42 protein-coding genes are annotated in these 43,147 nt (G+C 71.3%); 20 read left to right on the top strand and 22 right to left on the bottom strand.

Annotated elements, in window-relative coordinates:
• Positions 1–172 precede the first annotated feature (172 nt).
• Positions 173–1,894 carry a long-chain-fatty-acid--CoA ligase gene (locus tag ACWICD_RS11030; RefSeq protein WP_454140168.1) on the top strand — a complete coding sequence of 574 codons (1,722 nt, stop codon included), beginning with the start codon at positions 173–175 and terminating at the stop codon, positions 1,892–1,894.
• A gap of 18 nt (positions 1,895–1,912) precedes the next feature.
• Here the strand turns inward: ACWICD_RS11030 and ACWICD_RS11025 are convergent, their stop codons facing one another.
• Positions 1,913–2,824, bottom strand: coding sequence for a ribokinase (locus ACWICD_RS11025; protein WP_454140167.1), 912 nt, complete (start codon positions 2,822–2,824; stop codon positions 1,913–1,915).
• 190 nt (positions 2,825–3,014) lie between these two features.
• Here ACWICD_RS11025 and ACWICD_RS11020 point away from each other — a divergent pair, with 190 nt between their 5' ends.
• On the top strand, positions 3,015–3,863 hold the full coding sequence (locus tag ACWICD_RS11020) for an LLM class F420-dependent oxidoreductase (protein ID WP_454140166.1): 849 nt from the start codon (positions 3,015–3,017) through the stop codon (positions 3,861–3,863).
• Complete coding sequence (locus tag ACWICD_RS11015; protein WP_376131318.1) at positions 3,863–4,546, top strand: hypothetical protein; 684 nt, start codon at positions 3,863–3,865, stop codon at positions 4,544–4,546. Before ACWICD_RS11020 ends, ACWICD_RS11015 begins: the two co-directional genes overlap by 1 nt.
• On the opposite strand, the gene ACWICD_RS11010 is transcribed toward ACWICD_RS11015, so the two are convergent.
• Complete coding sequence (locus ACWICD_RS11010) at positions 4,543–5,025, bottom strand: Lrp/AsnC family transcriptional regulator (protein WP_376131315.1); 483 nt, start codon at positions 5,023–5,025, stop codon at positions 4,543–4,545. The two genes, ACWICD_RS11015 and ACWICD_RS11010, sit on opposite strands and share 4 nt — an antisense overlap.
• Positions 5,026–5,106: 81 nt before the next feature.
• On the opposite strand from ACWICD_RS11010, the gene ACWICD_RS11005 reads away from it, so the two are divergent.
• Positions 5,107–6,366 (top strand): trans-sulfuration enzyme family protein, encoded by a 1,260-nt coding sequence (locus tag ACWICD_RS11005; protein ID WP_376131312.1) that lies wholly within the window; start codon positions 5,107–5,109, stop codon positions 6,364–6,366.
• Between the two features lie 39 nt (positions 6,367–6,405).
• The gene (locus ACWICD_RS11000; protein WP_454140165.1) at positions 6,406–7,239 is read left to right on the top strand and encodes an aldo/keto reductase; all 834 of its coding nucleotides are present in this window, start codon (positions 6,406–6,408) and stop codon (positions 7,237–7,239) included.
• 1 nt (position 7,240) lies between these two features.
• On the opposite strand, the gene ACWICD_RS10995 is transcribed toward ACWICD_RS11000, so the two are convergent.
• From ACWICD_RS10995 to ACWICD_RS10955, 9 genes are all read right to left on the bottom strand, one after another.
• The gene (locus ACWICD_RS10995; protein ID WP_454140164.1) at positions 7,241–7,990 is read right to left on the bottom strand and encodes an SDR family oxidoreductase; all 750 of its coding nucleotides are present in this window, start codon (positions 7,988–7,990) and stop codon (positions 7,241–7,243) included.
• Positions 7,991–8,120: 130 nt separating this feature from the next.
• Positions 8,121–8,873, bottom strand: coding sequence for an iron ABC transporter ATP-binding protein (locus ACWICD_RS10990; RefSeq protein WP_454140163.1), 753 nt, complete (start codon positions 8,871–8,873; stop codon positions 8,121–8,123).
• Position 8,874: 1 nt separating this feature from the next.
• Positions 8,875–9,861 carry an iron chelate uptake ABC transporter family permease subunit gene (locus ACWICD_RS10985; RefSeq protein WP_376131246.1) on the bottom strand — a complete coding sequence of 329 codons (987 nt, stop codon included), beginning with the start codon at positions 9,859–9,861 and terminating at the stop codon, positions 8,875–8,877.
• Positions 9,858–10,814 carry an ABC transporter permease gene (locus ACWICD_RS10980; RefSeq protein WP_454140162.1) on the bottom strand — a complete coding sequence of 319 codons (957 nt, stop codon included), beginning with the start codon at positions 10,812–10,814 and terminating at the stop codon, positions 9,858–9,860. Before ACWICD_RS10980 ends, ACWICD_RS10985 begins: the two co-directional genes overlap by 4 nt.
• Positions 10,815–10,891: 77 nt before the next feature.
• On the bottom strand, positions 10,892–11,929 hold the full coding sequence (locus ACWICD_RS10975) for a siderophore ABC transporter substrate-binding protein (RefSeq protein WP_454140161.1): 1,038 nt from the start codon (positions 11,927–11,929) through the stop codon (positions 10,892–10,894).
• An 89-nt stretch (positions 11,930–12,018) separates the two neighbouring features.
• Complete coding sequence (locus ACWICD_RS10970; RefSeq protein WP_376131255.1) at positions 12,019–12,243, bottom strand: hypothetical protein; 225 nt, start codon at positions 12,241–12,243, stop codon at positions 12,019–12,021.
• Between the two features lie 27 nt (positions 12,244–12,270).
• Positions 12,271–12,648 carry an STAS/SEC14 domain-containing protein gene (locus ACWICD_RS10965; protein WP_454140160.1) on the bottom strand — a complete coding sequence of 126 codons (378 nt, stop codon included), beginning with the start codon at positions 12,646–12,648 and terminating at the stop codon, positions 12,271–12,273.
• 45 nt (positions 12,649–12,693) lie between these two features.
• Positions 12,694–13,659, bottom strand: a complete 966-nt coding sequence (locus tag ACWICD_RS10960) for a DNA-3-methyladenine glycosylase family protein (protein WP_454140175.1) — start codon at positions 13,657–13,659, stop codon at positions 12,694–12,696.
• 100 nt (positions 13,660–13,759) lie between these two features.
• Positions 13,760–14,518, bottom strand: coding sequence for a winged helix-turn-helix domain-containing protein (locus ACWICD_RS10955; RefSeq protein ID WP_454140159.1), 759 nt, complete (start codon positions 14,516–14,518; stop codon positions 13,760–13,762).
• A gap of 416 nt (positions 14,519–14,934) precedes the next feature.
• Here ACWICD_RS10955 and ACWICD_RS10950 point away from each other — a divergent pair, with 416 nt between their 5' ends.
• The 4 genes from ACWICD_RS10950 (at position 14,935) to ACWICD_RS10935 (ending at position 16,482) form a co-directional block, all read left to right on the top strand.
• The gene (locus ACWICD_RS10950; RefSeq protein ID WP_376131264.1) at positions 14,935–15,234 is read left to right on the top strand and encodes a GNAT family N-acetyltransferase; all 300 of its coding nucleotides are present in this window, start codon (positions 14,935–14,937) and stop codon (positions 15,232–15,234) included.
• Between the two features lie 8 nt (positions 15,235–15,242).
• Positions 15,243–15,683, top strand: coding sequence for a DUF1622 domain-containing protein (locus ACWICD_RS10945; RefSeq protein ID WP_454140158.1), 441 nt, complete (start codon positions 15,243–15,245; stop codon positions 15,681–15,683).
• Positions 15,684–15,763: 80 nt separating this feature from the next.
• Positions 15,764–16,015, top strand: a complete 252-nt coding sequence (locus ACWICD_RS10940; protein WP_454140157.1) for a hypothetical protein — start codon at positions 15,764–15,766, stop codon at positions 16,013–16,015.
• The gene (locus tag ACWICD_RS10935) at positions 16,012–16,482 is read left to right on the top strand and encodes a hypothetical protein (RefSeq protein ID WP_454140156.1); all 471 of its coding nucleotides are present in this window, start codon (positions 16,012–16,014) and stop codon (positions 16,480–16,482) included. Before ACWICD_RS10940 ends, ACWICD_RS10935 begins: the two co-directional genes overlap by 4 nt.
• Before the next feature lie 3 nt (positions 16,483–16,485).
• On the opposite strand, the gene ACWICD_RS10930 is transcribed toward ACWICD_RS10935, so the two are convergent.
• Entirely contained in the window at positions 16,486–17,229 is a 744-nt protein-coding gene (locus ACWICD_RS10930) for an alpha/beta fold hydrolase (RefSeq protein ID WP_454140155.1), read from the bottom strand.
• 81 nt (positions 17,230–17,310) lie between these two features.
• Here ACWICD_RS10930 and ACWICD_RS10925 point away from each other — a divergent pair, with 81 nt between their 5' ends.
• Both ACWICD_RS10925 and ACWICD_RS10920 read left to right on the top strand, forming a co-directional pair.
• The gene (locus tag ACWICD_RS10925; protein ID WP_454140154.1) at positions 17,311–18,486 is read left to right on the top strand and encodes an exonuclease SbcCD subunit D; all 1,176 of its coding nucleotides are present in this window, start codon (positions 17,311–17,313) and stop codon (positions 18,484–18,486) included.
• Complete coding sequence (locus tag ACWICD_RS10920) at positions 18,483–21,506, top strand: AAA family ATPase (RefSeq protein WP_454140153.1); 3,024 nt, start codon at positions 18,483–18,485, stop codon at positions 21,504–21,506. Before ACWICD_RS10925 ends, ACWICD_RS10920 begins: the two co-directional genes overlap by 4 nt.
• A 51-nt stretch (positions 21,507–21,557) precedes the next feature.
• Here ACWICD_RS10920 and ACWICD_RS10915 read toward each other — a convergent pair whose 3' ends face one another.
• Complete coding sequence (locus ACWICD_RS10915; RefSeq protein ID WP_454140152.1) at positions 21,558–22,505, bottom strand: hypothetical protein; 948 nt, start codon at positions 22,503–22,505, stop codon at positions 21,558–21,560.
• Positions 22,506–22,598: 93 nt separating this feature from the next.
• On the opposite strand from ACWICD_RS10915, the gene ACWICD_RS10910 reads away from it, so the two are divergent.
• A complete protein-coding gene (locus ACWICD_RS10910) occupies positions 22,599–22,775 on the top strand; it encodes a hypothetical protein (protein ID WP_454140151.1) in 177 nt (58 codons plus the stop codon).
• A 124-nt stretch (positions 22,776–22,899) separates the two neighbouring features.
• Here ACWICD_RS10910 and ACWICD_RS10905 read toward each other — a convergent pair whose 3' ends face one another.
• On the bottom strand, positions 22,900–23,457 hold the full coding sequence (locus tag ACWICD_RS10905) for a phosphorylase family protein (RefSeq protein ID WP_376131351.1): 558 nt from the start codon (positions 23,455–23,457) through the stop codon (positions 22,900–22,902).
• Between the two features lie 40 nt (positions 23,458–23,497).
• Between ACWICD_RS10905 and ACWICD_RS10900 the strand changes: the two genes are divergently transcribed.
• Positions 23,498–24,991 (top strand): MFS transporter, encoded by a 1,494-nt coding sequence (locus ACWICD_RS10900; RefSeq protein WP_454140150.1) that lies wholly within the window; start codon positions 23,498–23,500, stop codon positions 24,989–24,991.
• Positions 24,992–24,993: 2 nt separating this feature from the next.
• Here ACWICD_RS10900 and ACWICD_RS10895 read toward each other — a convergent pair whose 3' ends face one another.
• The 3 genes from ACWICD_RS10895 to ACWICD_RS10885 are packed head-to-tail and all read right to left on the bottom strand — an operon-like array spanning position 24,994 to position 28,680.
• Positions 24,994–26,451 (bottom strand): lipase maturation factor family protein, encoded by a 1,458-nt coding sequence (locus ACWICD_RS10895; RefSeq protein ID WP_454140149.1) that lies wholly within the window; start codon positions 26,449–26,451, stop codon positions 24,994–24,996.
• Between the two features lie 50 nt (positions 26,452–26,501).
• Entirely contained in the window at positions 26,502–27,158 is a 657-nt protein-coding gene (locus ACWICD_RS10890; RefSeq protein WP_454140148.1) for a response regulator transcription factor, read from the bottom strand.
• A 1-nt stretch (position 27,159) separates the two neighbouring features.
• Positions 27,160–28,680 (bottom strand): sensor histidine kinase, encoded by a 1,521-nt coding sequence (locus tag ACWICD_RS10885; RefSeq protein WP_454140147.1) that lies wholly within the window; start codon positions 28,678–28,680, stop codon positions 27,160–27,162.
• 91 nt (positions 28,681–28,771) lie between these two features.
• Between ACWICD_RS10885 and ACWICD_RS10880 the strand changes: the two genes are divergently transcribed.
• From ACWICD_RS10880 to ACWICD_RS10870, 3 genes are all read left to right on the top strand, one after another.
• Positions 28,772–29,908, top strand: a complete 1,137-nt coding sequence (locus ACWICD_RS10880) for a phosphotransferase (protein WP_454140146.1) — start codon at positions 28,772–28,774, stop codon at positions 29,906–29,908.
• 102 nt (positions 29,909–30,010) lie between these two features.
• Positions 30,011–30,412 carry a hypothetical protein gene (locus tag ACWICD_RS10875; RefSeq protein WP_454140145.1) on the top strand — a complete coding sequence of 134 codons (402 nt, stop codon included), beginning with the start codon at positions 30,011–30,013 and terminating at the stop codon, positions 30,410–30,412.
• Positions 30,413–30,540: 128 nt separating this feature from the next.
• Complete coding sequence (locus tag ACWICD_RS10870; protein ID WP_454136486.1) at positions 30,541–31,116, top strand: hypothetical protein; 576 nt, start codon at positions 30,541–30,543, stop codon at positions 31,114–31,116.
• Positions 31,117–31,251: 135 nt separating this feature from the next.
• On the opposite strand, the gene ACWICD_RS10865 is transcribed toward ACWICD_RS10870, so the two are convergent.
• Positions 31,252–33,309, bottom strand: coding sequence for an NAD(+) synthase (locus ACWICD_RS10865; RefSeq protein ID WP_454140144.1), 2,058 nt, complete (start codon positions 33,307–33,309; stop codon positions 31,252–31,254).
• A 178-nt stretch (positions 33,310–33,487) separates the two neighbouring features.
• On the opposite strand from ACWICD_RS10865, the gene ACWICD_RS10860 reads away from it, so the two are divergent.
• Both ACWICD_RS10860 and ACWICD_RS10855 read left to right on the top strand, forming a co-directional pair.
• Positions 33,488–37,111, top strand: coding sequence for a TM0106 family RecB-like putative nuclease (locus ACWICD_RS10860; protein ID WP_454140143.1), 3,624 nt, complete (start codon positions 33,488–33,490; stop codon positions 37,109–37,111).
• Positions 37,112–37,159: 48 nt separating this feature from the next.
• Entirely contained in the window at positions 37,160–37,474 is a 315-nt protein-coding gene (locus tag ACWICD_RS10855) for a DUF3467 domain-containing protein (RefSeq protein ID WP_376131192.1), read from the top strand.
• Position 37,475: 1 nt separating this feature from the next.
• Here the strand turns inward: ACWICD_RS10855 and upp are convergent, their stop codons facing one another.
• The gene (gene upp, locus ACWICD_RS10850; protein WP_376131195.1) at positions 37,476–38,108 is read right to left on the bottom strand and encodes a uracil phosphoribosyltransferase; all 633 of its coding nucleotides are present in this window, start codon (positions 38,106–38,108) and stop codon (positions 37,476–37,478) included.
• Between the two features lie 77 nt (positions 38,109–38,185).
• Here upp and ACWICD_RS10845 point away from each other — a divergent pair, with 77 nt between their 5' ends.
• Positions 38,186–38,617: a nucleoside deaminase gene (locus ACWICD_RS10845; protein ID WP_376131209.1), complete on the top strand. Its 432-nt coding sequence runs from the start codon at positions 38,186–38,188 to the stop codon at positions 38,615–38,617.
• 243 nt (positions 38,618–38,860) lie between these two features.
• On the opposite strand, the gene ACWICD_RS10840 is transcribed toward ACWICD_RS10845, so the two are convergent.
• Genes ACWICD_RS10840 through ACWICD_RS10830 form a run of 3 tightly spaced genes read right to left on the bottom strand, consistent with a single transcriptional unit; the run spans position 38,861 to position 41,920 of the window.
• The gene (locus ACWICD_RS10840; RefSeq protein WP_376131197.1) at positions 38,861–39,790 is read right to left on the bottom strand and encodes an LLM class F420-dependent oxidoreductase; all 930 of its coding nucleotides are present in this window, start codon (positions 39,788–39,790) and stop codon (positions 38,861–38,863) included.
• A gap of 19 nt (positions 39,791–39,809) precedes the next feature.
• Positions 39,810–40,775 (bottom strand): cation diffusion facilitator family transporter, encoded by a 966-nt coding sequence (locus tag ACWICD_RS10835; protein ID WP_454140142.1) that lies wholly within the window; start codon positions 40,773–40,775, stop codon positions 39,810–39,812.
• A 32-nt stretch (positions 40,776–40,807) separates the two neighbouring features.
• A complete protein-coding gene (locus tag ACWICD_RS10830) occupies positions 40,808–41,920 on the bottom strand; it encodes an alpha/beta fold hydrolase (RefSeq protein ID WP_454140141.1) in 1,113 nt (370 codons plus the stop codon).
• A 128-nt stretch (positions 41,921–42,048) separates the two neighbouring features.
• Between ACWICD_RS10830 and proC the strand changes: the two genes are divergently transcribed.
• Complete coding sequence (proC, locus tag ACWICD_RS10825; protein ID WP_376131206.1) at positions 42,049–42,891, top strand: pyrroline-5-carboxylate reductase; 843 nt, start codon at positions 42,049–42,051, stop codon at positions 42,889–42,891.
• The last annotated feature ends 256 nt before the right edge of the window (positions 42,892–43,147 follow it).

Genomic DNA, 43,147 nt, shown 5'->3' with positions numbered 1-43,147 from the left:
CGAGAAACATGGGTTTTCCGCCCCCGGGAACCCACCCCCCCGCCCCCCCCCTGGAGACTCCCCTGGGCCCCCCACCTTGTGGCCACCCCCCCCCTTCTCGCCCCCCCGATGCAGTCTCGGCGTCAATGGCGTGCATAGGCTGGGAGGGGCAGGGCGAGAGGGAGGAGCGGACATGATGCATCCGCAGAGCGGTGAGGTCGTCGACGACAGTGCGAGGCCGTGGCTGTCCGCGTACGCCGACGGGGTCCCCGCCGACATCGCCCCCGTCACAGAGACGCTCGTCGACCTGCTCGACGCCTCGGTCGCCCGGTTCGGCAAGAGGGACGCCCTGGAGTACTTCGGCGCGCGCACGACGTACGCCGACCTCGGCGAGCAGGTCGACCGCGCGGCATCCGGTCTTCGTTCGTTGGGAGTGAAACCCGGCGACCGGGTCGCCCTCGTGCTGCCGAACTGCCCGCAGCACGTCGTCGCGTTCTACGCCGTGCTGCGCCTGGGGGCCATCGTCGTCGAGCACAACCCGCTGTACACGCCGCGCGAGCTGCGCCACCAGTTCGAGGTGCACGGCGCTGTCGTCGCGATCGTGTGGGACAAGGTCGCCGATGTCATCGCCGCCCTGCCCGACGACGCCCGCCCCGCGAAGATCGTCGCCGTCCGGCTCACCGACGCCATGCCGCGCGTCAAGCGTGTGGCCCTGCGGCTCCCGCTCGCTCGAGCGCGCGCATCGCGGGAGCGGCTCACCGCGCGGCCGACCGCGAAGGGGATCATTCCGTGGACGCGGGTGACGAAAGCGCGGCGGATCTCACGCCGCATCCCTCGTCCGCAGCTGGGGGACACGGCGCTGCTCCAGCTCACGAGCGGCACGACGGGTCATCCGAAGGCGGCGATCCTCTCGCACGCGAACCTGCGCTCGAACGCCGCGCAGGGGCGTGCGTGGCTGCCCGGTCTGCACGAGGGCGAAGAGGTCGTCTACGCGGTCCTGCCGCTCTTCCACGCGTACGGCCTCACGCTGTGCCTCACCTTCGCGATGTCGATCGGGGCGAAGGTGGTGCTCTTCCCGACCTTCGACGTCGATCTCGTCATCGCCGCGGCCCGCACGTCGCCGCCCACATTCCTGCCGGCGGTGCCGCCGATCTATGACGCCCTCTCGCGCGCGAGCGCGCAGCGGCGGATCGATCTGCGCAGCGTGCGGTTCGCGATCTCGGGCGCGATGAGCCTGCCCGTGCCCACCGTGACCCGCTGGGAGGAGGCGACCGGCGGACTACTGGTCGAGGGCTACGGGATGACCGAGACCTCACCTGTCGCTCTCGGGAACCCGGTCGGACCGTCGCGGCGGCCCGGGACCGTCGGTGTGCCGTTCCCGAGCACCCACATCCGCATCGTCGACCCGGACGACCCCGCGAGCGAGCGTGGTCCCGGCGAGGTCGGCGAGCTGCTCCTGCGCGGGCCCCAGGTCTTCCAGGGGTACTGGAATCAGCCGGCCGAGACCGCGGCCGTCCTGCTGCCGGGAGGCTGGCTGCGCACGGGTGACGTCGTGACGATGTCGGAGGACGGCTTCGTCACGGTCGTCGACCGCGTGAAAGAGCTCATCATCACCGGCGGGTTCAACGTCAGCCCCACCGAGGTCGAGCAGACGCTCCTGCTCCACCCCGATGTGGAGGGCGCGGCGGTCGTCGGCCTGCCCCGCTCCGCCGGCGGCGAAGACGTCGCGGCGGCGGTCGTGATGAAGCCGGGCACGGTCTTCGACTCCCGCGCGCTCCGCGACTTCTGCCGCGCGCACGTGACGGCCTACAAGGTGCCCAAGCGCATCGTCGAGGTCGATGACCTGCCGCGTTCGCAGATCGGCAAGGTGCTGCGCCGCGTCGTCCGAGACGACATGCTCGCGCGAACGGACTGAGGCGCGCGCGTCGCCACGTCAGGGCTGAGCGAGCAGGCGTTCCACGTCGCTGCGGTCGGGATACGACGACTGCGCACCCGGATGCTGCACCGCGATGGCCGACATCGCGGTGGCGAAGCGGACCGCGTCGGCAAGGTTCGCACCACGGGCCAGCTCGCACGCTGTCGCACCGACGAACGCGTCGCCCGCTCCCGTCGTGTCCACCGCGCGCACGACGTGAGCCGGGATCGAACGCAGCCCGTCGCCATCGGCGACGAGCGCACCCGCCGCTCCGAGCGTGATGACGACCGAACGTGCACCGGCCTCGAGCAGACCGAGAGCGAGACCCGCGGTGTCGAGCGTTCCGTCGCCCAGGACGATGCCCGCCTCGTGTTCGTTGACGATGAGCGGATCGCACCAGCGCAGCACGTCCTGGTCGAGCCTCCGGGCGGGAGCAGCGTTGAGCACGATCCGCACGCGGGCCGTTCCGGCGAGCTCGAGCGCGTAGGAGACGGTGTCTTCGGGGATCTCCATGCTCACGACGAGCACGGATGCTGCGCGGATGGCTTCGGCGGCAGCATCCACCATCGCACGATCCACCTCGCGGTTCTCGCCGGGCGAGACGACGATCGAGTTCTCGCCGTCGGGGGTGAGCAGGATGAGCGCCGTGCCGGTCGCCCCGTCGCCCACACCCGCCGCCGTGGTGTCCACGCCGGCTTCGGCGAGGCGCGTGCGCAGAAGGCGGCCGTGATCGTCGTCGCCGACGCGCCCGATGAAGGCGGTGTCCGCGCCTGCCCGCGCGGCGGCGGCGGCCTGGTTGGCGCCTTTGCCGCCGGGATGCACGCGCAGATCCGAGCCGAGCAGCGTCTCGCCGGCGCCCGGCCGTCGCGCGACCTCGACCACGAGGTCCGCGTTGGCGCTTCCCAGGACGACGACGCTGCTGTCGGACATGTTCTCTACCTCTTCGCTCGGCGGCGCCGGGCTCGACGGCATCGTACGCCGCGAGGGGCGCGATGACGTCGTCCTCGGCGACATCGGGCAGCACGCGGCGGTTCGGTGTCCGACCCGCCGAGCGGCGGGCCGGTGAGGATTCGTGGCAGAGTCGGGGGGACCGAGACCGCGATGGAGAGGCGATGTGCAGATGAGCGACGAATCGATGGAGTTCGGCGAGATCGGCGTGTGGAGAGGGTCCCGCGTGCTCGATTCCCCGCTCGCCCGCGGTATCGAGCAGCTCGGATACCGCACCCTCTGGGTCGGCGGCTCGCCTGCCGGAGACCTCGACGACGTCGAAGCCCTCATCGCCGCCACCGAGAGCATCGTCGTCGCCACGGGCGTCGTCAACATCTGGCACGCCGACGCGACCGAGGTCGCCGCGTCGTACCACCGCATCGAGGAGAACCACCCCGGCCGGTTCGTGCTGGGCATCGGCAGCGGGCACCGCGAAGCCGACGCCGCGCGCACGCGCCCGCTCGCGGCGATGCGGGACTACCTCGACGTGCTGGATGCCGAGGGGGTGCCGGCCGACCGCCGCCTCCTCGCCGCCCTCGGCCCGAAGACCCTGCAGCTCTCCGCCGAAAGGTCCCTCGGCGCGCACCCCTATCTCACCACCCCCGCGCACACGCGCTTCGCGCGCGAGGCCCTGGGGCCGGACGCCTTCCTCGCGCCGGAGCAGATGTTCATCGCGACCGACGACCCCGAGGCTGCACGCAAGATCGCGCGCGGCACGCTGCGCAGCTACCTGAAGATGTCGAACTACGCCGACATGCTCGTGAAGTTCGACTTCGATCGCGCACAGCTCGAGGGCGAAGCAGACGACGCCGTCATCGACGCGCTCACGCCGTGGGGCGCGCCCGAGACGATCGCATCTGCCGTCCGGGCGCACCTCGATGCGGGCGCCGACCACGTGTGCATCCAGTCGCTGCCCATGCGCGAGGATCCGCTGGGTGCACTCGAGACGATGGCCGACGCGCTCGGCATCACGCCCGGCTGATGGAGCACGCCGGACGCCTCCCCGAGGAGGCCCCCGATCCGCGGATCGAGCGTGAGGAGATGCTGAAGCGCATGCCGATCCCCGTGCTCGTGTTCGCGCCGCAACCGGCTGTGGGACACGCCGACATCGGCGTCGGCACGGGCACCGACGCGGCGGGACTCCAAACCATGACGGCGAGCGTCACATCGACGCTGTGGCGCAACCCCGACGACAAGGACGACCCGGTCAACCTCGCCGATCTCGACGACGCGACCCGTCGCTCGATCGACGAGGTGCCGCCGTGGCCGCGGCCGCGCTGGCTGATCGAGCAGGTCGAGCGGATGCGGTATCGCACGCTCTGGGAAGCGGTCCAGACGACCTGGTACCGCGAAGCATCCGAGTTCACGACCCTCGGGTACCTGCTCGTGCAGCACGCGAACCACATCCTGATGAACCAGTTCCGAGAAGAGCACGCCGTCGGGCTGCACGACTGGGGCTCACCCGCCCTGACGTCGGAGCGGGTCATCCGGCGCGGCGTCGACGTCGTGATCGACGGCGAGATCGTCGTCGGCGCCGAGATCGACACCGACCCCTTCGTCTATGCGATCGGCGCCGAGCTCGCCAACGGGGGAGTGTTCACCGCCGTCATCCCGCGCGAGGACCTTCCCTACCTCGATCTCGCGTTCGCGACGCGGGCCGGTTAGGGCTCGTCGAGGAACCGCTGCCAGCCGTCGGCGTCGGCGTGCTCGAAGACGAGGTTCGTCTCGGTGTGGGCGACCGCGGGATGCCCCGTGAGGTAGGTGAGCACGAACTCGCGCAGTTCGCCCGCGTCGCGCGCGAGCACGTGCAGCAGGAAGTCGTCTGCGCCGGCCATGTGGAACAGCCGCACGACGCCGGGAAGCCCCGTCGCGGCACGCCGGAAGGCCTCGATCTCGGTGCGGGCGTGCTTCACGAGGCGCACGGCGATGAGCGCCTGCACGGTCGCGCCGAGCCGGTCGGTGTCGAACTCGACGCGGTAGCCCTTGATGACGCCCTGCGACTGCAGACGGCGCAGCCGCAGCGACACGGTGGACTCCGCGATGCCCAGTTCTGCGGCCAGCGCTGCGCCCGATGCGCGAGCGTTGTCGCTCAGGGCGCGCAGTAGCGCCCGATCGGTCGGATCGAGGTCGAAGGACCGTGACACCGCGGCATCCTCTCGGTTCGTGTTTCGCAGGATCTGCGATGATTTCTGTAATTGTAGGCGGTGCTTCATTACGACTTGAGGATGCCGCGAGAATCTGCTGTCCTGAACCTCATGCAACCCGAGCGCCATCGGTGGGAGACGCGTGCTGTGCACGGCGGTATGGCCGGCCTCCGCGAAGCCGGTTCCCACGTCCCGACCATCGACTTGTCCACGACCAATCCGCTGCCCGACGTCGAAGTCGGAGGCCTGTCCTACGAGGAGCTCGCGACAGGTCACGACCTCGGCCCCGGGCGCAGCGCCGTCTATCAGCGGCTCTGGCAGCCCGGCGTCGCGCGGTTCGAAGAGGCGCTCGCCGATCTCGAGGGCGCCGAGGGCGCCGTCGCGTTCGCGAGCGGCATGGCCGCGCTGACGGCGTGTCTCATCGCGACCGTCTCGGCGGGCAAGCCGCACGTCGTCGCGGTCCGTCCGCTCTACGGCGGCACCGACCACGTGCTCCAGAGCGGCCTGCTGGGCACCGAGGTGACGTGGTCGGCACCCGGCGACGTGGCCGCGCACATCCGTCCCGAGACGGGGCTGGTCATCATCGAGACGCCCGCCAACCCCACGCTGGAACTGCTCGACATCGCCGCCGTCGTCGCGGCGGCGGGCGACGTGCCGGTACTCGTGGACAACACGTTCGCGACCCCCGTGCTGCAGCGTCCCATCGAGCACGGCGCGACGCTCGTCATGCACAGCGCGACGAAGTACCTCGGCGGGCACGGCGACGCCATGGGCGGCGTCGTCGCGGGTCCGACCGCGTGGGTCGAGCGGCTCCGCCAGGTGCGCGCCCTGACGGGCGGCATCCTGCACCCCATGGGCGCCTACCTGCTGCATCGCGGTCTGCGCACCCTCGCCGTGCGCGTTCGCGCGCAGCAGGAGACCGCTCAGGCCCTCGCCGAGCGCATGAGCGCGCACGACGCGGTCGCACGCGTGTTCTACCCCGGCCTGCCGGGCCAGGACCCGCAGGGTCTGCTCGGCCGCCAGCTGGCCGGCGCCGGTTCGATCATCGCGATCGAGCTCGCGGGCGGCTATGTCGCCGCGGCGCGCTTCACCGAGGCGTGCGAGCTCGTGACTCACGCCGTGTCGCTGGGCGGCGTCGACTCCCTCGTGCAGCACCCGGCCTCGCTGACCCATCGACCTGTCGTGGGCGACGCGAAGCCCGGCGCGGGCATCGTGCGACTGTCGATCGGTCTCGAGCACGTCGATGACCTCACCGCGGATGTGCTCGCGGCGCTCGACGCCGCCGACGCGCCGGCCGAACGCGTCGTGATCGCCGACGAAGGGCTCGTGGGTCAGAGCTGACGTCTCGCGCAGCATCCGTCCGAGCGGGATGATGGGGGGATGCTGCGCATTCCTGACGTGACCCTCAACGACGGCACCCGCTTTCCCGAGCTCGGACTCGGCACGTACGGGCTCGAGGGTGACGAGGGTGTGGAGGCCATGGTCGCCGCCATCGGGAGCGGCTACCGGCTGCTCGACACGGCCGTGAACTACGGCAACGAGAGCGACGTCGGTGAGGCGGTGCGCCGCAGCGGCGTCGACCGCGACGACCTCGTGATCACCTCGAAACTGCCCGGCCGGCACCACGGCTTCGACGAGGCCATCGCGAGTGTGGAGGGCTCGATCGACGCGCTCGGGCTCGAGCGCATCGATCTGCACCTCATCCACTGGCCGAACCCGAGCATCGGAAAGTGGCTGGACACGTGGCGCGGCCTCATCGAAGCGCGCGAGCGCGGGCTCGTGCGGTCGATCGGCGTCTCGAACTTCACGATCACGATGATCGAGCGGCTCATCGCCGAGACCGGCGTCACGCCCGTCGTCAACCAGATCGAGCTGCACCCGTACTTTCCGCAGGCGACGTTGCGCGCGTTCCACGCCGAGCACGGCATCCGCACCGAGAGCTGGAGCCCGCTGGCGCGGCGCACCGAACTGCTCGGCGAACAGGTCATCGCCGACATCGCCGCCGTGCGGGGGGTGTCACCGACGCAGGTCGTGCTGCGCTGGCACATCGAACTCGGCTCGACGCCCATCCCGAAGTCGAGCGATCCCGACCGTCAGCGCGAGAACGCCGACGTCTTCGGGTTCTCGCTCGACGAGGCCGACATCGCGGCGATCTCCGGGCTCGAGCGAGGACGGCTGTGGGACGGCGACCCCGACCGGCACGAAGAGATGTGATTCACGCGTCGGGGAGTGCGTCGAGCCACTCCGCGAAGGTCTGACGGCCGCGTACGGCATCGGGGCCGGCCAGCAGCGCACCGCTGCGCTGGGCCCGGCCCATCGCTCCGGGAAGGCTGAGGGGCGGCATCCACCCGCGGTGCCCGATCGCCCGTGCATACGCGCGCATCATGTCGGCGAGGCTCTCTTCGCGCGGTCCGCCGAGGTCCATCGCGCGGCCGGCGGGTCCTTCCTGGGCGCGGCTGACGAGGTGCTCGGCGACTTCGCGCGCGGCGATCGGCTGCGTGCGCGCACGCAGAGCGAAGCGCAGCGGCCCGGCTGCGGCGCGCACGTACATCTGCGCCGCGAACTCGTGGAACTGCGTCGCGCGCTGGATGGTCCAGGGCACGGGGCCGGCCGCGACGAGGCGTTCCTGTGCGAGCTTGCCGGCGTAATAGCCCTCGGGCGCGGCATCCGCACCCACGATCGACAGCGCGATGTGATGGGCGACGCCCGCGGCGCGCTCGGCGGCGAGCAGCGACCGCGTGGCACCGGCGAAGAACGAGATCGACTCGTCGGCCCTGAGGGTCGTGACGTTCGACACGTCGATGACGGCGTCGACTCCGACCAGGGCGCGGGGCAGTCCGGCTCCGGAGAGCAGCTCCACGCTGCGGCTGCGCGCCAGCAGGACCGTGTCGTGCCCGCGCTCGCGGGCGACGTCGACGACGTGCCCGCCGGTGAGCCCCGTGCCGCCGGCCACCGCGATCCGCATCCGTCCTCCCCGTCTCGTCGCCCCCCCCCGGCGGCCCCAGCTTACGACCGCGAGACTGCAACGGCGCGCCGAGACCGTGGGTAGACCCCGCAGTCTCGGCGCGCCGTTGCGGTCTCGCGGTCAAGGAGGGTCACTCCCACAGCACGACGCGGCGGCCGGCGATCGCCTCGACGCGCACGGGGGTGTCGTAGAGCGCTGCGAGGCATTCCTCGGTGAGGACCTCGTGCACCGGGCCATGCCGCACGACGCGTCCGTCGCGCATCGCGACGATGTCGTCGGCGAACTGCGCCGCGACGTTGATGTCGTGCAGCACCACGACGATCGTCATGTCGCGCTGCGCGCCCTGTTCGCGCAGCAGCTTCATGAGGCTCACCGCGTGCCGGGGGTCGAGGTTGTTGAGCGGCTCGTCGAGCAGCAGGTGATCGGTGTCCTGCGCCATCGCCATCGCGACGAAGGCCCGCTGCCGCTGGCCGCCCGACAGCTCGTCGAGGAATCGCGTGCGCACGGCCCCGAGGTCGAGCAGGGCGAGGGCGTGCTCGATGCGCTCGCGATCCTTCGGCGTGCGTCCCGATCCGCCGTGCGGAAAACGGCCGTACGACACGAGGTCCTCGACGCTGAGCCGGATCGCCAGATGATTGTCCTGCCGCAGGATCGCCAGACGCCGCGCGATCTCCCGCGTGCCCGTCGTGGACACGTCGAGACCGTCGACGGTGATCGTGCCTGCCGTCGCACCGATGAGGCGTCCGACCGCAGAGAGCAGCGTCGACTTGCCCGCGCCGTTCGGTCCGATGATGGCCGTGACGCCGCGGCCGATGTCGAGGGTCACGTCGTCGACGGCGACGAGGGTGCCGTGGCGCTTCGCCACGGAGTCGATCCGGATCATGTCATCGGGCCCTTCCGGTCAAGACGAGGACGATGAAGAACAGCCCGCCGACGAACTCGATGACCACCGGCAGCTCGGTCGCGAAGCCCAGCACGCGGGCGAGCAGGAACTGACCCCCGACGAGCGCGATCGCGCCGATCGCGACGGCGGCGGGGATGCTGCGCCGGTGCCGATGCCCGACGATGCCGTAGGCGAGGTTCGCGACGATGAGCCCGAAGAACGTCACAGGACCCACGAGAGCGGTGGATGCCGCGACGAGGGCGGCGATCACGACGATGACGTGCATCACGATGCGCCGGTGCTCCACGCCCAGTGAGATCGCCCGTGCCTCGCCCAGCGAGAGCACGTCCAGCGCCCGACGGATCGGCCACAGCGACGCGATCGCGATTGCGACGAGCGCACCCGTGGGAAGGAGCAGCTCCCGGTTGATCGAGGTGAAGCTCGCGAAAGCGAGGTTCTGCACGATCGCGAAGGTGTCCGGATCGAGCAGACGCTGCAAGAACGACGTGACCGAGCGGAACAGCACGCCCAGCACGAGACCCGCGAGCACGATCACGTGCAGGTCGAGGCGGCGCCGCTGAAAGAGCCACCAGTACAGCAGCACGATCGACCCCGCCATGAGGACGAGCTCGACGGTCCACGACGCGAGCGGTGGAGCCGACACCAGGAGGGCGGGACCGATCGCGAACGCGACGAGCACCTGGATCGCCATGAAGACGGCGTCGAAGCCCATGATGCCGGGGGTGAGGATGCGGTTGGCCGTGATCGTCTGGAACAGCACGGTCGCGACGCCGATCGCAGCGGCGGCGATCACCATTCCGATGACGGTGCGTGAGCGCAGGTCCAGCGCATACTGCCACGCACCGGGAAGGCCCGTGAACAGGAACAGCGCGATCGCGGCGATCGCGACGACGATCAGGGCGGCGAGACGCACGGCCGGGGAGCGATAGGCCGACGCGATGCGGTCGGTGCGGACGAGAGTCGTCATCGGCGGGCACCTGCCCCCGCAGCGGGAGTTCGAGAACGGTGCGGGCGCGCCGCATCCGACGGCTGGGCGGTGCCCAGCAGCATCCACAAGAAGACGACCCCGCCGATGACGCCCATCACGATCGAGATCGGCAGCTCATAGGGGAACCGCACGACCCGACCGATGATGTCGCACAGCAGCACGAGCGCGGCCCCGAGGAGGGCGACGACCGGGACGGATCGGCGCATGTTGTCGCCGACGAGACGGCTGACGATGTTCGGCGCGATGAGCCCGAGAAAGGGGATCGCGCCCGTGATGACGACCATGACGCCCGTCACGATCGCGATGATGCCGACGCCGAGCCCCATGACGGCTCGCGTGTCGAGGCCGAGCCCGCGCGCGGTGTCCTCGCCGAGCCCCGCGACGGTGAAGCGGTCCGCGGCGATCCAGGCGATGAGGGCGGCCGCCGCCGCGACGTAGAGCATCTCGTAGCGGCCTCGCATGACGCCGGAGAAGTCGCCGATGCCCCAGCTCATGAGTTCCTGCAGCACGTCGGACCGGTACGCGATGAAGGTCGTGACCGCGCCGATGACGCCGGCATAGAGGATGCCGACGATCGGCACGAGCACGCTCGAATGCGACGGGATCCGGCGGGCGAGGGCGAGGAACCCGACCACGCCGACCAGGGCACCGGCCGCGGCGATCACGGCCTTGACCCCCAGAGGCAGGCCGGGGGCGGCGAGAAGGAGCAGCAGGAGCGCGAAGCTCGCGGCATCCGTCGCTCCCGTCGTGCTCGGCTCGACGAACCGGTTGCGCGTGAGCAGCTGCATGATCAGGCCCGTCACCGCGAAGGCGATGCCGGCGAGGATGAGGGCGAGCGTGCGGGGCACGCGGCTCGCGACCAGGATGAAGACGTCGAGCTCGGCCACGCCGATGAACAGCGAGACCGTCGCGAGGGCGATCACCGTGACCACCCCCGCGACGATCAGCGACGTCGGGGAGAACCGTTTCAGAGGTCTGCGCTCCCGGTTCGCCGTCGTGGGATCACGCGTCAGCCCGTGATCGCGTCGTGCACCGTCGTGAGGACGTTGTCGATCGCGGTGAGGCCGTTGATGACGATGTAGAGCTCGTTGCCCGGCAGTTGCACGATGCGCCCCTCCTGGGCGGCCGTCGTGCGATCGACGATCTCGTTGTCGAGCGTCTCGGTCGCGGTGCTCTCGCCGCCGGTCGCGGCGCCGCGGTCGAAGGCGAGGATCCAGTCGGGGTTCGCCGTCAGGATGAACTCGTTCGTCACGGTGTCGCCGTGCGACGAACCGTCGGCGCCGGGAAGGTCGGCGGCGACGACCGCGGGGGTGAACCCGAGCGAATCGAAGAAGTAGCCGAAGCGCGAGCCCTCGCCGAAGGCGCCGTACTCGCCGCCCGAGATCGACAGCACGAGCGCCGTGCCCGAGACTTCCGCGCGGATGGCGGCGAGCAGATCCTCGATGTCGGCGGTGAGCTCGGCGACCTCGTCCTCGCGGCCGAAGATCTCGCCGAGCTGACCCGCACGGGCCAGCCCCGCCTCGACGTCGAACGTGCCGCCGGACGTGCCGGTGAGGTCGATCGTCGTCGCGATCTGCGAGAGCTCGTCGTACTGGCTCGTGCTGCGGGCCGCCGTGATGATCAGCTCCGGCGCGAGCTGGGCGACGGCTTCGAAGTCGGGCTCGAAGAGCGAACCGACCTTGGGCAGATCGGCGTACTCCGCCAGGTAGTCGGGCAGGGTCGCGTCCGGGATGCCGACGACGGCGTCTCCTGCCCCGATCGCGTGCAGGGTGTCGAGCGACGCGATGTCGAACGTCACGACGGATGCCGGTTCCCGGGGCACCACGACGGAGTCGCGCGCCGCGTCGCCGTCTTCTCGCCAGACCGTTTCGCCGTCTTCCTCGACCTGGATGAGGGTGGGCCTGGCGTTCTCGACGAGGATCGTCGCGGCAGCATCCGAGGGGGTGTCTTCTTCGGCGGTGGCGGACGGTGAGGCGCAGGCGGTCACGGTCAGGGCGAGAGCGGCAAGGCCCGCGAGCGGCCACAGCGTTCGAGTGCGATGAGTCATGTAGGTAAGGCTAACCTTAACTCGTGCATTCGGAAATCCACGCCGTAACATCGCGCCCGGTCCGGGCGCGGCGTCAGGCGAGCGTCAGCTCAGAGGCGAGCGCCGTCGTCGTCGCGGTTCTCGATGCCAACCTCGCGACCGCGCCAGGACTCGTACGCGATGAGCCAGCCGATCGACACGGCCGCGGCCAGCAGCAGACCGAGCCACACATTGCCCCACACCATGCCGAACAGGATGCCGAGCGCGAACACCAGCGCGGTTCCGAAAGCCCATCCGGTGTGGCCGCGCTGCCAGCCAGGTCGTCGATTCGCCATGGTGCCCAGCCTAGGGGCACACGGCGCTCAGGACCGTTCGGGACCCGCGGACGCCCACCCGACCGCATCGTCGAGGGCCGCGACGCGGAAGAACCGCAGCTCGCACGGGAAGAGGAAGGCGATCGCGTGGATCACTTCGCCGACGATCGTGTGGTCGGTCACGAGGGCGATGCGCCCCCAGGCGCGCGCGGGTCTGCTCTCGAGCTCGGCATCCTGCCACAGCGCGCCGAGGGAGTAGCGGTCGAACTCTTCGCCGAGCACGAAGACGACGTTGACCTTCGCATCGTGCGCGATCGCCGCATCGATCGCGGGATCGACGACGTTCCGGTAATCGGAGGCTTCGACCGTGCCGACGGCGCGGAAGCCCAGAACGCCGGCGGGGAGGTCGGGGAGTGACTCGATCATGACGTCATCCTCGCGCGCCGGGGGCGCGAGCACCAGAGCCCGGGTTCAGCGGGCGCGGTGGTCTTCGGGGTGCAGGCGCGGTCCTCGCCGCGGCTCGTGTGCGCCGCTCACCCTGATCAGCCGGATGACCCGCTGCCGCTGCCCCGGCCACGCCGCGAGCAGCTCGAGCATGCCGTCGTCGTCGACGCGGTGGCCGGTCAGGGCGAAGCCGACCTCGTGCGCCAGATGGTAGTCGAAGACGCTCACGGCGTCGGGGTCTCCGAAGGCCCGGATGCGCGTCTCGGCGCTCGTCCACAGTCCGACGCCGCGCACCGCGGTCAAGACGCGATCGCGCTCATCGCTCGTCTCGGCCGCCGTCGCGGCCCGCACGACGGACTCACCGCGGCGTGCCGCCTCGACGACGGCCCGCGACTGCGGCGGCTCCAGACCCGCGCGATGCCACGTCCACGAGGGGATGCGCCGCCACTGATCGATCGTGGGCGGCGCGAACATCGGACGCGGCGTGGGTCCGGGAGCGCGCTCGCCGTGCCACGTGACGATGCGTCGCCACCCGCCGAAGGCCTGCAGGCCCGTGACCTTCTGCTCGAAGATCGCGCTCGCCAGGGCGTCGAAGACGAGGTCGGTGCGGCCCAGACGCAGACCGGGATGCCGGCGGTGCGCATCCGCGATGAGGGGATGCTGCGCCGCATCGAACCCGCGAGGGTCATCTCGCGCGCCGCACAGCGCCGGCAGCTGCTCGATCGCCCACTCGGCGCCACGGCCCCACGCGGCACCGCGGACGGCCCCGTCGGATGACTGGCGCAGCGCGAGCGTCGCGATCCCCGCGGGGGTGCGGGCCGCACGCCAGATGACGTGGCCCGCCGTCGTCATGGTCGGGTCGTTCGCGCCGTGACGCTGGTGCAGCACGGTGCGCCGCAGGTCGAGAGGGTGCGCGGGGCGGTACTCGGTCTCGATCGGGCGTGACGACGAAGACTGCGGCTCGACGAGGGGCCGACGGGCACCCGCCGGCAGGCCGCGCACGGCGGCGGCGTGCGCCCAGCGTCGCGCGGGCGCGCGGTTCGCGGAGGATGTCGTCACGCCTTCACACTACGTCGCCTCTCCGACGTAGGGATCAGACGCGGTCGGGCGACGGCGTGCCGTGGCCGAAGCGGATGACGACATCGGCGTGGCGGTCGAAGCGGTATCCGACTCCCCGCACCGTGCGGACGATGTCCTCGTATCGGCCGAGCTTCGCGCGCAGGCGGCGCACGTGCACGTCGATCGTGCGTTCGCCGGGGATCTCGTCCTCGGTCGCGGTGCGCCACAGCGACGAGACGAGTTCGGCTCGCTCGATCGTGCGGCCCTCGCGCAGCACGAGATACTGCAGCAGCTCGAGCTCCTTGAAGGTGAACGCGGCCGACTCGCCGTCGATCAGCACGCGCTTGCGCGAGATGTCGACGACGACGCCGCCGGGCGCGTTCTCGTCGTCTTCGGGCTCCTCCGGCGTCGCGCGGGCGAGGGCGGAGGGCTCGTGCAGTGCACGGCGCACGACATCGACATCCCGGCCGCCCGCGCCCGTGGGGGCGAGCGCGACCGTCGCGTACGTCTCGGCGCTGGGTGCGAGGTCGGCGAGCGTGCGGCGCAGGGCGTCGACCAGCACGCCGAGCGAGACGCCCGACGCGTCGACCTGAGCCTCGTCGAAGCCGACATAGAGGGCGAAGCCGCGGGGCGTTGTGCCCTCGGGCAGATGGCGCACCGGGGCGGGCGCGGGCGCGGCCGGAGCAGCAGCGGGTGCGGCCGCGGGACGAACGATCGCGACGGGCGACGTGACGGCGCGGAGGTGGCGGGGCTGCGAGACGGCGGGGCGTTCGAGGAGAGCGGTGTTCGACATGATGATGAGGGTCCTTGCGGAAGCGAACCCGAGCGGGTTCCACGTGCGGCGATGAGCCCCGGAGGGGGCGGGTGCGCGGCATCCGGATCCAGGATCCGAAGCGGCGGGAGACTCGCGGCCGGCGCGCGTTCAGAGCGGGCGGCGGCGGTCTGCAGCGATCAGCGCGTCAGCGGCACATTCGACAACACAGAGCAACGCGGCCGGGCATCATCATCCCGGCAGTCCCGTTCGCCTTCCAGGCGGACAGAGAGCGTGCGTTGTCAGACATGACGCCGATTATGACCGAACGTGTCGCAATGCGTCAAATCGCTCGGTGAGCGCGCCGCCCGGATGGTCGGATGACGCAGAGTGCTCAACGCCGGGAACCGGCGTCGGTGACCGCCCCCGGCACGGCGTGCGGGGGATAGCCTGACGGCATGACTGAGCTGCGCTTCTCGCATGAACCGGATGCCTCGCGGTACACGCTGCACCGCGGCGACGATCTCGTCAGTGTGCTCGACTACAACGACGACGGTCGCTCGGTCGCGATGACGCGCGCCTACACCGTCCCGACGTTCCGCGGACACGGGTACGCGGCGATCATCGTCGACCGTGCCGTAGCGGCGCTCGAGGAGAGCGGCGACCGCACCGTCATCCCCGTGTGCTGGTACGTCGCCGATTGGTTCGCGGCGAACCCCGATCGCGCGGCGATCGTCGAGCCGCGCCATCGGGCATGATGCTCGACATGGAGGACCTCTTCACGACCGTCGCGGTCGTGTTCGAGGTGATCGGCGCGCTCGCGATGGTGGTCGGCTTCGTGATCGCCATCGTGCTGGGAATCCGCTCCCTCGCGCGTCGTGAGGGCGGCGGGACGGCGTTCCAGGTGCTGCGCACGACCCTCGGATCGGCGATCCTGCTGGGCCTGGAGGTGCTCGTCGCGGCCGACCTCATCCGCACGATCACCTCGAAGCCCTCGATCGAGGACGCCTTCATCCTCGGGCTCATCGTGCTCATCCGCACCGTGCTGTCGATGTCGATCCAGATCGAGATCGAAGGGGTGCTGCCGTGGCGGCGCGCTCTGCTCACGAGCGGCGGGCAGCTGCTCGGCGAGGCGGTCGCCCGAGACCGCGCCGCGTCGCGGGACGCAGCGGCGACGGATGCCGCGACGCGGGGTCGCGACGCCTAGTCACGCTTGTCCGACGCTGTCAACGGGGTGCGCCGCATCGCCGCGGCGCGCGACGCTGGTGGGGACGAAAGGAGTCCGCGATGGACCGCGATCTTCCCGAGGGCGTCGACGATGCTGATGCGCCGGCCGGCCGCGAGCCGATCACCGACGGCGCCGCGAGCGATCAGAACGCCGCCGTCGAGGGATCGCCCGATCTCGTGGACGACACGTCCGCGACCGAGGCCGGTCTGCTGACCGACGCCGCCGCGCCGCCCGACGATCCCGTTGCGGGCGAGCGCGTGCGTCGCAATGCCGACCCGGACCTCAGCGCGGACCGAGGAGAGGAACCATGATGAGCACGACGGGCAACGAATTCGAGCAGCCGGGGATCAACCTCCCGGACCGCAAAGACGCCGACGGCGCCGAAGCGACACCGGCCGAAGGCGAGCCGACGCGCGAGGACGTGCCGCCGCAGAACGAGCCGACGCACACCGCCGTCGGTGTCGGCGTGGTGTCCGAGGGCGCCGACCACCACGGTCAGGACGGCACGCGCGACACCCTGACGGCAGGGGAGGCGCAGCGCGAGGGAGGCGCACTGGGCAGCGAGCAGACGCAGAACCTGCCGGCCATGGACCAGAACAACGCGTCCGAGGTCGAGAAGGTGGCGGGCATCCTCGCGCAGACGCGGTCCGACGTCTCGCAGCCGCCGCGCGAGCGCGTCGTCGAGGTGCTCCACCAGCGCCTCGAGCAGGCCGGCATCGCGCTCCCGGACGCCGAGGTCGAAGAGCTCGCGGATCAGATCACGACGGGCGACGCCTGACGATCAGCCGACGAAGCCGAGGATGAGGGCGGCCGAGGGCGCGGCATCCCGGATCATCGTCTCGTGACCGTGCCCTTCGACCTCGGCGAGCCGCCCGTCGGGGAGCGCGCGGACGACCTCTTCGCACCAGGAGCGAGGCGCGACGACGTCGTGCTCGCCGCGGATGACGAGGGTCGGCGCAGCGACGGCGGGGAAGACGTCTTCGGGTCGGTGCTGCAGCATCGCGCGGAACTTCATGCGCAGCCGCGGTCCGGCCCGGACGTATTCGCGCGCACCCACCGCGATCACCTTGGGGCTTTCGACGGCGATGTCGCGCACGAGCCGCCACAGCTGCCGCAGCGGCGTGCGGGCGGCCGGATCGCACGCCGGCCCGAGCAGTACGACACGGTCGACCAGACCCGGATGCCGCGCCGCCAGCTCGACGGCGATCTGCGCCCCCATGGAGTGGCCGGCGACGACGACCGGCGAATCGGATGAGGCCCGCACGAAGGCTGCGAGCAGGTCGGCCGTGCGCTGGATCGTGAGGATGCGGACGGGCTCGGGCGCCTCGCCGTAGCCGGGCAGGTCGACCGCGACGACGGGGGCGACGTCGCTCAGCAGCTCAGCGAGATCGCCGAAGACGCTGCGCCCCATGCCGATGCCGTGGACGAGCAGGAAGGCGGGGCGACGCTCGCCGGCCGCGGGCCCCTCGTGCTCTTCGGCGATGAGGGTCGCGCCGGCGTACGTGAAGGATTCCGTGCGCGGCATATGTGAAGCGTAGCCACAACGGTGTCCGAACGCGCCGCCGGGCTCAGGGGCGATGTCGGAGGGGTCGCCTACCGTCGAGACATGCGCATCCTGCACACCTCGGACTGGCACATCGGCCGGTCGTTCCACGGGAACTCGACGCTCGAGGCCCTCGGCGGCGTGCTGACCACTCTCACCGACCAGGTGCGTGAGCACGGCGTCGACGTCGTCATCGTCGCGGGCGACGTCTTCGACTCCGCCGTGCCGGCGGCGGCGTGCTATTCGCTGCTCTCCGACACGCTGCGCGGTCTCGCCGACGCGGGCGCGCGCGTCATCGTCACCAGCGGCAACCACGACTCCGCCGCGCGACTGGGATTCCAATCCGCGCTGCTGCGCGACGACATCCGGGTCGTGACCGATCCGCGCACGGTGGGTGCGCCCATCACGATCGACGACGCGCACGGGCCCGTCCACTTCTACGGCATCCCGTACCTCGAACCCGCGCTCGTGCGCTCGGTCTGGCCCGACGTCGGGATCCGCTCGCAGGCGCAGGCGGTCGCACACGCCATGTCGCTCGTGCACGCCGACCTCGCCGAGCGCGGAGGTCGCTCGGTCGCGATCTCGCACTGCTTCGCGGCGGGAGTCGAGGCGACACCGGGGGTCGAGCGGGACATCCAGCAGGGCGGACTCGACGTCGTACCGTTGTCCACCTTCGACGGCCCCGACTACATGGCGCTCGGGCACATCCACGGGCGCCAGCAGCTCTCCGAACGCGTGCGCTACGCCGGCGCGCCGCTGCACTACAGCTTCGGCGAGTGCGACAAGCCGCGCGGGTCGTGGCTCATCGACCTCGACGCCGACGGCCTGACCGGTGCGGAGTGGATCGCGCTTCCCGTGCCGCGCCGACTCGTTCGCCTCGTCGCCCCGCTCGACGAGCTGCTCTCCTCCGACGCGTTCACGGTGCACGAAGACGCCTGGGTCGATGCGCAGTACACCGACGCCGCTCCCCAGCGCGATCCCATGCGGCGCCTGCAGCAGCGGTTCCCGTTCTGCGCCAAGGTGACGCACGCGCCGACCGAGCGGCACACCGCCGGCCAGGACACCTACGCCGCCCGCGTGCGCGCGGCGCGCACCGACGACGAGCTGATCGACGCATTCCTCGCGCACGTGCGCAACGGCGTCGGCGCGACTCCGCGCGAAGCCGAGATCGTGCGCGACGTGCTCGCCGCGCACGCGTCGGCGGTCCCCGGCGACGAACGGCCCAAGGTCACGACATGAAGCTGCACCGTATCGACCTCGAAGGGTTCGGGCCGTTCCGCGACCGTCAGACGGTCGACTTCGACGCGTTCGACGCCGACGGGCTGTTCCTCATCACGGGGCGCACGGGCGCGGGCAAGTCGAGCATCCTCGACGGCGTCTGCTATGCGCTCTACGGCACGGCGCCCCGGTACGACGGCGGCGACCGCGGGCTGCGCAGCGACCACGCCGAACCCGATGAGGCGACGATGGTGCGCCTCGAGTTCACCGCGGCGGGGCGTCGCTGGCGTGTCACGCGCGCGCCCGAATACGAGCGGCCGAAGGCACGCGCCGCGGGCACGACGGTGCAGAAGTCGACCGTGCTCGTCGAAGAGCTCGCAGACGAGGTGTGGCACGGCCGCGCGACGAAGTACCGCGAAGCCGCCGAGATCCTCGACGAGATCCTCGGGCTCACGCGCGACCAGTTCCAGCAGGTGATCCTGCTCGCACAGAACCGGTTCGCCGAGTTCCTCCTGGCCAAGAACGACGAACGGCAGGCGCTGCTGCGCACGCTGTTCGGATCGCTGCGCTACGAGGAGTACGAGCGCGAGGTCGACCGCCTGCGCCGCGACGCGCGCGCCGCGCTCGAGGGCGACAGCGCCACGCTCGACGCGCTTCTCGTGCACGCCGAGGCTCTCGTGCGCGACAACGCGCTCGACGGAGCACCCGCCGAACCCGACGACGAGGCGACGACGACGGCGGCGCAGCGGGTCGAAGCGGTGTACCGGGCCGTGCCACGCGCCCGATACCGCGCAGAGGGCTCGGGTCGGCGGCGCGACGACGCCCAGGCCGCGCACGACGCCGCCCTCACGCACTACAGCGCGCAGAAGGCCCTGCGCGAACGCCAGGAGCGACGCCTCGCGTCGCGGCGCGCGCTCGCCGCACTCGAAGAGCGCGCGCCGCAGATCGACGCCGACCGCGTCCGACTCGAGCGGTCGGCGGCGGCCGAAGCGCTGCGTTCGCCCCTCGGCGCCGCGGAACGGGCCACCGCCGCGGTCGCACGCGCCGTCGAGCGCGAAGCACGCGCACGGGCGACGTGGGTCGAGCGGGTCGGCGCCGACACCGCAGCCGCCACCGAGCCCGACGACGCCGCGGCGCTCGCCGCTGTCGTCGATGAGCTCTCCGGAGATCTCGCGATCTGGGCCGCAGCCGCCGAGCACGAGTCCGCTGTGCCGGCGCTCGCCGACGCCGTGCGCCTCGCCGACACCGCGATCGACGGCCTCCGCGACGAGACGGAGCAGCTCCGTGAGGTCGCTGCGCGGCGAGCGACCAGACTCGCCGAGCTCGAGCCCGAGATCCGGGCGCTCGAGGCTGCGGCTCCCGCCGTCGAGCCCGCCCGCGACACCCTCGCAACGGTCACGACGCGCCTCGAGGCGGGGCGTGAAGCGGAGCGGCTCGCACCGCTGGCACACGCGGCCGAAGCCGAGCACCTCGAGGCGACGCGGTCGCTCGAACAGCGCACAGCCGCCGTTCGAGCTCTGCTCCAGCGCCGACTCGACGGCTACGCGGGTGAGCTGGCGGCCGCGCTCGTCGACGACGAGCCATGCGCCGTCTGCGGGGCGATCGAGCACCCGCATCCTGCCGTCCCGGCCGGCGATCCGGTCACCAACGAAGCGGTCGCCGAAGGCGAAGCGGCCGTCGAGCTCGCGTCCGCGACGGCGACGGCCGCGTCCGCCGCCGCCCGTGCAGCGCGTGCCGCCCACCACGACGCGCTCGCCCGTGCGGGCGGAAGCTCCGTGGTCGACCTCGAGGCCGCCCACCGCGTCGCCGAGGAACGACTGGCCGCCGCAGAAGCTGCGGCGACGACGATCGCGACGCTGGCGGCCGAGGTGCGCGAACTGCGTGAGATAGAGGCGGCGATGGGCGACGAGCAGGCCGCGCTGGCGGCCCGGCTCGCGGCGGCGAAGGAAGACCGCGCCGCGCGGGCCGAACGGCTCACGGCGGCGACCCGGGCCGTCGCCGCCGCACGCGGGGACCACCCTTCGGTCGCGGCGCGCATCGACGAGGCGACCCGCGTGCGCGACGCGGCCCGGGCCCTCACGCTGGCGATCGACGATCGGCTGCGGGCCGAGCAGGCGGCCGCCGACGCGCAGCGCGACCTCGAGGAGCGTCTGGCCGAATCGACCTTCGACGACGCGGCATCCGTCGGCACGGCGCTCCTCGACACCGCCGTGCGCGAGCGGCTCGCTTCCGACCTGCACCGTCACGACGTCGACGTCGCGACCGAGCGCGAACGGCTGCTGGCGCTCGAGACCGAGCTGGCCGGCGCGCCCGACGAACCGGTCGATCTCGCGCCGGTCGCCGAGGCGGCATCCCTCGCGCGCGAAGCGTGGAACAGCGCCGTCACCGAAGCGGCGCGCGACACCGAAGTCGCCGCACGGCTCGCCGAGGCGGCCGAGCGGGCGACGCGGGCCCACGCGGCATCCGCCGAGCGCGAAGCCGAGCACGAGATCATCGCGGGGCTCGCGGACGCACTCGCGGGCCGCACCGACACCCGCATGGACCTCGAGACCTTCGTGCTCGCCGCTGAGCTCGAGCAGATCGTCGACGCCGCCAACCTGCGGCTCGAGGTCATGTCGTCGGGGCGATATCGGCTCGAGCACTCCGACGCCGTCGGCCGGCACCGCGCGGCGTCCGGCCTCGGGCTCGCGGTGTTCGACTCCTACACGAGCCAATCCCGGCCCACGACGTCGCTGTCGGGGGGCGAGACGTTCCTCGCGTCGCTCGCACTCGCGCTCGGCCTCGCCGAGGTCGTCACCGCGCGCAGCGGCGGTGTGCGGCTGGACACGCTCTTCATCGATGAGGGCTTCGGCTCCCTCGACGACGAGACGCTCGAGCTGGCCATGCGCACGCTCGACGAGCTCCGTCAGGGCGGACGCACGGTGGGGCTGATCAGCCACGTCGCCGCGATGAAGGAGCAGCTGCCCGCGCAACTGCGGGTCGAGGCGACGCCGCAGGGGCCGAGCATCATCCTGCAGGACAGCGCGGTCCCGGCGGCGTGAACGCCGAAGGCGGCACCCGGGATCGGATGCCGCCTTCGAACTGCCCGCGGGTCAGCCGGCGAGGTGCTTCTGCGCCGCGGTGAGCACGGTGTCGATCAGGCGCGTCGCCTGCTCCTCGGTGAAAAGCCCGCCCGTGGCGGTCGAGAACGACGAGATCATCGCGTCGCGAGCGGCGTCGCCGCCCATGAGGGTCGTCTCGCCGAGGGTGATGAGGATCTCGTCCGAGAAGGCGGCGTCGATCATCTCCTGGGTCACACCCGGCTCCGCCTCCTGCATGATCTCGGTGAGCACGGGTCGCACCTCGGCGATGTATGCCGCCTCGCCGGTGCCGGACACGCCGTCGCCGGCATCCGTGTCCGTGTCGGTGCCGTCGGTGGAGGCGTCGTCATCGGTGGAGGGCGCCTCGGACGCGGTCGCAGCCGGGGGTGCCGGCTCGAACGTGCCGCCCGAATCCGAGGCCGACAGACCGATGAGCAGCAGCGACCACACGAGCGCTCCGACCCAGGCGGCGCCACCGAGGACCGAGACGATGATCGCGCCGATGCCCAGGCCCTTGCCGCCCTGCTTCTTGTTCGCCAGCGCCACGATGCCGAGCACCAGGCCGACCAGCAGCAGGACGCCGCCGATGATCGCGAGCGCGAACGACACCCACAGCAGCGGGATGAACGCGATGAGCACGAGGACGAGACCGGCGATCGCCGTGCCGAGCGCGGCCCAGGCCAGGCGCTTCGGGCGCGTGTCGGGCCCAGCCGGCGCGCCGTGTGCGGGCGGCTGGCCGTACGCGGGCGGCTGCCCGTATGCGGCACCGGGCTGGCCGTAGACGGGCGGGGCGGACGGCGCCTGCCCGTAGCCGCCGGCGGCCGGGTACGCCTCGGTGGGCTGCGCATCGCCGGGGGTGTATCCGGGGTAGGCCTGCGTGGGGGCCTCATCACCGGCCGGGTAGGCCTCGGGGGCGCGGTCGTCGCCCGTGGGCTGCGACGGGTCAGTGGGGTTCGACATGGGTCCTCGATCTGAGTCGTGGTCGTGCAGGGGTCGCCACCGGATCGTCATCGCGAGCGGAGCGACAGCGCTGAAGTACCTAGGCTAGTCGTTATGAGCAAGGGGACAGGCTGGACAATCCTCGGCGTGATCGTCGCCGTGGTCATCGCGTGGGTGATCGTGAACGTGCTGTTCTCGGTGCTGTGGTTCATCGGCAAGCTCGTGGTCGTCGCCGTCGTCGCGCTCATCGTCTTCCTCGCCCTGCGCGCCGCGTTCTCGCGTCGCGACTGAACCCACGACCGCGAGACCGCAACGGCGCGCCGAAACTGCGGGGTCCACCCACGGTCTCGCCGTGCCGTTGCAGTCTCGCGGTCGGGGTCAGGCGCCGAGTACGGCGTCTGACCCCACGACAGGGTCAGACGCCGTACTCGGCGCGGATGAGGTCGCGCAGCTGCACGCTGCAGGCGGCGACCGTCTCGCGCCAGTCGGTGCGGGCATCGTCCTGCGCTCGGTCGGACACCGACTTCAGCACGCGGATGGGCACGCCGAACTGCTGCGCGACCCAGATGTAGGCGTACACCTCCATGTCGACGAGGCTCGCTCCGAGGGGCCGGATCGACTCGAGCGCGACGGCGTCGTCGACGAACGAGTCGCCGGTCGCGATCGTGAGGCCGTCGCGGCCGAGGTCGACGCGCGCGGGGAGCGAGACGTGTTCGCCGACGATGCCGTCGAAGCTCGCGACATCGTGCTGCACGGCCGCGGTCACCTCGTACACGGTCGACTCGAGGCGCGGATCGATCGCACCCGCCGTGCCGACCACGACGATCTCGTCGTAGTCGTTCGCATCGAGCGCACGCGTCAGGGCGAAGGTCGCCATCATCTTGCCCGGTCCGGTCACGAGCCGGTCGAAGCCGGGGAGCTCAGCGGGAAAGGCGACGAGTTCGGCGTCCAGCGCCGCGACGAGGAGTTTCACCCGTCCATTGTCCCCCGCACGGGCGACTAGCCTGGACGCGATGTCGACTCCCTCCCCGTCGCAGCCCGCGACGGCCTCGATCCCGCTGTCCTCCGCGGCCCGCTGGCGCGCGTTCTGGATCTGCGTCTCGGTCGCCGCGATCACGATCCTCGACCTGACGAAGGTCAACGTCGCACTCCCGTCGATCGGCGAGGTCCTCGACGCCAACTCCACCGAGCTGCAGCTGGTCGTCTCGGGCTTCGTGCTCACGTTCGGACTCGCGCTCGTGCCGTTCGGCCGGCTCGGCGATCAGCGCTCGCGCCGCATGCTCTTCGTCATCGGACTCTCGCTGTACACCCTGACGAGCATCATGTGCGCGCTCGCGCCGAACGCGACGATCCTGCTCATCGCCCGACTCGCGCAGGGCGTCGCCGCCGGCATCCAGATGCCGCAGGTGCTGGGCATGGCGCAAGAGCTCTTCCAGGGCAAGGAGCGCGGCCGCGCCTTCGGCCTCTTCGGCGCGACGATCGGTCTCGCGACGGCCTTCGGGCCGACCCTCGGCGGCTTGCTGATCGCGATCGGCGGTCCCGAGGACGGCTGGCGGCTCACGTTCTGGATGAACGTGCCGCTCTGCCTCATCGCGATCGCGCTCGTGTTGTGGATGCTGCCGGCCACGCGAACCCGTTCGGCCAGGAGCGTGCGGCTCGATCCCGTCGGCCTCGTGCTGTTCGCGGCATCCGTCATCTGCTTCATGTGGCCGTTCCTCTTCACGACGGGCGCCCCCGAGGACGACCCGGCCCGCTGGTGGCTGCTCGTCGGCTTCGTGCTGTTCACGGCCGCCTTCATCGCGTGGGAACGCCGCTACTCCGCGAAGGGCGGCACGCCGCTCGTGCCGCTGCCGCTGTTCGGCATCACGTCGTACCGCAACGGGACGCTGCTGCAGACGGCGTACTTCACGGCGATGCCGGCCATGTTCCTCACGACGACGCTCTTCCTGCAGTTGGGGCTCGGGGTCGAACCGGTGTATGCCGGCATGGTGTCGATCGGCTTCGCGCTCGCGAGCGCCGTGACGTCGTGGATCGGCGGCAACCTCGTCAACCGGTTCGGCCGGCCGATCGTGCTGTGGGGACTCATCGCGATGCTCTTGAGCGCGGGCGGTCTCGTGCTCACGGCCCTGTTCGCCGACCCGCTCTGGACGCCGTACATCATGGCGGCCGTCATGATCGTCGGCGGTGCCGGCGGCGGATTCGTGATCGCGCCCAACCAGACGCTCACGCTCGCCGATGTGCCCGTGTCGCAGGGTGGCGTGGCCGGCTCGGTCGGACAGCTCGGCCAGCGCATCGGCACGGCGGTCGGCATGGCCGTCGCCCTGTCGCTCTTCTACGCGACGATCTACCGCGAGACCGGGATGCACGATGACCTCGTGGTCTACCAGGATGCCTACGCGTACGCCATGATCTCGATCGCGGTGTTCCTGGGCCTGGCGTTCCTCGTCTCGATCCTCGATCTCACCGACCGCCGCCGCGCCGGCAGAGGCGGCCGCGCGCGGCACTGAGCTCAGCCGAGCGCGATCGGATCGACCACCGTCCCGCGCTGATCTCGTCGCCAGCGCTCGCGGGAGACCCGGAACTCGGCCCGTGTCGTGAAGCGGTACCGATACGCCACGACCCGCACGGAGCGGGGCCGTGCGCCGGCGAAGGGATCGCGCGCGAGAAGTCGCAGCGTCGACTCGTCGGCTTCGAGCAGCCGCACGAGGAACACGGCGAACCAGTCCTCGAGCGACCTGCCCAGCGGCAGGAACCACATCAGCCAGTCGAGCCGCAGATGGTACGGCGCGACCCACGGCGGCACGCGGCGCAGGTCCTGCGGCTTGCCCTTGAAGGCGTACTCGCGCCAGTCGACGCCGTCGAGCGTGCCCTCGACGACGTATTCGATGCGCGTCGTGGTCACGGTGCCGAAGGCGCCGTACGCGTTGGCGAGCTGCCAGCGGTTGAAGCTCGCGTTCATGAGCTGCCGCGACGCGGCGAGGTTGCGCACAGCCGGCCAGCTGATCACGACGTAGAGCGCCCCGACGGCGCACGTCGTGACGAGCCAGACCAGCGGCATCCCGTCGATCAGCCAGGGAGCGTCCGTCACCGCACGCGCGCTGGTCGGCAGCCCGATCGCCGAGAACGCGATGACGATCGTGGCCCAGTTCAGCCAGGCGAAATTGCCCGTCGCGACGAGCCACAGCTGAGTCACGATGACGATGCACCCCGCCACGGCGCCGACGACGGCGGGCCAGGCCGCATCGATCCACAGGCCGAGGATCGGCGTGAAGAGCAGCCACGGCACGACGAGCTGGGCGATGTGGTTGCCGACGACCTCGAGTTTGTGGAACCAGCGGGGGAGGAGGTGGGCCTGGCGGCTGAGCGGCCCGGGCATGGGCTGCGTCTCGTGGTGGTAGGTCAGCGCCGTGAGGTCGCGCCACTCCCGCCCTCCGCGGATCTTGATGAGCCCCGCCCCGAACTCGAGACGGAACAGCAGCCACCAGAACAGGACGATGACGACGACGGGCGGCGGCTGGGAATCCGAGCCGAGGAAGGCCGCGAGGAACCCCGCTTCGAGCAGCAGCATCTCCCAGCCGAAGCCGTAGAAGGTCTGCCCGATGCTGACGATCGACATGTACCCGATCCACAGCGCGAGGAAGCACACCATCGGCACCCAGGGCGGCCCCCATTGCGGGATGCCGCACACGAGCGCCGCCGCGATCAGGAGGCACACCGTGCACAGGGCGACCAGACGCCGATCCGTGTACCGCCATCGCCGGAAGATCGTCGGGCGCAGCAGGCGCGCTCCGCGCGGTGAGGACCGCGCCCACTCCAGCAGCTCGGGCGCGGGCAGCAGGCCGCGCTCGCCCAGCAGCGGGCGGAACTGATTCAGCGTCGAGACGAAGGCGATGAGGTACAGCGCGGCGATGCCCCGCTGCAGCACCTGCCGCGCGATCTCGAAGTCGACCGCCGCGAACCCGTCCATCGGTCCATGATCGGCCCCTCGTGCCGCGGGACACGAGGGCTGGACAGGGGTCAGACGAGTCGGTAGCCGACCCCGCGCACCGTCTCGATGCGATCCGACCCGAGCTTCTGCCGCAAGTACCCGACGTAGACGTCGACGACGTTCGAGCCGGGGTCGAAGTCGAATCCCCACACGCGGCTGAGCAGCTGCTCGCGGCTGAGCACCTGGCCGGCGTTGCGCACGAGCTCTTCGAAGAGGGCGAACTCGCGGGCCGAGAGCTCGACGGCCGCGCCGCCGACGTGCGCGAGCCGGGTCCGCACGTCGAGGACGAGGTCGCGGTGCGAGAGGTCGATCGATGCGCCGGCGGAATCCCGGCGCATGCGCAGGCGGATCCGCGCGACGAGCTCGTCGAAGCGGAAGGGCTTGCCGAGGTAGTCGTCGGCACCGCCCTCGAGCCCGGCGACCGTGTCGGCGAGCTCGACGCGCGCCGTGAGCATGATGACAGGCATCGTCGACCCCGAGCCGCGGATGTTCTCGAGCACCTCGAAGCCGTCCATGCCGGGCAGGTTGACGTCGAGCACGAGCAGATCGAACTCGCCGCTGAGCGCGAGGTCGAGCGCCTGCGGACCCGTCGGTGCGACGCGGGTCGCGAAGCCCGCGGCGCGGAGCCCCTTGTCGATGAAGCCCGAGATCCGCGATTCGTCATCGGCGATCAGAATGGATGCCACGTCAGTCCTCTACGTCGACAGCGGGTGGGAGCGTCGCGGGTCGCGGTGGAAGCGGCGGGCGCGGCGGGATGGGCCCGTGCGCCGCGGCGGCGGCACGCACGAGGGGCAGGGCAATGACGAACCGGGCGCCGCCCCCCGCGGCGTCGGCGACGCGCACCGATCCGCCGTGCGCGCGGGCGATGACCTGCACGATGTGAAGACCCAGACCGCTGCCCGAGCGCTCATGGGCGTCCGCGCCGCGGTGGAAGCGGTCGAACACGTGCGGCTTCGCGTCGTCGGCGACGCCCGGGCCGTGGTCGCGCACCGAGATCTCGAGGGCGTCGCCGGCGACGCGGCTCGCGATCTCCATCCGCCCGCCACCGTGGGTGACGGCGTTCTGGGCGAGCTGCAGCACCGCCTGCGTCACGCGCGCGGCATCCAGAGCTGTGACGACCTGGGCGATGTCGCCGGCGATCACGTCGCTGCCCTCGATGCCCTGCGCCTTGCGCAGGATCTGCTGCACGAGATCGGCGGCGTCCGTCGGTGCCAGGCGCACGGGCGACGGCCCGTGCAGTGCCGCGTCGGCGGCGAGGTCCTGCACGAGGCGGCTCATGCGCTCCAGTTCGTCGACGACGAGGTCGCGCGTCGCGCGCACGTCGGATGCATCGTCGGGATCGACGACCTCGAGGTGGCCGCGCACGATCGTGATGGGGGTCTTCAACTCGTGCCCGACATCGCTCAGCAGGCGCCGCTGCGAGTCGAGCGCCTCGTCGAGCCGGTCGAGCATGTCGTTCATCGTCTGCGCGAGCTCGGACACGTCGTCACGGCCGACGATCGGCAGCCGCTCGGTCAGCGACTGGGCCGACACGCGCTCGGCCGTCTCGCGCATCTGCCGCAGCGGTCGCAGCAGCCGCGTCGTGACGAGCACGCCGACGACGGCGATGACGACGAGGGTCACCAGCGACGCGATGAGGAACACCCGCGCGGCGCTGTTGATCTCGGCGAGCTCGGCGTCGATGTCGTACGCGATGACGAAACCGGCCGTCGCCGTGGCATCCCCGTCGATCGTCACGGGCACCGCGAGGTAGCGCCACGCGACATCGTCGCCCGTGTAGGTGCCGATCACCGGTTCGGACTCGGGCGCCGTCTTCAGGATGTGCGGCACGAAGCCGGGCGCGCTCTGCAGATCGACGTCGAGACTGATCCCGGGCACGAGCGCCGGGGCGCCGTCGACGAGACCGATGACGCCCGTGTTGTCATCGGGTGCCGTGCGCTGCACGATGGTCGTGAGCGCCTGCTCGGCGGAGTCCCACGTGCCGGAGTCGTCCGCACCCTGCTCGACGAGGAACCGCGCGGACTCGAGGTTGGCGGCGAGCAGCTCGTCGATCTGGCTCAGGATGCGCTCGCGCTCTTCGAGATAAACCACGAAGCCGACCGAGAGCAGGCCGATCGCCGCCACGAGGGTCATCACGGCGATGAGCCGCGTGCGCACCGAGACGACGGGCACACGGAGCAGGGACCCCCGCGATCCGCCCTCACCCATGCTGTTCAGTATCGCGTGCGGCACGAGCGGCGGGCGCCAGTGTAAGAGAGATCTCATCCCGTTGCGGCCGCACCCGTGCTGGGATCGAGGGATGGACATCGACCCTCCCGAGCGCGCGCTGCTCGTCGACGCGCTCGACCTCGCTCCCGACGCGCGCGTCACGCTGCTGAGCCGTGAGCCGCTCGGGCGAGGAGCGGTCGCGGGCTTCGACGTCGCGGTAGACGACGAGACGGTGACCTACTTCGTCGACACGTCGCGCCGCGCCGTCGCGCGCGAGACGGGCATGGTCGCCGGCAGCCTGGACGATCCGGACGTGCGGGTGTGGGTGCATCCCGCGGATCCGCACCTGCCGGCGTTCGCCGCCGTCGCGTTCGCGCACGCCGCCGAATCGCTGCTCGCCCGGCTGGGGACCGCGGCGACGGGGCTGCCCGAGCTCGTCGTCTATCGCGCGGGGCGGCGGGGCGTGCTGCGGATCCCGACGACGGAGGGGCCCGCGTGGGTCAAGGCCGTGCCCCCCAGCCGCATCGCGGCGATCGTCGAGGCGCACACGGTGCTCGCGGCGGCGGGGATCCCCGTGCCCGCCGTGCGCGGCTGGTCCGAAGACGGCGTCATCGTGTGGGACGCCGCGCACGGCACCCCCGCCCCGGATGCCGCGTGGTCGCCCGTGACGCTGCTCGACGCCGTCGACGACCTGCGGGCCCGCTTCGCGGCCGCGCCGCTGCGTCAGCCCGCGCGCACGCGACTCGACCGCCGCCTGGACTGGTACGACGAGCGCCTGCACGCCGTGCTGCCCGACGCGCAGGCCGCGATCGCCGCCGACATCGCCCGGCGCGCGCGCGAGATGTGGCCCGATGAAGCGCTGACGGTCATCCACGGAGACCTGCACTTCGGACAGCTCTTCCTCGGCGAGGGCGACGTCGTGACGGGCGTCATCGACGTCGACACGGCGGGGGAAGGAGCCGCGAGCGACGACACGGCGGCGTTCCTCGCGCACGCCGTGGCCAGCGCGCTCCTCACCCCGGCTCCGCGCGACGCGCGCGTGTGGGAGCTCGCCCGTCACGGGTTCGAGCGGTGGGACGGGCCCGCGCTGCGCGCCCGCGCGGCGACGCACCTGCTCGGTCACGCGCTCGGGGCGGCCGAGGCCGGCGACGACGACCGTGCAGCGCGGATGCTGCGGGTTGCGGCATCCGTTTCTCGAGGCGATGCAGAGGCGCTCGGCGCAACGTAAGAGGCGTCTCATGTCCGGCTTCGAGGCCGCTTACCCCGGCCTTGCAGACTGGAGATGCCCCGGCGGGGTCCGACCCCCCGCCGGACCGAAAGGAAGAGAGACATGATGAACAAGAAGAAGAAGTGGATCACGTACGGTGTCGCCGGCGCCCTGGGCCTCTCGCTCGTGGGTGGAGCCGCCGCCGCGACGGCGGCCAACATGGACCTGCGCACGGGTGACGGCTCGGTCGTCCCCGGTGGGCCCGTCGTCGGCTCGTCGGGTAACGTGCTCGACCGCGACACCGTGAAGATGCGCGCGACGGACACGTCCGCCTCGGTCATCTCGACCCCGTCGGTGAACTCGGCCCCCAGCCGCCCCTCGCCCGTCTCGGTCGTCAGCGCGCCGTCGCCCGTGGCCCCCGCCCCGGCTCCCGCACCGGTGGACTCGCCGCCGTCGCCGGCATCGGTCCCGTCGCCGGATTCCCCGCCGTCGCCGGCCTCGGTCGCTTCGGCCGGCTCGGACTGACGTCTGGATCGACGGGCGGCACCTCCTCGGGGGCGCCGCCCGTCTTCGTGTCTTCCGGGGGCGGCGCGACCACGCCAAGATGAAGGGGCGGCACCGCCGCACGAAGCTGCAGGAAGAAGGGCGAACCGATGGAATCCGTTCTGCTGGACACCCCCGCCGGAATCTCGGCTCGTCTGGGGTGGGACCCCCGGATGAGCGAGCACGACCGCAAGCGCGCGCTCGCGAAGGAGCTCGTCGCGGCGCGCCTCGGCGTCGAAGAGAAGGACGTGCGCATCGAGCGCGAGGCGCCGAAGACCTTCGGCTTCCACACCCAGCTCATCGCCGTCGTCGACGGGCAGGAGGTGCCGCTGCGGATCCGCAACGCCAACGCCCGCGCGGCGTCGCTGGTCACGGTCTCCGAGCCGGATGTCGTCGTCGGGATCGACCTGCGCGACGCGCACCCCGACGAGGTCGAGCTCAACACGATGAAGCGGCACTCGCACCTGCTCGACGAGAGTGATCACGCCGCGCTGCTCGCGCACTGGACGCGGGTGCAGGCCGTGCGCGACGCCGACGGACGCGGCACGCGGGTCGCCGGCGAGCACGTGCGGCTGAACTCGGCGCACACGAAGGGCTGGGTGCCCGATCGTCGGGCGCAGTACGACCTCGCCGACCTCTCGCGCGACGGCTGGATCATCACTCTCGCCTACGCCACCCCCGCGTGACCGCGAGACTGCAACGGGCCGCCGAGACTGCGGGTGAACCCCGCTCGTTCGGCGCGCCGTTGCAGTCTCGCGGTCAAGGTCTCGCGGTCGGGAACGGCCGGGGGAGGGATGCCGCGGGGCGGCGGCGACCGCCGCTCAGGCGGGGCGCGCCGAGGCCGGCAGCGCGGCGTCGAGCTCGGCGAGCCAGACGCGCGCATTGCCGTCCGACGGTGCACGCCAGTCGCCGCGCGGCGACAGCGAGCCCGCGGGTGAGACCTTGGGTCCGTTCGGGATCGCCGAGCGCTTGAACTGCGCGAACGCGAAGTACCGCTGCAGGAAGACCCGCAGCCAGGTCGCGACGGTCGGCAGGTCGTAGGCATAGCGGTCGGCCTCGGGGAAACCAGGAGGCCAGGCCCCGGCATCCGGATCGTTCCACGCGTGCGACGCGAGGAAAGCGATCTTCGACGGGCGCATCCCGAACCGCAGCACGTGGAACAGCGCGAAGTCGTGCAGCGCGTACGGACCGATGCGGTCCTCGGTCGACTGCAGCTTGCCGTCCTGCCCCGCCGGCACGAGCTCGGGCGAGATCTCGGTGTCGAGCACGGACTGCAGCACATCGGCCGCGGCGTCGTCGACGCCCTCGCGGTGCGAGATGACCCAGCGGATCACGTGCTGGATGAGCGTCTTCGGCACGCCCGCGTTGACGGCGTAGTGGCTCATGTGGTCGCCCACACCGTAGGTCGCCCAGCCCAGCGCGAGCTCCGACAGATCGGACGTGCCGATCACCATGCCGTTGTTCTGGTTCGCCAGACGGAAGAGGAAGTCGGTGCGCACCCCGGCCTGCACGTTCTCGAACGTCACGTCGTACACGGGCTCACCACCGGCGAACGGATGCCGGATGCCCTGCAGGATCTCGGTGGCGGCGGGCCGGATGTCGATCGTCTCGATCGACGCGCCGACCGCCTCGGCGAGAGCGACCGCATTGGACTTCGTGTGCTCGCTCGTCGCGAACCCCGGCATCGTGTAGGCGAGGATGTCGCTGCGCGGGCGCCCCATCCGGTCCATCGCGCGCGCCACGACGAGCAGGGCGTGCGTCGAGTCGAGGCCGCCCGAGACGCCGATGACGGGCTTCGGGTCGCCGATCGCGCGCAGGCGCTGCACGAGCCCGGACACCTGGATGTTGAACGCCTCGTAGCAGTCCTGCGCGAGCCGCGCGGCGTCGTCCGGAACGAACGGGAACCGGTCGAGCGGCCGGCGCAGGCCGATGTCCTCGTGCGGCGGCTCGAGCAGCGTCTCGATGTGCAGGAACTCCGCCCCCGTCGCCACCCGGTTGTCGTCGAAGGTTCCCTGGCGCAAGCGGTCCTGGCGCAGCCGATCGAGGTCGACGTCTGCGACGCTGCGCCGCGCGCCGTCGGGGAAGCGCTCGGTCTCGGCCAGCAGCATCCCGCCCTCGTAGATCATCGTCTGCCCGTCCCACGAGACGTCGTTCGTCGATTCGCCCTGGCCCGCAGCGGCGTAGACGTATGCCGCGAGGCACCGCAGCGACTGCGACTGGCACAGTGCCCGGCGCTCGTCGGCGCGCGCGATCGTGATGGGACTGCCGCTGAGGTTCACCAGCACCGTCGCACCGGCCAGGGCGGCCTTGGACGACGGCGGGATCGGCACCCAGACGTCTTCGCACACTTCGGCGTGCAGCACGAGGCCCGGCACATCCTGCACGTCGAACAGCAGGTTCGTGCCGATGACGGTCTCGATCTCGCCGATGCGGATGCCCTCGCCCGACCACGGCTCGCCCGGCGCGTACCAGCGGCGCTCGTAGAACTCGCGGTAGGTCGGCAGGTAGGACTTGGGGGCGACGCCGAGCACAGCGCCGCGGTGGATGACGACGGCGCAGTTGTAGAGGCGGTTGCCGTGCCGCAGCGGCGCTCCGACCACGAGGACGGGCAGGAGGTCTTCGGATGCCGCCGTGATCCGCTCGATCGCGGTGTCGACGGCGTCCAGCAGCGCATCCTGCATCACGAGGTCTTCGATCGCGTAGCCGGTGAGGCACAGCTCGGGGAAGACGGCGACGGCGACCGACTCGTCGTGGCACGCACGGGCTTCGGCGAGGACGGCGTCGGCGTTGGCCACGGGGTCGGCGATCGCAACGGGGATCGTGCAGGCGGCGACGCGGGCGAAGCCGTGACGGTAGGCGCTCTCGAACGGCAGGCTCATCGCTCCAGTGTGGCACCGCGGCTGCGGGTGCGGCGAGGGGGAGCCGGGCGGGTTGCAGGAAGGGGCGCGACCTGTGATGCTTCGCGCCCGCGACACGCCGACCCGGGATGTGCTTCCTGCAGATCGCACGCGGCGGGGGGTCTGAGGGCGCGGTTAGGGTCGTGGAGGAAGGGGAGACATGCGCTATATCGAGGGTGAGAGCCGGATCGTCTGGAGTGCGAGCGATCTGAAGGCGGCGGCCGAGTGCGAGTTCGCCTGGGCCCGCGCGATCGACGCGAAGCTCGGGCGCATCGCCGCCGTCGACGAGCCCGAAGACGAGACGCTCAAGCGCGCCGGCCGCCTCGGCACGGCGCACGAGCGGCGTGTGCTCGCGGACTACATCGAGCAGTTCGGCAGCGAGCGGGTCATCGAGATCCCCGAGACGAGATCGACGGATGCGGCGGGGCTCGCGCACGCCGTCGCCCTGACCGACGCGGCGCTCGCCTCCGATGCCGCCGTCGTGTATCAGGCCGCGTTCGCCACCGACGAGTTCGTGGGCTTCGCCGACTTCCTCGTGCGCGACCCTTCGGCGGGCTCAGGGACCGCGTTGGGCTCAGGGGGCGCGGTGGGTTCAGGGAGCGCGTTGGGTGCAATCGCTGAGGGCGAGGGCGAGGGATCAGGGAGCGGTCCCGGCGGGGCGTGGATCGTGCAGGATACGAAGCTCGCGCGACGCGCGCGGGTCACCGCGCTCATGCAGCTCGCGGCCTACGTCGACCAGCTCGACCGGTTGGGCGTTCCGCGCGGCGACCGCGTCGAACTGCTGCTCGGCGACGGCACGACCAGCGCGCACGAGATCGACGACCTGCTCCCCGTCTTCCGGCTGCGCCGCGCCCGGCTCGCGGCCCTCATCGCCGACCGGCGTGTCGACCTCGGCGCGGCGGGCGAACCCATCGCGTGGGGCGACGACCGCGGCGACCTGCGCGTCGTGGCGTGCGGGCGCTGCGCGACGTGCGACGCCGAGGTCGCGGCATCCCGTGATCTGCTGCTCGTCGCGGGCATCCGGCCGACCCAGCGCGAACGGCTGCGCACCGCCGGCATCATGACGATCGACGACCTCGCCGGCGCTCGCGTGCTGCCCGCGAGGATGAACGCCGACACGTTCCGGATGCTGCAGACCCAGGCCCGGCTGCAGCTCACGAGCCCCGCGGGCGGACTCGACGAAGTTCCGAGCGGCGGTGCACCGCCCGTGCCGACGTTCGAGGTGGTCGAGCCGAAGGCGATCGCGGGGCTGCCGCGTCCCGACGACGGTGATCTGTTCTTCGACTTCGAGGGCGACCCGCTCTACAGCGAAGAGGCCGACGGCGGCGCGCGACGGTGGGGGCTCGACTACCTCTTCGGCTGGGTCGACGACCGCGAGCAGTACACGGCGCTGTGGGCCCATTCGTTCGACGAGGAGAAACGTGCGCTCGAGACGTTCCTCGACATCATCGCGCTGCGCCGGGCGCAGTACCCGGGCATGCACATCTACCACTACGCTCCCTACGAGCCGACGCATCTGCTCGCGATGGCCGCGCGCTACGGCGTGCGCGAAGCCGACGTCGACCGTCTCCTGCGCGACGCGGTGTTCGTCGACCTGTATCCGATCGTGCGCCGCGCGCTGCGGGTCGGGTCGCGCTCCTACTCGATCAAGAAGCTCGAGCCGCTCTACATGGGCGACGAGGTGCGCACGAGCGATGTGCAGAAGGGCGACGATTCGATCGTCAAGTACGTCGAGGCCCGCGCGCTCGCGGACGAGGACGACGCCGCGGCGAATGCGATCCTCGACGACCTCGCCGACTACAACCGCTACGACTGCGTGTCGACGAGGCGCCTGCGCGACTGGCTCGTCGACCGGGCGCGCGAGGCGGGCCTTCGTCCGACGCCGAACCCCGAGCCCGACGAGCACGTGTACGAGCCCTCGCCGCGCGCTCTCGCGCTCACCCGATCGGCCACCGAGCATCCCGAGGATTCCCCCGAGGCCGTCGCGCTGCGCCTCGGTGCCGCCGCGATCGACTACTACCCGCGCGAAGTGAAGTCGTTCTGGGCGACGCACTTCCTGCGCCTGCGCGAACCGGTGTCGCTGTGGGAAGAGACGCGCGACGTCGTCGTGATCGACCCCGACCGGTGCCGGGTCGTCGACGATTGGCACGTCGCCGAGAGCGGCCGCGGCGCTGAGCGCCGCACTGTCGAGCTGCGCGGCGAGCTTGCACCCGGTACACGGCTGAGCGTGGGGTCGAACCCGTTCGCGCTCTACGACCTGCCCGCACCGTTCCCGTACGAGGCGATGCCGCGTTGGATCCATGCGACGCGCGCCGTCACGGTCGTCGAGGTGCTCGACGACGGCGTCGTGGTGCAAGAGACGGCGGTCGACGGTGTGACGTGGAGCGACCTGCCCCTCGCGCTCACGCCGGCTGCTCCGCCGCGGGCCGGGAACCAGCAGCTGGCGATCGACACGTGGGCCGACGCGATCAGTGCGGCCGCACCAGCGCTGCCCGAAGACCCCGCGACCGACATCCTGCTGCGACGGCCGCCGCGCGTCCTCGGGGGCGCTCTGCCGTCGTCGACGGCGGGCGACGTCGACACGATCGTGCGCGCTCTGCGCGGCCTCGACCGCAGCTACCTCGCCGTGCAGGGGCCGCCCGGCACCGGCAAGACCTATGTCGGATCGCACGTGGTCGCCCGCCTCGTGCGCGAGCACGGATGGAAGATCGGCGTCGTCGCGCAGTCCCACGCCGTCGTCGAGAACATGCTCGACCGCATCATCGACGCTGGAGCGCCGGCCGCGCAGGTCGGCAAGGCGCCGAAGAACCCCGAGACCCCTGTGGCGTTCACGGTCATCCCGAAGAACGGCGTCGCCGCGTTCGCCGCCGAGCACGCGGCATCCGGATTCGTCGTCGGCGGGACGGCGTGGGGCTTCGCGCACGAAGGTCGGATCCCGCGGGGCAGTCTCGACCTGCTCGTGATCGACGAGGCGGGGCAGTTCTCGCTGGCATCGACGATCGCCGTCTCGCTCGCGGCACCGCGGCTGCTGCTGCTGGGCGATCCGCAGCAGCTGCCGCAGGTGAGTCAGGGCACGCATCCCGAGCCCGTCGACACGTCGGCGCTCGGGTGGGTCATGGACGGATCCGACGTCATCCCCGCCGAGCTCGGCTACTTCCTCGCGCGCACGCGCCGCATGCGACCCGAGGTGGCCGCTCCCGTGTCGGTGCTGTCGTACGACGGCGAGCTCGCGGCGCATCCGGCCACCGCGATGCGGGTGCTGGAGGGAATCGAGCCCGGGGTGCACGCTGTGCCCGTGCGGCACCGCGGCAATGCGACGCAGTCGCCCGAAGAGGCCGAAGCGGTCGTGGACATCGTGCGCGATCTCGTCGGCCGCCAGTGGCGCGACATCCGGTTCGAAGAGGGCGACGGAGCCGCTCCGTGCGATCCGCGGCCGCTCGAGCAGCGCGACATCATCGTCGTGACGCCGTACAACGCGCAGCAGGTCATGGTCGAAGAGGCGCTTGCCGCGGCGGGCTTCGCCGAGGTTCCCGTCGGCACGGTCGACCGATTCCAAGGTCAGGAGGCCTCCGTCGCGATCATGTCGCTCGCGGCCTCGTCGGGGCGCGATGCTCCCCGCGGCGTCGACTTCCTCCTGCTGCGCAACCGCCTCAACGTCGCGATCTCACGCGCCATGCATACGGCCTACCTCGTGCATTCGCCCGAGCTGCTCGACGATCTGCCGCGGACGCCCGAGGGCGTCGCGCGGTTGAGCGCGTTCGCCCGGCTCGTCGGACGCGCCTGAGCGGCGACGCGTAGACTCGTCGAACACCGAGTCCCGACGGAGGTACCCGTGGCCGACGACGCCCCACGACAGTTCGAGATCGATCTTCCGCCCGAGCAGATCCCCGGTTCCTACGCCGATTTCGCGAACGTCTGGCACACGCCGACCGTCTTCGTGATGGACTTCCTGACTCTCGCCCAGCCCCCGCACGAAGAAGTCGATCAGGCGACGGGCGAGCGCCGGACGGTCGTGCCGGCGCGCGTCGTGGGCCGCATCCGGATCCCTCCCGAGCAGGTCTTCGAACTCGCGAAGGCGCTCACCCAGCAGCTGGAGTTCTGGGAGCAGGAGACGGGCAAGAGCCCGCCGACCGAGCCGGCGCGCTGAGTCAGACGGTGCCGTAGAGACGGTCGCCGGCGTCGCCGAGTCCGGGCACGATGTACGCCCGCTCGTCGAGTCGCTCGTCGACGGCGCCGAGCACGAGCGTGACGTCGCGCCCCTCGACCTGCTTCTCGATCGCCGCGAGTCCCTCGGGCGCCGCGAGGATGCAGATCGCGGTGACATCCTGCGCTCCGCGGTCGAAGAGGAACTCGATCGCCGCGCCGAGCGACCCGCCGGTCGCCAGCATGGGGTCGAGCACGAAGCACTGCCGGTCGCTCAGATCGTCGGGCAGGCGCTCGGCGTAGGTCGTCGGCTCGAGGGTCTCTTCATTGCGGGCCATGCCGAGAAAGCCCACTTCGGCCGTCGGCAGCAGCTTGACCATGCCCTCGAGCATGCCGAGTCCTGCGCGCAGGATGGGCACGACGAGCGGACGCGGCTCGCCGATCCTGACCCCCATCGTCGAGGTGACCGGCGTCTGGATCTCGATCGGCTCGACTCGAACGTTCCGGGTCGCCTCGTAGGCGAGCAGCGTCACGAGCTCTTCGGTCAGCTGACGGAAGACGGGCGAAGGAGTACGCGCGTCGCGCAGAACCGTGAGCTTGTGCGTGATGAGCGGATGATCGGCGACGTGCAGGCGCATAGGGCAAGGGTAGTCGCTGCGGTGCCGCCGCACCGTACGCTCGTGTCGTGACGTTCGACTCCATGGATGCCGCCGCGATGCGACGTGCGCTCGAGCTCGCCGCCGAGGCCGGAGCGGCGGGCGACGTGCCCGTCGGTGCCGTCGTGACGGATGCCGCGGGCACGGTCATCGGCGAAGGGCGAAACCTGCGCGAGGCGACGGGCGACCCCACGGCGCACGCCGAGATCGTCGCGCTGCGTCATGCCGCGGCATCCCTCGGCTCGTGGAACCTCGAGGGGTGCACGCTCGTCGTGACGCTCGAGCCCTGCGTCATGTGCGCCGGGGCGGTGCTGCAGTCCCGCATCCCGCGCCTCGTGTTCGGCGCCTGGGACGACAAGGCCGGCGCCGCCGGATCCATGTACGACCTCGTGCGGGACCGGCGCCTGCCGTACCGCGCCGAGGTCGTCGGCGGCGTCGCCGCAGAGGCGGCATCCGCTCTTCTGCGCACCTTCTTCGACGCCCGCCGCTGACGCCCCCGCCGCCCTTCCCTCCCGCGCCCGCGCCCGCGGTCCTCCGCCCCCCGCGCCCGTCTTCCCCTGTTGACTTGCGGCTTGTGCGTGCGGCGCGCGGCGTGTCGTCGGCACAATCCGCAAGTCAACGCAACGCGCATCGACGCAACGCGCATCGACGCAACGCGCATCGACGCGACGCGCGACGACGCGACGCGCGACGTCACCGCGCGCAACGCGCGACGAGGCGGCGGGGTGACGGGGTCAGCGGGGGAGGAGAGGCAGCACCTCTTCGCCGAGGAACGAGACGTGGTCGACGTCGCGCAGGTCCATGAGCTGGAAATGCACGCGCTCGGCGCCGAGGTCGCGCAGGCGAGCGACCTTCTCCGCGATCTCATCGGCGCCGCCGACGATGCCTCCACGCTCGCGTGCGGCTCCGACGGTCGTCCCCGCGTTGGCGGCGCGCCGTTCGAGGTCGGCGGACGTCGCACCCGCGAGGGTCGGCAGGGCGACCGACAGCTTGAGGGTCGCGGGGTCGCGATCGATGCGCTCGCACGCTGCGCGGACGCCGTCGAACTTCTCGGCGACGACGTCTTCGTGCTGGAAGCCGATGTTGAACTCCGTCGCGTAGCGCGCCGCGATCGCCGGGGTGCGACGAGGCCCGCCTCCGCCGACGATGACGGGCATGCGCTCCTGCACGGGCTTGGGTAGGGCGGGCGCGTTCACGAGCGTGTAGTGCTCGCCGTCGAACGAGAAGGTCTCTCCGGCCGGTGTCTCCCAGAGCCCCGTGATGACGGCGAGCTGCTCTTCGAAGGGACCAAACCGCTTCGCGGGGAACGGGATGCCGTAGGCGCGATGCTCGTCCTCGAACCATCCCGTGCCGAGGCCGAACTCGACCCGTCCGCCCGACATCGCGTCGACCTGTGCGACCTGGATCGCCAAGATCGCGGGTGCACGATGCGTCGCCGAGGAGACGAGCGTGCCGAGCCGGATCCGGCTCGTCTCGCGGGCGAGGCCGGCGAGCGTCGTCCACGCGTCGGTCGGCCCCGGCAGGGGATCGCCCGGGCCCATCCGCATGTAGTGGTCGGAACGGAAGAAGGCGTCGAAGCCGAGGCGCTCGGCGGTCTGCGCGAAGGCGAGCTGGTCGTCGTACGAGAATCCCTGCTGCGGCTCGGTGAAGATCGTGTACTCCATGCCGTCAGTCTGACAGCGCTCAATCGACCGAGCGGATGACGATCTCCTCCGTCGAGGGCTCCGCGCTGTCTCCGCGACGGTAGACATCGGGCTCGAGATAGATGACGCGCGCGGCCGGCACGGCGACGCGGATGCGCGCCTCGACGATGTCGATGTCGTGCGCCGCTTCGACGAGGGGCCTGTCGGACGGCAGGCCGATCTTCGCCGCCACGAGCAGTTCATCGGGACCGAGGTAGAGCGTCTTCATGTGGATGAGCCGCTCCACTTCGGGACCCGACTCGATCGCGGCGACGATGAGGTCGTGGTCGGTCTGTGTCGCACCCTCGCCGACGAGCAGGCTCTTCGTCTCGACGCCGAGGGTGATCGCGACAACGATGAGCAGCGTGCCGATCATGAGCGTGCCGATCGCGTCGAAGATCGGGTTGTGCGTGACGGCGGACAGCCCGACCCCGAGCAGGGCGAAGACGAGACCCGTGAGGGCGGCGATGTCTTCGAGGAGCACGACCGGAAGCTCGGGGGCCTTCGCGTGGCGGACGAACGACACCCAGGACTGCTCTTTCGGGCGCACCAGGTTGCTCTCGCGCACGGCTGTGCGCAACGAGAACGACTCGAGCCCGATCGCGATGACGAGGACGAGCAGGGGGACCCAGACGTGGTCGAGCTCGTGGGGATGAGTGATCTTCTGGACGCCTTCGTAGATCGAGAAGAGGCCTCCGACCGAGAAGAGGATGATCGCCACGACGAAGGCGTAGACGTACCGTTCGCGTCCGTGACCGAACGGGTGCTCGCGGTCGGCTGCGCGTTTCGCGCGACGCCCGCCGAGCAGGAGCAGCAGCTGATTGCCCGAGTCGGCGACGGAGTGGATCGCCTCGGCGAGCATCGAGGCCGAACCCGAGATGAACCACGCGATGAACTTGGCCGCGGCGATGCCGAGGTTGGCCAGGAACGCCGCGATGATGGCCTTCCCGCCACCGGACGCGCTCATGGCGGAAGCCTATGCCCGAGCGCCGTGCGGCGTCAGTCGGCCGAGCGCAGGATGATCGCTTCCGTGGGCGGTGCGGGGTTGGCCGGGATGCCCACATAGCCGATGCGCGTGAGCAGGGCGTGACGGAACTCGGCCGGGCGCTCGAGGTGCGGCGAGTGCCCGACACCCTCGAGATCGATCTCGGTGACATCCCCGCCTGCATCGGCGTACGCGCCGAGCACATCGCGCGTCTGCGACACCATCTCCTGAGCCGGCGCGATCTCTTCACCCGGCCAGTCGGCGAGGATGCCGAGCTGGCCCAGGTAGTTGACGTCGTAGAACGACGCGTCCGAGACGATCGCGTCCGCCGTGCCGTGGATCCACAGGATCGGCGGCTTGGACGCGAGATCGACGATGCCCGACACGTTGAAGTGCGCCGGCGTCATCGTGTTGAGCACGCCCAGCGGACCGGCCGCGAATCCCGGCCACGCGTCGCTCGGCACGCTGTCGCCGGGGTAGTTGCCCTCGGCTGTCGAGGTCGTGAGCATCGATTCGACCCAGACGTCTTCGTGGTCGGTGCGGTAGCCGGGTGCGACATAGCCCGAACGGAAGACGTTGCGCGGCGAGGTCTGCGCTTCATCGCTGCGGTCGCCCTCGGCGAGCCGCCGGATGAAGTCGGGGTTCGCGCCGCCGGCTCCGGTGCCCGCGTCGTCGTCGGTCAGGCGGGAGCCGTCGCGGCGCGTGCCGCCGAATCCATACGGCGAGACGGGTGCTTGCAGCGTGAGGCTGAGCACCGGGTGGTCGAGTGCGTACTGCATCACGACGCCCCCGCCCATCGACCAGCCGACGAGATGAGCCGTCGGGATCTCGAGGGCTTCCAGCGTCGAGCGGACGTCGTCGCTGAAGTCCCGCACACCGCGCGTCGCGTCGACGGGGGCGTGCTCGGTGCCGCCGAAGCCGCGCAGATCGATCGCGATGACTCGGAGGTCGCTCGGCAGATCCTGCATGATCTCCTGCCAGAACAGGCTCGAAGAGACGTTGCCGTGCACGAACACGACGGTCTGGTCGACCGGCGTCTTCGGATCGTCGCCCGCGCGCTCGAGGATGTTCACGTTCAGCCTCGGCGTTTCGATGACGCGCGAGGTGATGCCGTCGAAGAGGGTCATGAGCGTGCCTCCGGATGCTGACCGCGCGAGGGCGTCCCGGCCCCCGTCGTCCTTCGACTATATCCGGCGACCCGGTGCGGATCCGGGGTCGGGGCGCGGCATCCGGATCAGGTTCATAGGATGGCGGCATGGCAACAGATACGACTGTCCTCCCGCCCGTCGCGATCCTCGGTGCAGGTTCGATGGGCGGTGCGATCCTGCAGGGCGTCGTGCGTTCCGGGCTTGCCAGCAGCGTCGTCGCGACGAACCGCACGGCTGAGAAGGCCGCTGAACTCGCGGGCCTCGATGCCGTGACGAGCATCGCGCTCGCCGAGCAGCCGACGGGGAACACGGATGCCGCGGCCGCGGCCGACATCGTGCTGGTCGGTGTCAAGCCGGTCATGGTCCCCGATCTGCTGCGTGAGATCGCGCCGTCCCTGCGTCCGGGCACGATCGTGGTGAGCCTCGCGGCGGGTGTCACGATCGCGACGTTCGAGGCGCTCCTGGGGCCGTCGATCCCCGTGCTGCGGTCGATGCCGAACACCCCCGCCGTCGTCGGGCAGGCCGTCACGGGCCTCGCCGCCGGCACGACGGCTGCGGCCGGCGACGTCGCCGTCGTGCGCCGCCTGTTCGAGACGTGCGGCGCCGTGATCGAGGTCGCCGAGTCGCAGATCGACGCGCTCTCGACGATCTCGGGGTCGGGTCCGGCGTACGTCTTCCTGCTCATCGAGGAGCTCACCAAGGCCGCGCGCGGCAAGGGCTTCGACGAGGATCAGGCGCGACTCATGGCCGAGCAGACCTTCATCGGCGCGGCCGCGCTGCTCGCGGCATCCGGTGAAGACCCCGCCGAGCTGCGTCGCCGTGTCACGAGCCCCAAGGGCACGACCGAGCGCGCCGTCGGGGTTCTGCAGGCCGCGCGGCTCGACGTCGTCTTCGAGACGGCGACGGACGCCGCCCTCGCCCGCGCCCGCGAACTCGCCACCGGCGACTGACGCCCCGCGTCCCCGGGCGGCATCCGACCGCGAGACTGCACGGGAGCGGGGGGGGGGGGGGGGGGGTCCCCCCCCCCCCCCCGCCGCCGTCCACACCCCACCCCACCCCCCCCCACCCCACCCCCCCCCACACCCGCCCCCCCCTGCCCACCCCCCCCACCCCCCACCCCCACCCCCCCGGCCAACCCCGACCAAACCGCCAACAGGTCACCCAAAACCCCCGGCCACCGAAACTAAAACACCGAAACCAGACTGG

The organism is Microbacterium sp. NPDC055357 (assembly GCF_053644835.1).
Note: the sequence above shows the minus strand (reverse complement) of the source record. Positions and strands in the feature narration are given on the sequence as shown.

Coding starts and splice junctions, on each gene's coding strand:
- ACWICD_RS10995 (WP_454140164.1), bottom strand. CDS start 7,990: ATGCGGATCGCGGTGGCCGGCGGCACGGGGCTCACCGGCGGGCACGTC.
- ACWICD_RS10930 (WP_454140155.1), bottom strand. CDS start 17,229: ATGCCGCGCACGGAATCCTTCACGTACGCCGGCGCGACCCTCATCGCC.
- ACWICD_RS10965 (WP_454140160.1), bottom strand. CDS start 12,648: ATGATCGAGTCACTCCCCGACCTCCCCGCCGGCGTTCTGGGCTTCCGC.
- ACWICD_RS10925 (WP_454140154.1), top strand. CDS start 17,311: ATGCGCATCCTGCACACCTCGGACTGGCACATCGGCCGGTCGTTCCAC.
- ACWICD_RS10875 (WP_454140145.1), top strand. CDS start 30,011: ATGATGAACAAGAAGAAGAAGTGGATCACGTACGGTGTCGCCGGCGCC.
- ACWICD_RS10845 (WP_376131209.1), top strand. CDS start 38,186: ATGCGACGTGCGCTCGAGCTCGCCGCCGAGGCCGGAGCGGCGGGCGAC.
- ACWICD_RS11025 (WP_454140167.1), bottom strand. CDS start 2,824: ATGTCCGACAGCAGCGTCGTCGTCCTGGGAAGCGCCAACGCGGACCTC.
- ACWICD_RS10885 (WP_454140147.1), bottom strand. CDS start 28,680: ATGGGTGAGGGCGGATCGCGGGGGTCCCTGCTCCGTGTGCCCGTCGTC.
- ACWICD_RS10970 (WP_376131255.1), bottom strand. CDS start 12,243: ATGGCGAATCGACGACCTGGCTGGCAGCGCGGCCACACCGGATGGGCT.
- ACWICD_RS10975 (WP_454140161.1), bottom strand. CDS start 11,929: ATGACTCATCGCACTCGAACGCTGTGGCCGCTCGCGGGCCTTGCCGCT.
- ACWICD_RS10900 (WP_454140150.1), top strand. CDS start 23,498: ATGTCGACTCCCTCCCCGTCGCAGCCCGCGACGGCCTCGATCCCGCTG.
- ACWICD_RS11005 (WP_376131312.1), top strand. CDS start 5,107: ATGCCGCGAGAATCTGCTGTCCTGAACCTCATGCAACCCGAGCGCCAT.
- ACWICD_RS11000 (WP_454140165.1), top strand. CDS start 6,406: ATGCTGCGCATTCCTGACGTGACCCTCAACGACGGCACCCGCTTTCCC.
- proC (WP_376131206.1), top strand. CDS start 42,049: ATGGCAACAGATACGACTGTCCTCCCGCCCGTCGCGATCCTCGGTGCA.
- upp (WP_376131195.1), bottom strand. CDS start 38,108: ATGCGCCTGCACGTCGCCGATCATCCGCTCATCACGCACAAGCTCACG.
- ACWICD_RS11030 (WP_454140168.1), top strand. CDS start 173: ATGATGCATCCGCAGAGCGGTGAGGTCGTCGACGACAGTGCGAGGCCG.
- ACWICD_RS10945 (WP_454140158.1), top strand. CDS start 15,243: ATGGAGGACCTCTTCACGACCGTCGCGGTCGTGTTCGAGGTGATCGGC.
- ACWICD_RS10860 (WP_454140143.1), top strand. CDS start 33,488: ATGCGCTATATCGAGGGTGAGAGCCGGATCGTCTGGAGTGCGAGCGAT.
- ACWICD_RS10940 (WP_454140157.1), top strand. CDS start 15,764: ATGGACCGCGATCTTCCCGAGGGCGTCGACGATGCTGATGCGCCGGCC.
- ACWICD_RS10840 (WP_376131197.1), bottom strand. CDS start 39,790: ATGGAGTACACGATCTTCACCGAGCCGCAGCAGGGATTCTCGTACGAC.
- ACWICD_RS10985 (WP_376131246.1), bottom strand. CDS start 9,861: ATGACGACTCTCGTCCGCACCGACCGCATCGCGTCGGCCTATCGCTCC.
- ACWICD_RS11020 (WP_454140166.1), top strand. CDS start 3,015: ATGAGCGACGAATCGATGGAGTTCGGCGAGATCGGCGTGTGGAGAGGG.
- ACWICD_RS10835 (WP_454140142.1), bottom strand. CDS start 40,775: ATGAGCGCGTCCGGTGGCGGGAAGGCCATCATCGCGGCGTTCCTGGCC.
- ACWICD_RS10935 (WP_454140156.1), top strand. CDS start 16,012: ATGATGAGCACGACGGGCAACGAATTCGAGCAGCCGGGGATCAACCTC.
- ACWICD_RS10955 (WP_454140159.1), bottom strand. CDS start 14,518: ATGTCGAACACCGCTCTCCTCGAACGCCCCGCCGTCTCGCAGCCCCGC.
- ACWICD_RS10915 (WP_454140152.1), bottom strand. CDS start 22,505: ATGTCGAACCCCACTGACCCGTCGCAGCCCACGGGCGACGACCGCGCC.
- ACWICD_RS10870 (WP_454136486.1), top strand. CDS start 30,541: ATGGAATCCGTTCTGCTGGACACCCCCGCCGGAATCTCGGCTCGTCTG.
- ACWICD_RS10865 (WP_454140144.1), bottom strand. CDS start 33,309: ATGAGCCTGCCGTTCGAGAGCGCCTACCGTCACGGCTTCGCCCGCGTC.
- ACWICD_RS10920 (WP_454140153.1), top strand. CDS start 18,483: ATGAAGCTGCACCGTATCGACCTCGAAGGGTTCGGGCCGTTCCGCGAC.
- ACWICD_RS10895 (WP_454140149.1), bottom strand. CDS start 26,451: ATGGACGGGTTCGCGGCGGTCGACTTCGAGATCGCGCGGCAGGTGCTG.
- ACWICD_RS10990 (WP_454140163.1), bottom strand. CDS start 8,873: ATGATCCGGATCGACTCCGTGGCGAAGCGCCACGGCACCCTCGTCGCC.
- ACWICD_RS10950 (WP_376131264.1), top strand. CDS start 14,935: ATGACTGAGCTGCGCTTCTCGCATGAACCGGATGCCTCGCGGTACACG.
- ACWICD_RS10880 (WP_454140146.1), top strand. CDS start 28,772: ATGGACATCGACCCTCCCGAGCGCGCGCTGCTCGTCGACGCGCTCGAC.
- ACWICD_RS11015 (WP_376131318.1), top strand. CDS start 3,863: ATGGAGCACGCCGGACGCCTCCCCGAGGAGGCCCCCGATCCGCGGATC.
- ACWICD_RS10830 (WP_454140141.1), bottom strand. CDS start 41,920: ATGACCCTCTTCGACGGCATCACCTCGCGCGTCATCGAAACGCCGAGG.
- ACWICD_RS10910 (WP_454140151.1), top strand. CDS start 22,599: ATGAGCAAGGGGACAGGCTGGACAATCCTCGGCGTGATCGTCGCCGTG.